This window comes from Gordonia tangerina (genome assembly GCF_021556435.1).
Taxonomy (GTDB): Bacteria; Actinomycetota; Actinomycetes; order Mycobacteriales; family Mycobacteriaceae; genus Gordonia; species Gordonia tangerina.
The window spans coordinates 57,672-115,342 of sequence record NZ_JAKGCU010000008.1 but is presented as its reverse complement, the minus strand read 5'-3'; the positions used below and the strand labels follow the sequence as shown (position 1 = coordinate 115,342).

The 57,671-nt window shown below is 66.9% G+C and carries 51 protein-coding genes and 1 pseudogene (2 of these 52 cut by a window edge); 24 read left to right on the top strand and 28 right to left on the bottom strand.

Annotated elements, in window-relative coordinates; translation table 11 throughout:
- The 8 genes from L1892_RS11340 to eccCa form a co-directional block, all read right to left on the bottom strand.
- Positions 1-574, bottom strand: partial view of a hypothetical protein gene (locus L1892_RS11340; RefSeq protein WP_235723690.1) — the 5' portion only. The gene continues 497 nt to the left of window position 1, outside the view; the window shows 574 of its 1,071 coding nt (coding positions 1-574); its start codon is at positions 572-574; its stop codon lies off the left edge, out of view.
- Positions 571-900, bottom strand: a complete 330-nt coding sequence (locus tag L1892_RS11335; RefSeq protein ID WP_235723689.1) for a hypothetical protein — start codon at positions 898-900, stop codon at positions 571-573. The genes L1892_RS11340 and L1892_RS11335 overlap by 4 nt, the downstream gene beginning before the upstream one ends.
- A 157-nt stretch (positions 901-1,057) precedes the next feature.
- Positions 1,058-1,756 (bottom strand): HAD family hydrolase, encoded by a 699-nt coding sequence (locus L1892_RS11330; RefSeq protein ID WP_235723688.1) that lies wholly within the window; start codon positions 1,754-1,756, stop codon positions 1,058-1,060.
- Positions 1,753-3,096 (bottom strand): phosphoglucosamine mutase, encoded by a 1,344-nt coding sequence (gene glmM / locus L1892_RS11325; RefSeq protein WP_235723687.1) that lies wholly within the window; start codon positions 3,094-3,096, stop codon positions 1,753-1,755. The genes L1892_RS11330 and glmM overlap by 4 nt, the downstream gene beginning before the upstream one ends.
- 2 nt (positions 3,097-3,098) lie before the next feature.
- Positions 3,099-3,647 (bottom strand): 30S ribosomal protein S9, encoded by a 549-nt coding sequence (gene rpsI / locus L1892_RS11320; protein ID WP_235723686.1) that lies wholly within the window; start codon positions 3,645-3,647, stop codon positions 3,099-3,101.
- Positions 3,644-4,087 (bottom strand): 50S ribosomal protein L13, encoded by a 444-nt coding sequence (gene rplM, locus L1892_RS11315; protein ID WP_235723685.1) that lies wholly within the window; start codon positions 4,085-4,087, stop codon positions 3,644-3,646. The genes rpsI and rplM overlap by 4 nt, the downstream gene beginning before the upstream one ends.
- Positions 4,088-4,277: 190 nt before the next feature.
- Positions 4,278-5,585: a type VII secretion-associated protein gene (locus L1892_RS11310; protein WP_308191700.1), complete on the bottom strand. Its 1,308-nt coding sequence runs from the start codon at positions 5,583-5,585 to the stop codon at positions 4,278-4,280.
- Between the two features lie 6 nt (positions 5,586-5,591).
- A complete protein-coding gene (eccCa, locus tag L1892_RS11305; RefSeq protein ID WP_235723683.1) occupies positions 5,592-9,668 on the bottom strand; it encodes a type VII secretion protein EccCa in 4,077 nt (1,358 codons plus the stop codon).
- A 115-nt stretch (positions 9,669-9,783) separates the two neighbouring features.
- Between eccCa and eccD the strand changes: the two genes are divergently transcribed.
- Together eccD and mycP are read left to right on the top strand one after the other, a co-directional pair.
- Entirely contained in the window at positions 9,784-11,322 is a 1,539-nt protein-coding gene (gene eccD / locus L1892_RS11300; RefSeq protein WP_372475001.1) for a type VII secretion integral membrane protein EccD, read from the top strand.
- A 73-nt stretch (positions 11,323-11,395) separates the two neighbouring features.
- Positions 11,396-12,760 (top strand): type VII secretion-associated serine protease mycosin, encoded by a 1,365-nt coding sequence (gene mycP / locus L1892_RS11295; RefSeq protein WP_235723754.1) that lies wholly within the window; start codon positions 11,396-11,398, stop codon positions 12,758-12,760.
- 27 nt (positions 12,761-12,787) lie between these two features.
- On the opposite strand, the gene L1892_RS11290 is transcribed toward mycP, so the two are convergent.
- Entirely contained in the window at positions 12,788-13,741 is a 954-nt protein-coding gene (locus L1892_RS11290; RefSeq protein WP_235723682.1) for a 4-hydroxy-3-methylbut-2-enyl diphosphate reductase, read from the bottom strand.
- A 98-nt stretch (positions 13,742-13,839) separates the two neighbouring features.
- Between L1892_RS11290 and L1892_RS11285 the strand changes: the two genes are divergently transcribed.
- Genes L1892_RS11285 through L1892_RS11275 form a run of 3 tightly spaced genes read left to right on the top strand, consistent with a single transcriptional unit; the run spans position 13,840 to position 16,145 of the window.
- Positions 13,840-14,619: a lipid droplet-associated protein gene (locus tag L1892_RS11285; protein WP_235723681.1), complete on the top strand. Its 780-nt coding sequence runs from the start codon at positions 13,840-13,842 to the stop codon at positions 14,617-14,619.
- Between the two features lie 13 nt (positions 14,620-14,632).
- On the top strand, positions 14,633-15,895 hold the full coding sequence (gene xseA / locus L1892_RS11280) for an exodeoxyribonuclease VII large subunit (RefSeq protein WP_235723680.1): 1,263 nt from the start codon (positions 14,633-14,635) through the stop codon (positions 15,893-15,895).
- A 7-nt stretch (positions 15,896-15,902) separates the two neighbouring features.
- Complete coding sequence (locus tag L1892_RS11275; protein WP_235723679.1) at positions 15,903-16,145, top strand: exodeoxyribonuclease VII small subunit; 243 nt, start codon at positions 15,903-15,905, stop codon at positions 16,143-16,145.
- Positions 16,146-16,154: 9 nt separating this feature from the next.
- Here L1892_RS11275 and L1892_RS11270 read toward each other — a convergent pair whose 3' ends face one another.
- On the bottom strand, positions 16,155-16,715 hold the full coding sequence (locus L1892_RS11270) for a DUF4245 domain-containing protein (RefSeq protein ID WP_235723678.1): 561 nt from the start codon (positions 16,713-16,715) through the stop codon (positions 16,155-16,157).
- A gap of 113 nt (positions 16,716-16,828) precedes the next feature.
- On the opposite strand from L1892_RS11270, the gene glpX reads away from it, so the two are divergent.
- Both glpX and L1892_RS11260 read left to right on the top strand, forming a co-directional pair.
- Positions 16,829-17,821, top strand: a complete 993-nt coding sequence (gene glpX / locus L1892_RS11265; RefSeq protein WP_235723677.1) for a class II fructose-bisphosphatase — start codon at positions 16,829-16,831, stop codon at positions 17,819-17,821.
- 126 nt (positions 17,822-17,947) lie between these two features.
- Complete coding sequence (locus L1892_RS11260; protein WP_235723676.1) at positions 17,948-19,633, top strand: fumarate hydratase; 1,686 nt, start codon at positions 17,948-17,950, stop codon at positions 19,631-19,633.
- A gap of 55 nt (positions 19,634-19,688) precedes the next feature.
- On the opposite strand, the pseudogene L1892_RS25025 reads toward L1892_RS11260, so the two are convergent.
- A pseudogene (locus L1892_RS25025) lies at positions 19,689-20,648 on the bottom strand (hypothetical protein).
- 214 nt (positions 20,649-20,862) lie between these two features.
- Between L1892_RS25025 and L1892_RS11250 the strand changes: the two are divergent.
- The gene (locus L1892_RS11250; RefSeq protein ID WP_235723675.1) at positions 20,863-22,263 is read left to right on the top strand and encodes a class II fumarate hydratase; all 1,401 of its coding nucleotides are present in this window, start codon (positions 20,863-20,865) and stop codon (positions 22,261-22,263) included.
- Entirely contained in the window at positions 22,260-22,928 is a 669-nt protein-coding gene (locus L1892_RS11245; protein WP_235723674.1) for a PIG-L deacetylase family protein, read from the top strand. Before L1892_RS11250 ends, L1892_RS11245 begins: the two co-directional genes overlap by 4 nt.
- A gap of 88 nt (positions 22,929-23,016) precedes the next feature.
- On the opposite strand, the gene L1892_RS11240 is transcribed toward L1892_RS11245, so the two are convergent.
- From L1892_RS11240 to L1892_RS11220, 5 genes are all read right to left on the bottom strand, one after another.
- Complete coding sequence (locus L1892_RS11240; RefSeq protein WP_235723673.1) at positions 23,017-24,000, bottom strand: L,D-transpeptidase family protein; 984 nt, start codon at positions 23,998-24,000, stop codon at positions 23,017-23,019.
- A 215-nt stretch (positions 24,001-24,215) separates the two neighbouring features.
- On the bottom strand, positions 24,216-25,514 hold the full coding sequence (gene phoH2, locus L1892_RS11235) for an RNA 5'-3' helicase PhoH2 (protein ID WP_235723672.1): 1,299 nt from the start codon (positions 25,512-25,514) through the stop codon (positions 24,216-24,218).
- Between the two features lie 265 nt (positions 25,515-25,779).
- Positions 25,780-26,664 (bottom strand): acyl-ACP desaturase, encoded by an 885-nt coding sequence (locus L1892_RS11230; protein WP_235723671.1) that lies wholly within the window; start codon positions 26,662-26,664, stop codon positions 25,780-25,782.
- An 87-nt stretch (positions 26,665-26,751) separates the two neighbouring features.
- The gene (gene glyA / locus L1892_RS11225; RefSeq protein WP_235723753.1) at positions 26,752-28,029 is read right to left on the bottom strand and encodes a serine hydroxymethyltransferase; all 1,278 of its coding nucleotides are present in this window, start codon (positions 28,027-28,029) and stop codon (positions 26,752-26,754) included.
- Between the two features lie 26 nt (positions 28,030-28,055).
- Positions 28,056-29,288, bottom strand: a complete 1,233-nt coding sequence (locus tag L1892_RS11220; RefSeq protein ID WP_235723670.1) for a DUF885 domain-containing protein — start codon at positions 29,286-29,288, stop codon at positions 28,056-28,058.
- A gap of 52 nt (positions 29,289-29,340) precedes the next feature.
- Here L1892_RS11220 and coaA point away from each other — a divergent pair, with 52 nt between their 5' ends.
- Entirely contained in the window at positions 29,341-30,282 is a 942-nt protein-coding gene (gene coaA / locus L1892_RS11215) for a type I pantothenate kinase (protein ID WP_235723669.1), read from the top strand.
- A 20-nt stretch (positions 30,283-30,302) separates the two neighbouring features.
- Here coaA and L1892_RS11210 read toward each other — a convergent pair whose 3' ends face one another.
- Both L1892_RS11210 and L1892_RS11205 read right to left on the bottom strand, forming a co-directional pair.
- Positions 30,303-30,788, bottom strand: coding sequence for a carboxymuconolactone decarboxylase family protein (locus tag L1892_RS11210; RefSeq protein WP_235723668.1), 486 nt, complete (start codon positions 30,786-30,788; stop codon positions 30,303-30,305).
- The gene (locus tag L1892_RS11205; protein ID WP_235723667.1) at positions 30,785-31,540 is read right to left on the bottom strand and encodes an SDR family oxidoreductase; all 756 of its coding nucleotides are present in this window, start codon (positions 31,538-31,540) and stop codon (positions 30,785-30,787) included. Before L1892_RS11205 ends, L1892_RS11210 begins: the two co-directional genes overlap by 4 nt.
- Positions 31,541-31,617: 77 nt before the next feature.
- On the opposite strand from L1892_RS11205, the gene pdxR reads away from it, so the two are divergent.
- Together pdxR and L1892_RS11195 are read left to right on the top strand one after the other, a co-directional pair.
- The gene (gene pdxR / locus L1892_RS11200; RefSeq protein ID WP_235723666.1) at positions 31,618-33,066 is read left to right on the top strand and encodes a MocR-like pyridoxine biosynthesis transcription factor PdxR; all 1,449 of its coding nucleotides are present in this window, start codon (positions 31,618-31,620) and stop codon (positions 33,064-33,066) included.
- A 592-nt stretch (positions 33,067-33,658) separates the two neighbouring features.
- Complete coding sequence (locus tag L1892_RS11195; protein ID WP_235723665.1) at positions 33,659-35,638, top strand: HNH endonuclease signature motif containing protein; 1,980 nt, start codon at positions 33,659-33,661, stop codon at positions 35,636-35,638.
- A 44-nt stretch (positions 35,639-35,682) separates the two neighbouring features.
- On the opposite strand, the gene L1892_RS11190 is transcribed toward L1892_RS11195, so the two are convergent.
- Positions 35,683-36,465 (bottom strand): isoprenyl transferase, encoded by a 783-nt coding sequence (locus tag L1892_RS11190; protein ID WP_235723664.1) that lies wholly within the window; start codon positions 36,463-36,465, stop codon positions 35,683-35,685.
- Between the two features lie 92 nt (positions 36,466-36,557).
- Between L1892_RS11190 and trhA the strand changes: the two genes are divergently transcribed.
- From trhA to L1892_RS11175, 3 genes are all read left to right on the top strand, one after another.
- A complete protein-coding gene (trhA, locus tag L1892_RS11185) occupies positions 36,558-37,184 on the top strand; it encodes a PAQR family membrane homeostasis protein TrhA (protein ID WP_235723752.1) in 627 nt (208 codons plus the stop codon).
- A gap of 103 nt (positions 37,185-37,287) precedes the next feature.
- A complete protein-coding gene (locus L1892_RS11180; protein WP_235723663.1) occupies positions 37,288-38,904 on the top strand; it encodes an alkaline phosphatase D family protein in 1,617 nt (538 codons plus the stop codon).
- A gap of 82 nt (positions 38,905-38,986) precedes the next feature.
- Positions 38,987-39,169, top strand: coding sequence for a hypothetical protein (locus L1892_RS11175; RefSeq protein WP_235723662.1), 183 nt, complete (start codon positions 38,987-38,989; stop codon positions 39,167-39,169).
- 65 nt (positions 39,170-39,234) lie between these two features.
- On the opposite strand, the gene L1892_RS11170 is transcribed toward L1892_RS11175, so the two are convergent.
- Positions 39,235-40,308, bottom strand: a complete 1,074-nt coding sequence (locus L1892_RS11170; protein WP_235723661.1) for a 3-deoxy-7-phosphoheptulonate synthase — start codon at positions 40,306-40,308, stop codon at positions 39,235-39,237.
- A 247-nt stretch (positions 40,309-40,555) separates the two neighbouring features.
- Entirely contained in the window at positions 40,556-41,002 is a 447-nt protein-coding gene (locus L1892_RS11165) for an Lrp/AsnC family transcriptional regulator (protein ID WP_235723660.1), read from the bottom strand.
- Between the two features lie 97 nt (positions 41,003-41,099).
- On the opposite strand from L1892_RS11165, the gene rocD reads away from it, so the two are divergent.
- Positions 41,100-43,148 carry an ornithine--oxo-acid transaminase gene (rocD, locus tag L1892_RS24790; RefSeq protein WP_272492742.1) on the top strand — a complete coding sequence of 683 codons (2,049 nt, stop codon included), beginning with the start codon at positions 41,100-41,102 and terminating at the stop codon, positions 43,146-43,148.
- Positions 43,145-43,786: a histidine phosphatase family protein gene (locus L1892_RS11155; protein ID WP_235723659.1), complete on the top strand. Its 642-nt coding sequence runs from the start codon at positions 43,145-43,147 to the stop codon at positions 43,784-43,786. Before rocD ends, L1892_RS11155 begins: the two co-directional genes overlap by 4 nt.
- A 51-nt stretch (positions 43,787-43,837) precedes the next feature.
- On the opposite strand, the gene L1892_RS11150 is transcribed toward L1892_RS11155, so the two are convergent.
- The 5 genes from L1892_RS11150 to mca all read right to left on the bottom strand — a co-directional run bounded on the left by L1892_RS11150 (position 43,838) and on the right by mca (position 48,618).
- Positions 43,838-44,812 (bottom strand): SGNH/GDSL hydrolase family protein, encoded by a 975-nt coding sequence (locus tag L1892_RS11150; RefSeq protein WP_235723658.1) that lies wholly within the window; start codon positions 44,810-44,812, stop codon positions 43,838-43,840.
- A 64-nt stretch (positions 44,813-44,876) separates the two neighbouring features.
- Positions 44,877-45,380, bottom strand: a complete 504-nt coding sequence (locus L1892_RS11145; protein WP_235723657.1) for a GNAT family N-acetyltransferase — start codon at positions 45,378-45,380, stop codon at positions 44,877-44,879.
- A gap of 7 nt (positions 45,381-45,387) precedes the next feature.
- On the bottom strand, positions 45,388-47,400 hold the full coding sequence (locus L1892_RS11140) for a thioredoxin domain-containing protein (RefSeq protein ID WP_235723656.1): 2,013 nt from the start codon (positions 47,398-47,400) through the stop codon (positions 45,388-45,390).
- Positions 47,375-47,701 (bottom strand): hypothetical protein, encoded by a 327-nt coding sequence (locus L1892_RS11135; protein ID WP_235723750.1) that lies wholly within the window; start codon positions 47,699-47,701, stop codon positions 47,375-47,377. Before L1892_RS11135 ends, L1892_RS11140 begins: the two co-directional genes overlap by 26 nt.
- Positions 47,702-47,715: 14 nt before the next feature.
- Complete coding sequence (gene mca, locus L1892_RS11130; protein ID WP_235723655.1) at positions 47,716-48,618, bottom strand: mycothiol conjugate amidase Mca; 903 nt, start codon at positions 48,616-48,618, stop codon at positions 47,716-47,718.
- 48 nt (positions 48,619-48,666) lie between these two features.
- Between mca and L1892_RS11125 the strand changes: the two genes are divergently transcribed.
- From L1892_RS11125 to L1892_RS11110, 4 genes are all read left to right on the top strand, one after another.
- A complete protein-coding gene (locus L1892_RS11125) occupies positions 48,667-49,137 on the top strand; it encodes a DUF4307 domain-containing protein (RefSeq protein WP_235723654.1) in 471 nt (156 codons plus the stop codon).
- Positions 49,134-49,889 carry a queuosine precursor transporter gene (locus L1892_RS11120; RefSeq protein WP_235723653.1) on the top strand — a complete coding sequence of 252 codons (756 nt, stop codon included), beginning with the start codon at positions 49,134-49,136 and terminating at the stop codon, positions 49,887-49,889. The genes L1892_RS11125 and L1892_RS11120 overlap by 4 nt, the downstream gene beginning before the upstream one ends.
- Positions 49,890-50,015: 126 nt before the next feature.
- Positions 50,016-50,510 (top strand): transcription elongation factor GreA, encoded by a 495-nt coding sequence (gene greA, locus L1892_RS11115; protein WP_160903146.1) that lies wholly within the window; start codon positions 50,016-50,018, stop codon positions 50,508-50,510.
- Between the two features lie 288 nt (positions 50,511-50,798).
- Positions 50,799-51,164, top strand: a complete 366-nt coding sequence (locus L1892_RS11110) for a hypothetical protein (protein WP_235723652.1) — start codon at positions 50,799-50,801, stop codon at positions 51,162-51,164.
- Here L1892_RS11110 and L1892_RS11105 read toward each other — a convergent pair.
- A complete protein-coding gene (locus tag L1892_RS11105) occupies positions 51,062-51,949 on the bottom strand; it encodes a phosphatase PAP2 family protein (RefSeq protein ID WP_235723651.1) in 888 nt (295 codons plus the stop codon). The genes L1892_RS11110 and L1892_RS11105 overlap by 103 nt on opposite strands.
- 88 nt (positions 51,950-52,037) lie before the next feature.
- On the opposite strand from L1892_RS11105, the gene L1892_RS11100 reads away from it, so the two are divergent.
- Genes L1892_RS11100 through L1892_RS11090 form a run of 3 tightly spaced genes read left to right on the top strand, consistent with a single transcriptional unit; the run spans position 52,038 to position 55,206 of the window.
- Complete coding sequence (locus L1892_RS11100; RefSeq protein WP_235723650.1) at positions 52,038-53,324, top strand: hypothetical protein; 1,287 nt, start codon at positions 52,038-52,040, stop codon at positions 53,322-53,324.
- A gap of 56 nt (positions 53,325-53,380) precedes the next feature.
- Positions 53,381-54,373 (top strand): efflux ABC transporter ATPase subunit, DrrA-related, encoded by a 993-nt coding sequence (locus tag L1892_RS11095; protein WP_235723649.1) that lies wholly within the window; start codon positions 53,381-53,383, stop codon positions 54,371-54,373.
- Positions 54,373-55,206, top strand: a complete 834-nt coding sequence (locus L1892_RS11090; RefSeq protein WP_235723648.1) for an ABC transporter permease — start codon at positions 54,373-54,375, stop codon at positions 55,204-55,206. The genes L1892_RS11095 and L1892_RS11090 overlap by 1 nt, the downstream gene beginning before the upstream one ends.
- Before the next feature lie 12 nt (positions 55,207-55,218).
- Here the strand turns inward: L1892_RS11090 and L1892_RS11085 are convergent, their stop codons facing one another.
- Positions 55,219-57,671, bottom strand: the 3' portion of a protein-coding gene (locus tag L1892_RS11085; RefSeq protein ID WP_235723647.1) for an AfsR/SARP family transcriptional regulator. It continues 829 nt past the right edge of the window; only the last 2,453 of its 3,282 coding nucleotides appear in the window; its start codon lies beyond the right edge, outside the window — the gene reads right to left on this strand; its stop codon occupies positions 55,219-55,221.

The window sequence follows — 57,671 nt, the reverse complement described above, 5'->3', positions numbered from 1 at the left end:
TCCCGGTGATCGTCGCCTCCGCTGTGGTGAAGTACAGGCCGACACGCGAGACGATGTCGTCGACGACCAGGCCGACGCGCAGGCGTCCGCTCGCCAGCGCCCCGGGCACCTCGCCGATCGGGACACCGGCGGCCAGCGGCACCGACAACCGCGCGACGGTGAGGTACCAGGTCCGCAACAATTGGTCGATTCCCGCCGCCGCAGCGGCAGTCGCCTCGGCCAGCGTCCGCAACACATGGAGGTCGGCCTCAGCTCGGCGTTGATGCTCGATCACCGCGATCACCGCACGCGAGCCGGTCTCGCCGGTCCACCCGCGGTCCAGGCGGACCTGCTGCTCGGGAAGTCGATGCAGCCGCTCGGCGACCGACCGATGTGCCGCCGACAGCCGCCTGCCCTCCGCCGCCATCAGGGCCGGGTCCACCCCACCGACCTGCCGGAACGGCCGCTGTATCGCCTCGGTTCCGGCCACTGCGGCACCTAGGCCGGCCGCCAACTCGAGCAGTTCACCGAGGTGCTCGAGTCCGCCGACGGCGTGGTCCCGCAGGGCGGGCAGGGAATCGGGCGATCGCGTCATCGGCGGCCTCTGCGCGCGATCGGATCGGCGATCTCGGTCGCGCCAATCTCGGTGTCGGTCGCTACCAACGCCGTCATCGCCTCGTGCAGCGCCTCGGCCAGGCGGTCGGCCGCGCGGGCCTGCGCACCGAGCCGCTCGGAGATGAGGCGACCCATCTCGCGGTAGCGCTCCCCGAGTTCGTGATACTCCTCGCCCACCGCCCAGTTGCCCAGATCATGACCGGCCAGATCTGTCGCGGCGGCATCGACCACGTCGGCCGCGGATCGATAGAACGCGATCACGCCGCTGATCTCGTCGACATCGACCGATGTCGGCACATCGACCATCCCGACCCCCTCGCCTCGTGTTCTCTCAGACCTTAGTGGCCCTGTCCGCAAATTCGTCGGGGGTCTTCGGCGTTCGATGAATACCCCGGACGAATTTACGAACAGCACCACTTAGACGCGCGACGACCCGATCAGGTTCCGTGGGGACACCGAGAAATCAGCGCGACAGGTCCACGCCGCGGGCTCGCACTGCGTCGATCAGAGCGGTCGACCGTTGCGCCGGTGGCACGTCGTGCACCAGAGCGAAGTCGCATCCGATGGCGCGTGCTCCCCCGTCGGCGTGCTCACTGTCGCCGACCATCAGTGCAGCCGCCGGCTCGATCCCCAGCGGGTCGAGCGCAGCGTGGAAGATCTCCGGGTTCGGCTTGATCGCGCCGACCTCGTATGACAGCGCATACTGCTCGACCAGGTCCTCGATGCCGTGCAGCGCGAGCACCTCACGCAGGTCGAAGGCGATGTTGCTCACCACGCCGACCCGGATGCCGGCCGCACGCACACCTTTGAGCACGGCGCAGGTGTCGTCGAAGATCCGCCACGAGTGCGGATCGAGTACTCGCGCATACAGCTGTTCAGCGTGATCGGCCACGCTGAGACCGGATGCGCGCAGCATCGACAGGTAGGCCTTGCGGTGTTGGGCCGGATCGAGATCACGCTGTTCCCAGGCGATCCGGTCCTCATCGGCCAACGCGGCGGGAATCCCCACCGGCTGCGTCATCCGGCGGATCAGTTCCGCCTGGGTGTCCAGATGCAGCGCGTTGCCGTCGGCGTCGTGCAGCTCCGCGAACCATTCGTCGCGCGCCTCGAAGCGGAAGAGCGTGCCGGAGAAGTCGAACAGCACCGCCTGTGGGCGGGTCATGTGCCCGCAGCCTCCACCACCGCGGCGATGCGCCGGGCCACGGTCTGCGCCGCGTCCGCCGTCGGTGCCTCGACCATCACCCGCACCAACTGCTCGGTGCCGGACGGGCGCAGCAGCACCCGGCCGTCCCCACCGAGCTCGGTCTCGGCGTCGACCACCGACTGTCGGACCTTCTCCGACCGTGCCACCATGTGTTTGTCGGCGACCCGTACATTGATCAGCTCTTGGGGCAGCACGGTCATGATCGCGGCGAGTTCGTCGAGGCGACGCCCCGTCGCCGCGATCTGCTCCATCAGCAGCAGGCCTGTGAGGACTCCGTCGCCGGTGGTTCCAGAAGCGGGGATGACGATGTGACCGGACTGCTCGCCGCCCAGCGAATACCCGCCGCGACGCAGCTCTTCGAGCACATACCGATCACCGACAGCGGTGGTGCGCAAGGTGATACCCGCATCGCGCATGGCGATGTGCAGACCCAGATTGCTCATCACCGTTGCGACGAGCACGTTGTCATGCAGCCGATCCCGGTCGCGCAGAGCGGTCGCAAGGACCGCCATGATCGCATCGCCGTCGACGATCTGGCCGGATGCGTCCACCGCGAGACAGCGATCGGCGTCGCCGTCGTGGGCCAAACCGAGGTCGGCGCCGTGCTCGAGAACCGCTGCCTGCAGCTTGCCCATGTGGGTGGAACCGCAGCCGTCGTTGATGTTGAGACCGTCGGGTTCGGCGTGGATCGCAATGACCCGGGCGCCGGCGGCGGCGTACGCACTCGGCGCGATATCCGAGGCCGCACCGTGCGCACAGTCGACGACCACGGTGAGGCCGTCGAGACGCTGGTCGATGGCGGCGGTCAGATGACGCAGGTACCGGTCACCGGCGTCGGCGGCGTCGATGATCCGGCCGACGGCCGCGCCGATCGGGCGGGCGAACTCGTCATCGGCCATCGCCGCCTCGATCCGGTCTTCGACCGCATCGGCGAGTTTGTGACCGCCACCCGAGAAGAATTTGATGCCGTTGTCGGGCATCGGATTGTGCGATGCGGAGATCATCACACCGAAGTCGGCGCCGTAGTCGGCGGTGAGGAACGCGACAGCCGGCGTCGGCACGACACCGACGCGGATCGCGTCCACTCCGGTGGCAGCGAGGCCCGCACAGACAGCGGCCTCCAGCATCTCACCGGATGCACGGGGATCACGACCGACGACCGCCCGCGGCCGGACGTCGGTGGTGGACTGGTGTTCGAAAACGACCGCGGCGGCCGAGGCCAGGCGCAACGCGAGCTCTGGGGTGAGCTCGTCGTTGGCCAGGCCCCGGACGCCGTCGGTACCGAAAAGGCGTGCCACTCTCAGCGCTTGGAGTACTGCGACGCCTTGCGGGCCTTCTTGAGGCCGTACTTCTTGCGCTCCACGGCGCGCGGGTCACGGGTGAGGAAGCCGGCCTTCTTCAGTGCCGGACGATCCTCGGGGGTGACCTCGATCAGCGCGCGGGCGATGCCCAGACGCAGCGCACCGGCCTGGCCCGAGGGGCCACCACCGACGAGCTTGGCGAAGATGTCGAACGACTCGGTGCGCTCGACGGTGACCAGCGGAGCCTTGATGAGCTGCTGGTGCACCTTGTTGGGGAAGTAGTTCTCGAGGGTCCGGCCGTTCAGGTTGAACTCGCCGGTGCCCGGCACGAGACGCACCCGCACCACGGCTTCCTTGCGGCGGCCGACGGTCTGGATGGGGCGATCGAGGACGACCGTCTCACGCACGTCGTCGCTCACAGCGACGGCGACATCGGTGTCGTAGTCGTCGGCGGCCTGCTCCACTGCCTCGACGCCGGTGTCGGCAGCAGCGGCCTGCACCTCGTCGTCGATCTCGACGGCCGGTTCGTTGATGTTCTCGTTGCTCACTGGGCTACCTGCTTGATCTCGAAGGACACGGGGCGCTGTGCCTCGTGGGGATGGTTCGGTCCGGCGTACACCTTCAGCTTTCCGGCCATCGCGCGACCCAGCTTGGTGGAGGGCAGCATGCCCTTGATCGCCTTCTCGACCACGCGCTCGGGGTGGGTCTCCAGGAGCTCGGCAGTCGTCTGGACCTTGAGCCCACCCGGATGCCCGGAGTGGCGGTAGTTCAGCTTGCGGTCGGCCTTGTTGCTGGTCAGCACGACCTTCTCGGCGTTGATGATGATGACGTAGTCACCACCATCGACATGGGGCGCATAGGTCGCCTTGTGCTTGCCGCGGAGCAGGTTCGCGCTCTGCACGGCGAGGCGGCCGAGCACCACGTCGGTGGCGTCGATGACATGCCACGCACGCGTGATGTCACCGGCCTTCGGGGTGTAGGTAGGCACAGTTGTCCTCAACTCTGTCGATGTGGGTGCTGGTCGGGCACGATGGCAGAGGTTGCTCCCGGCGACCAGTGGGGACCCGGGCCTCGACTATCCACATCCCTCACGGGGACCCAGATGCCATGCACCAGCGATCCAGGTTACGCGACCGCGCAGGTCAGGGTCAAAACGCTCCACCGCCCCAGGTGGTGGGCTACGTCGAGGGCTCGATTCTGATCGTCGAGACCGCCCGGGAACACTCGGCATCGACCGATTCACCGGCACTGCCGTCCTGACAGCCGACCGAGACCTGCAGACCGTCGGCGACCTGGACGTACCAGCGGATGGTGCTGCCCGACGCCGGCGTTTCCCGATAGCTGATCACATCGCGACCCATGAAACGTGTCGACGGCGAGAACTCGGTCACCACATCGTCACCGCGCTGCCGGATACGATTTCCCAGGCTGCGGGCCACCGAGTCCAGCGTCGAATCCGAGCGGACCTCGCTCTGCACCACCAGCAGGCGCCGGCCGGTGTCCGGGTCGGCGAACACCGTGCGTGTGGTCTGCACGCCGGCCTGTCCGTCGGAGGACTCCAGGTCGCTGCGCCGCCAGTCGGCCGGCACGACGATCGTGGTCCGCCCCAGGGCCACCGTGTTCTCCGCGGGATCGTCGGGGCCCACCTGCACCACCCCGACCGCGACCGCAACGATCGCGATCACCAGCGCGACGACACCCGAGGCCCACACCGCACGTCGTGAGGCTCGATCAGCGCCACCGGCGACCGGCTCCGGGGCGATCGGCCCGGCGGTGCCGTATCGACCGGTTTCGGACTGCGGACGACCGGTCCGCCACCCGTATCGGCCGATGAGGGCACGATCGACGTCGACCACGCGGCCGGCCAGGGCGTGCGTGCCGACGACCTCACGTGCGCGATCCCGCTCAGCCGGGTCGGCTCCATCGACGAAGACCGCCTCGACCGAGTCGTCGACGATCGACTCGGTCCGCTGCGCTATGTCATCGGCGTCGGGGGTGAGCACATCGGTGGCCTCGACCGACCAGCCGTTGACGGTCCGCCGCATCCGCGCGACATCCCAGTTCACGACGACCGATCGGGCGGGATCGTGCGGTGGCGCCGGCACGTGCATGGTCTCTACCACCGCGCAGCGCTGCATCGCGCCGTCGCAGTGGCTGCGGGCGATCAGGACCGCACGCGCAACAAGTTCGACGGGCGCCGGCATCGGAGGCAGCGAGCGCGCCAACGCGGCGGTCCGCAGGCTGCCCCACGTGCTCGGATGTCCGACGACCATCGGCACCGGACCGTCCGGGCCGCGATCGGGTAGCCCCAGCTGCGCCCAGACGTCCCGCCATGCCTGCTCGGCGAAGATCCGCGATCCGCCGATCACCACCGTTGCGGAGTCGACCGCCTCGAGCAGCTCACCGACGTCGGCGCGACGACCGTCGGACAGCCGGAGATCGCCGTAGGCGAGATCGACCACGGTCGGGCGCGCAGCGGCGGTCACCAACCATCACTCCTGGGGTTCGACGTAGCCGACCTGGATCATCTCCTGGGGACGCGTCCGGGAGACGAGTTCGCCGCGGCCCGGGATGAGTTGTTGCATCCGCACCCGACCGGTGATGTAGCCCTCGTCCCGGTCGCCACTCATGAGCAGCATGTCGCAAGACAGGTCCTTCAGCCGACCGATGAGCGGATCGAACATCGCCCGTCCCACTCCGCCCGAGCGACGCGCGAGGATGATGTGGAATCCGATGTCGCGCGCGTGCGCGGCGAGTTCGACGATCGGGAACAGCGGATTGCCCGACGCCGTGGCCACCATGTCGTAGTCGTCGACGACGAGGTAGACATCGGCCCCCGTGTAGTAGGAGCGGTCCCGCAACTGTTGCGGCGTCACATCCTCCGGTGGGAGCCGGGCGGTCAGTATCTCCGCCAACTGCGTCATCATCGGACCGGCCTTGTTGGCCGAGCTCGCGTAGCCACCGAGGTGGTCACTGTCGATGATGCCGAGCATGGTGCGGCGGTAGTCGACGAAGACGATCTTGACCTCGTCGGGCGTCGAGTTGCGCACCAGACCGCCGACGATGTTGCGCAACAGGGTCGTCTTGCCGTGCTCCACATCGGAGAACACCATGAAGTGCGGCTGGGTGGTGAAGTCCAGCACCACAGGCGCGAGCTCCAGTTCACCGACACCCACCGCGACCTGGTTGGCCACCAATTCGAGACCCGCGTCGGCCACGAGCGAGTCGACGTCGCGTTGGGCGATCTGCGCGCCGAGCTTGCGCACGGCCATCGCCTCCCGGCCGCGGTAGGCGGCGGCCAGCTTGTCGACCGCATCCTGCACACCCGCCGGCAGCGTCTCGGCGACGCTGACCCCGTCGAGTCGGGGCAGGGCGATCAGCATGTGCAGCTCGTCGGGGGTCAAGCCGCGGCCGGGTCGATTGTGCGGCACCAGCGCAGCCGCACGCCGACCCATCTCCGAATCCATCGCGTCGCCGAGTTTCAATTCGATCCGGCTGCCCATCAGGTCCTTGACGGCGGGGCGGACCTCGGCCCAGCGGGTCGCGGTCACGATGACGTGCACGCCGTAGGACAGCCCCTGCGACACGATCGTGGTGACCTGCTCCTCGAGGAAGTCGAGTTCGTTGCGCAGCACACCGATACCGTCGATGACCAGGAACACGTCACCGTGGCGGTCGACGGCGAGCGGATCGTCGGCGCCACGCCCGGCGAACCAGTCCGCGCGACGCGCCCGGTAGTCACGCATCGACTCGATACCCATCCGGGAGAACAGCAGCTCCCGGTTGCGGACGATCGCGGCGACCTCGGCGACCGTGCGGCGCACCGCATCCATGTCCCCCCGCGAGGCGACCGAGCCGACGTGCGGCAGCCCCGCGATCGTCGACAGGCTGCCGCCACCGAAGTCCAGGCAGTAGAACTGCACCTGTTCGGGGGTGTGGGTGGCGGCGGCGGACATGATGATCGTGCGCACCGCGGTCGACTTACCCGACTGCGGTCCACCCACGACCGCGACGTTGCCCGCGGCTCCGGTGAGATCGAGTACCTGCATGTCGCGGCGCTGATCGTACGGACGGTCGACGTGACCCACCGCGAGCCGCAGGTTGCCGGCTCCCCCGGGCGTCGACCAATCCCGACGTCCGACGAGATGATCGACCGTCGGCGATTCGTCGAGCGGCTTGAGCCAGACCTCGTGTGCCGGCGGGCCGTGTCCGGTCATCCGGGCGACCAGCGTATCGAGCAACGTGGGCACGGAGGCGGCCGCCGGATCGTCGTAGGACGGGGTGTCGGGTTCTGCCGGCGGCTCTTCGTCCAGCAGTGCCTGCGCCTGATCCAGCACCGAGGCACTGGTGGCACCGTCGTCGAGCGGCACCGGCAGCGCGGTGAAGACCTTCATGCGCCCCCGCGGGCCGTTGTACACCGGCCCGTCGTCGATGACACCGTCGGCGGCGAGCGGCGGGTGATAGGGGCCCGACACGTAAGAGGTGTTGAAACGCACCGGCTCGGCCGAATCACACTTGAGATAGCCCGATCCCGGCACACTGGGCAGGTGATACGCGTCTGGCACACCCAACACGGAGCGGGATTCGTTGGCGGAGAAGGTTTTCAGACCAATGCGGTACGAGAGGTGACTGTCCAGGCCGCGGAGCTTGCCCTCCTCGAGGCGCTGGGAGGCGAGCAGCAGATGGATGTGCAACGAACGACCCAGCCGTCCGATCGCGACGAAGAGTTCGGCGAAATCGGGCTTCTGGGCCAGTAGTTCGGAGAACTCGTCGACGACGATGAACAGGGCGGGTAACGGTTCGAGCCGAACCCCTGACGCGCGGGCCCGCTCGTACTCGCTGACGTTGGCGAAATTGCCCGCCGACCGCAGCAGTTCCTGGCGGCGGTTCATCTCACCCGACAGCGCATCCTTCATGCGGTCGACCATCGACAGTTCCTGCTCGAGGTTGGTGATGATCGCCGCGACGTGCGGCGCCGACTCGAGCCCCAGGAATGTGGCGCCGCCTTTGAAGTCGACGAGGACGAAGTTCAACTCCGACGGTGAATGCGTGGCGAGCATCGCGAGCACCAGCGTGCGCAGGAACTCGGATTTACCGGAACCGGTGGCACCGATACACAATCCGTGCGGACCCATGCCACCGTGTGCGCTCTCCTTGATGTCGAGATCGACCGGTACCCCATCGGGCGTGATCCCGATCGGCACCCGCAGACGGTCGCGGCCGGTACGACCTCGCCAGCCGACCGCCGGATCGAACCGCGTGGCGTCGTGGATGCCGAGCAGCGCGGGCAATCCGGGATCGCTGGAGGTGGCCTCGCTCTCCAGGTTGGCCAACGCCGCCGCGGTGGCCAACCGGTACCGCGCCATCCGGCGCGCCAACGTCTCCGCCTCCGGAATGCTCAGCGAGTCCATGTCGGCGATCTCCTCGACGCCGGCCGCACTGCGCGCGGACACCTTTGCGTTGCGGACCACCAGCTGCAGCCCGCGCCGGGCGGCCAGCCCGTCCGGTGGTGCGGTCAGGTCGAGGACGGTGACCCCCTCCATGCCGGCATCGTTGATCAACCGCTCATCGCCGGCGACATGACCGTCGTCGAGCACCACCACCAGGTGTGCGCGGCCGGGGGTCGGCGGGGCAGAACGGCTGAAGCGTCCTCGCTCGAGTAGATCGGTGGCCATGGAGTTCTCGAAATCCGCCAGCGTCGGATAGATCATCCGCATGGCGCCCACCCCGTCGCGCAGCGTCGGATGTCCCACGTGTGGAAGCCATTTGGCCCAGTCCCACGCCTCGCCGGCCGGATCGCCGGTGATGATCGCGACATGCAGGTGGTCAGGTCCGTGGAACGCGCACAACTCGACGATCATCGCGCGCACCAGATCTCGGGTCTCCTGCCGCGCGCCCTCGATGTTGACTGCCGGGAATCCGCGCAACGACACCGTCGTCGGCAGACGATGCACCGACGAGTACGTCCGGGAGAAGCGCCGCAGTGCCACCATCGACACCGGTTCGATGTCCTCGAGAGGGCCCGTCTCCGGCGGCATCAGCCGGGTCGCGAGTCGCTGCGTGCCCAGACCGATCCGGGCGCGGGCGAAATCGCTGTCGGTGGGGCGTCGTTCCCACATCCGCCGCGTCCCGATCACATCGAGCAACGATGTCGGGTCCGGGTGACTCCAGGTCGCCGCAGCCCGCTGGGCGGCCACCGTCTCGAGTACCTGTTGCCGGGTCTGGCCCAGATAGCGGAAGTAGTCCTTGCGCTCTTCGTTCAATTCCGCTGCACGCTTGCCGCCACCGCGCCCGCCGGCAGCGAACATGCCGAACATCGACATCAGCATCATCAGCGGAAACATCATGAACAGCGGGTTGGACAGGATGTTGCGTCCGCCGGTGACGAACATCAGCGCGATCATCCCGACGACGGCGACCACCATCACCACCGGCAGCAGTTTGAGCAGCATGTTGCCCGGCACCACCCTCGGCACATCCGGCGGCGGCTGCAGGTTGAGTTCGCCGCCCGGCATCCGTGGCGGCGTGATCCGCGGACGGCGGACGAACCCCTCCGTAGTCGTCACCACGCGATCTCCCCCCGACCCCGATCCGGCTGCCCGAGTTCGTGCACTCGGGCGCCACTGGTACACAATTGACGCGGTTCGCATGGTAATCGCGAACCGGGCGGGGAGGATCCACCAGATGTCGACTCTGGATGCGCACACGAGGATGTCGCACGCGCCGAGCTTCGGGCCGACCGGAGGCGGACGCACCGATTCAGGTATAGAACCGGAACTGGTCCGGGTGTCGATCCTGGGCGGCAATACACAGCTGGATGTGGCTTTACCTGCGGCGATGCCAATCGCGGGACTCATCCCCGACCTCATCGCACAGATAGAGTCACGCAATCCGGCACGTCGGGATCCCGACGACCCGGACGGCGGGGACGACCGCCCGCATGACCGTCAGCAGCGCTGGACGCTGGCCCTGGTCGGACAGGAACCGATCGCCCCGAACCGCTGTCTCTCAGAGTCCGGAGTGCGCGACGGTGACCTGCTGGTTCTGCGTTCAACCCGCACCGGCGAGGCGCCCGCGCTGTTCGACGACGTGGTCGACGCTGTCGCTCGTTTGAATGAATCTCGCTTCGCCAGTTGGTCGGCCACGTCCGCCCGGATCGCGGGCTACACCGTCGCCGTGCTCGCGGCGATCGCGGCGGCCGTCGCCCTCGGCGCCTACCGATCCACCAGCGGGGCGGTGTGGGTGGCCGCATTGAGCGCGCTGGCCGGCATCGGCCTGATCACCGCGGGCAGTATCGTCGCGCGCTATTACCGTGACGAACTCAGCGCCACAGTGCTTGTCGCCGCCGCAACGCCACTCGTGTTCGTCACCGGCATACTGGTGACGCCGGGCAGCTACGGCGCCGCACACCTGACCTTCGGCTGCGCGCTGACTCTGGTCGCCACCGTGATCTCGTATCGACTCACCGCAGTAGGCGCCGCTGTCCACAGCGCGGTCACCACCGCGACGTTGCTGACCGGGGCCGGCTGTACCGCCGCCCTACTCCTCGACGCCGAGATCAGCGATGTCGCTGCCGTTCTCGCCGCCGTCGGCTTGCTGCTGGTGGCGTTGGCGCCGCGGTTGACCATTGTGCTGGCCAAATTGCCATTGCCTCCGGTACCGACCGCGGGCGCGCCGATCGACGTTGAGGATGTCGAGCCGAAACCGGCGATCGAAGGTATCGGCGCGATCGGCGCGATGGCGCTGCCCAAGGCCGATGCCCTGGAGCGACGGTCGTTCGTGGCCAATGCCTACCTCACCGGGATCGTTGCCGGCACGTCGCTGGTCACGGCGGTGTCGGCCTTCCTCGCGGCCGCCCCCCTGTCCGGATTCGCGCCGAAATCGGCCGCCTACGCGGCGATCGTCGCGGTGGTCCTGTGCCTGCGGGGACGCTCACACAGCGATCTGGCGCAGGCCGCCTTTCTGATCGGCTCGGGGGCACTCGCGCTCCTCGGACTGACCACCGGTCTGGCATTCGGCGCGGGCGGCTGGCCCATCACCGCCTTCGTGGTCGCGATGGGCATCATGGTCGCGGCGCTTGTGCTCGGTGTGGTGGCACCGAATCAGGAGTTCTCACCGGTCATGCGGCGCGCCGCGGAGATCGCCGAATATCTACTGGTCGCGATCATTGTGCCGCTGCTGCTGTGGATTCTCGATCTGTACCGGATCGTCCGGGAGATCTGACGTGCGCAGCAGCGCGCATTTCAGGACCTTCGGAGGCCGGGTTCGACAGCGGCACGTGGCGGTCGCCGCAGCGATGATCTCGACCGTCGTACTCACTCTCACGCTGTCGGGTGCACCCGCTGGCGCGATCACACCACCGACGGTGAACTCCTCAGCCCTCGTGCGTTCGGCCCCGGTTGCGCCACCGGAGCCGACCGAACAGCGCACGCTGTGCGCCAAACCGTTGGTAACGGGCAGCCACGACATCTCCAAACCAACTGCGGCACAGAAGATGATGAACCTTCCCGAGGCGTGGCGCTTCAGCCGGGGCAAGGGCCAGAAGGTGGCGGTGATCGACACCGGCGTCACACCTCATCCGCGCTTGGGCCGGGTTGCCGGCGGCGGTGACTACGTGTCGTCGGGCACCGGCCTGGCCGACTGCGACGCGCACGGCACCCTCGTGGCCGGGATCATCGCCGCACGGCCGAGCAGCCGCGACGCCTTCGCGGGGGTCGCCCCCGAGTCGTCACTCATCTCGATCCGACAGTCCAGCGGTGCCTACTCGGCCAAAGACCGCCGCAGCGCCGACGACACGGACCCCACGGTCGGCTCGGGCTACGGATCGGTGCGCACCCTGGCAAACGCGGTGGTCCGCGCCGTCGACCTCGGGGCCACGGTGATCAACATCTCCGAGGTCGCATGCGCACCCGCCGGCGACCGGCTCAACGACGCATCCCTGGGCGCCGCGGTGAAATACGCCTACGACCGCGACGTGGTGGTGGTCGTGGCGGCAGGCAACCTGTCGCAGAACTCCGGCTGCCAGCAGCAGAACGCGGAACCGACACCAGGTGGCACCGGCTGGGGATCGGTGAGCACCGTCGCCAGTCCGGCCTGGTTCACCCCGTATGTGCTCGCGGTCGGATCGGTGGACGCAGGCACCGGAGCCCCCAGTGGCTTCAGCCTGCACGGACCGTGGGTGGCGGTGGCCGCACCCGGCACCGACATCGTCAGCCTCGACAGCACGCGCGGCTCCTCGAAACTGGTCGATGCACAACAGGGTCGCGACGGGCCGGTTCCCATCGGCGGAACGAGCTTCGCCACGCCCTATGTGGCCGGCACCGTGGCGTTGGTCCGCTCGCGCTATCCCGAGCTCAGCGCGAAGGAGGTCATGGCACGCATTGTGCGAACCGCTCATGGACCGGGGACCGGCCACGACACCGCGATCGGCTACGGGGTCCTCGACCCCGTAGCGGCGCTGACGAATCAGATTCCCCGCGACACGCCGGACGCGGCCCAGCCGAGGGCCATCGCCGCCCCCACACCGGAGGCACCCCCGGATCACACCGCGCGCAACGTGGCGATGATCGGAACCGGGGTGTGTGCCGCACTGATCGCCGCGGTGCTGGCGATCGCGCTACCCCATCGCCGTGTCACACGTCTCGATCCCGACGAGTTCTGACCGACACGCCGAGCGTTGCCGCGGGCCCTATCGCGCGGTGCGCGCGGGGCGCAACTCACGTGGCAGCGCAAAGGTGACCGTCTCGTTGGCGGTGGTGACCGACTCCACGGAGTCGAAACCGTGCTCGGCCAACAGGTCGATCACGCCACGCACCAGCACCTCCGGCACCGACGCGCCCGATGTAATCCCGACCGTGTCCACACCGTCGAGCCAGTCGAGGTCGATGTCGCGGGCGTAGTCGACGAGATGTGCGGCGCTCGCGCCTGCCTGCAACGCCACCTCGACCAGACGGACCGAGTTCGACGAGTTCTTCGAGCCGACGACGATCACCAGGTCGCAGCGCGGCGCCATCGCCTTGACCGCTACCTGCCGGTTCTGCGTGGCATAGCAGATGTCGTCGCTGGGCGGGTCGTTGAGCAGCGGGAACTTCTCACGCAGCCGGTTGACCGTCTCCATCGTCTCGTCGACCGACAGCGTGGTCTGCGACAGCCAAACGATCTTCGACTCGTCGCGCACCGTCACGTTGTCGACACTGTCGGGGCCGTCCACGAGCTGCACGTGTTGCGGCGCCTCTCCCGCGGTGCCCTCCACCTCTTCATGACCCTCGTGCCCGATGAGCAGTATGTCGTAATCGTCGCGGGCGAACCGCTTGGCCTCCTGGTGGACCTTGGTCACCAGCGGACAGGTGGCGTCGATCGTTTTCAGGCTGCGTTCGGCGGCGGTGCGGTGCACCTCCGGGGACACGCCGTGCGCGGAGAACACCACAAGCGCCCCTTCGGGCACCTCGTCGGTCTCGCCGACGAAGATCGCGCCGCGCTCGCTGAGGGTCTCCACCACGTGCCGGTTGTGCACGATCTCCTTGCGCACGTACACCGGCGCACCGTGCTTGTCGAGCGCTCGCTCGACGGTCTCCACGGCACGGTCCACCCCGGCGCAGTAGCCGCGCGGTTCGGCCAGCAGGACACGTTTGCGTTCAGACATGCCTCCCAGGGTACGGGGTCGGTCCGGGTCGGTTCGGTCCCCGACGCCGCCGACTGGCGCCGGTGGACCCGTACCACCGGGAATGGCAGAGTATGGGCATGGTTCGCGCACCCTATCCGGCCCGCATCGCCGCCGGACTCGTCGTCACCGCGATCGAGGAGACCCGCAAACTGCCCACACTGGTTGTCACATTGCCCATGACGGCGGTGAGCCAGACCGTGCAGGTCGGCATGCGGATGCAACAGAACATCGCCGAACTCGCGATCAAGGGCGACCTCGCCCTGGAGATGCTCTTCGACCGTCCGGTCGAGGAGCCCGAGTGGGCGCGCTTCGACGAGGACGACGACGCACAGGCGGATGCCGAGGCCGCTCGCACCCCGATCGAGAGTGCCGCCCCACCGAAGAAGAAACCGGAACCCAGGAAGGCTGCGACGAAGACGACCGCGACCAAGAAGACCGCGGCGGAGAAGACTGCGGCGAAGAAGACTGCGGCCACTAAGTCGGCACCACAGCCCGCGGAGAAGTCGGTGACCGCGGCGGCGACCGACGCCGAGCAGACCGCCGGCCCCGACGCGTCCGCCGGTCGTTTCGCGCTCTACAGTGCCCCGCCGGAAGATCTGGTCGGTCGCGACGGCGACGGGACGTCGGATGGCGCAGTCGAGATGACCGGCGCCGGCGAGGTGCCCGAGATCGTCGAGTACATCGAGTACGACAACCTCACCCTGGCACAACTGCGTGCCAAACTGCGCGGGGTCGGCGTCGACGAACTCGAGGCCCTGGTCGCCTACGAACGGGCCACCAAGTCCCGGGCGCCGTTCGTCACCATGATCGACAACCGGATCGCCGCACAGAACAGCAAGCGGCAGCCGTCGACGTGACGCCCGCCGACTTGTGACCGACGCGAATTCGGCCGAGAACCCGTGGCCGGTCCGGACCGTCAACACGAAAATCGCCGACTGGATTCACCGCCTCGGTCAGATCTGGGTCGAGGGCCAAATCACCCAGATCAACCGGCGTCCGGGCACCCGGGTCGCCTTCCTGACGCTGCGTGACCCCGCGGCAGACATCTCGATCTCGGTGACCTGCAGCCCAGACCTCTTGTACCGCACCGAAGTTCCCCTGACCGAGGGCAGTCGGGTCGTCATGCTGGGACGGCCGACATACTTCACCGGTCGCGGAACCGTCTCCCTGCGTGTCACCGACATCCGGCCAGTGGGGATCGGTGAACTCCTGCTCCGGATCGAACGTCTACGCCAGCTGCTGACCGCGGAAGGACTGTTCGATGCGCGGCTCAAGCGCCCACTGCCGTTCCTGCCGCGGTCGATCGGATTGATCAGCGGTCGGTCCAGCGCAGCGCAACGTGACGTGATGACGGTGGCCGCCGATCGGTGGGATGCTGTCCGATTCGTGGTACGCGACGCGCCGGTCCAGGGGCCGACGGCCGTTCCGCGAATACTGACACACCTCAGCGAGCTCGACGCCGAACCGGACGTGGAGGTCATCATCATCGCCCGCGGCGGCGGCAGCGTGGAGGATCTGCTGCCGTTCTCCGATGAGGCACTGTTGCGGGCGGTGGCCGCCTGCCGGACACCGGTGATCAGCGCCATCGGTCACGAACCCGACACCCCGCTGCTCGATCTGGTCGCCGACCTGCGCGCGGCGACGCCGACGGATGCGGCCAAGCGGGTGGTGCCCGATGTCGGCGCCGAACTCGAGGGCATCGACGAGCTGCGTCGGCGCAGCGCACACGCACTGCGCAACTGGGTGCGCCGCGAACAGCACGTGGTCGACGGATTGCGCGCCCGTCCGGTCCTGGCGCGGCCACTGACCATGCTCGACGCGCACGCGGAGACCATCGATCGGATGCGTCGTGACCTCCGCCGCGACATCCGCCGGCACATCGATGCCGAGGATCGCCGCCGTGATCATCTTTCCGCACGATTGGCCACCCTGGGTCCGGCACAGACGCTGGCCCGCGGGTATGCGCTGGTCCAGCGCACCGACGTCTCGCCCGCGCATGTCGTCGGGTCGGTCGCCGAGATGCCGGCCGGTGCACAACTACGCATCCGGGTCTCCGACGGGTCGGCCGCCGCGCAGGTGGCCGCCGCCCAAGCGCCACGGCAGGCGGAGTCGACGAACGCGAAGAAGGGATGACGAACACATGAGTCCGCAGAGTTCAGATACGCCCGATGACCAGACGCCGGTCTCGGAGCTGGGTTACGAGGCAGCCCGTGACGAGCTCGCCGAAGTCGTCGCGGCACTCGAACACGGCGGGCTCGACCTCGATGCGTCGTTGGCGCTCTGGGAGCGCGGGGAGGCGTTGGCGAAGCGATGTGAGGAGCATCTGGCCGGTGCTCGCGAACGGATCGAGGTCGCACTCAGCGAGGGCGAACCCGAGGACTGATCCCCTGCGTCAGCTCGTCGGCAACGGTTGCTTGGCCAGTACTTCGCGGGCGAGTTCGGACATGTCCTCGTCGGGCCCACGCGACAGCACGGCGATGCGAACGTCACCGAGGTCGGTGATCCAGAACTTCTTGTCCCCGTTGGCATAGGTCACCCACTCGCGACCGCCTTCGGTGCGGGTACCCGTACCGAGCGCCTCTCCGTCGCCGAGGAACACCACCAGATCGTCCTCGGCGGCGTTCGTCTGGCTCAGCTGCACGTAGGCACCCACATCTGAGATCCAGCCGACGTTGCTCACCGTCGTCCCGCCCACCGGAAGGGTCGAACCGGAGTTCGGCTTCCAACCGTCGGGGGTGTCGGGCAGACGGATCGGGAACGGCAGATCACGCGCGTCGGCCTGCAGTGCGTTCGACACATCGAACTCAGGTGTCTGGTCGTCGGAGGCCTGACCCGTCAACCCCACCGAGCAGTTCCCGGACGCGACCGCCACGATCGCGCAGATGATCAGCAGCGGGATCAAGGACCAGATCATGTCCTTGCTGCTGTGCAGGATACGGGGTTTGTCGGCCATGACGGCCAGTAAACCAGGCGGGGTGGCTGCTCAAACGCCGGGTGTGACATGCAAGGATGAGGACAATCGCTTTGTTGTCGAAGTGTCACCGCCGCCACGCCGAGGAGTCCGACATGTCCCCTTCCCCCCAGGCCCCCGACCGTAACCTCGCGATGGAATTGGTGCGGGTCACCGAAGCCGCCGCGCTCGCGGCCGGCCGGTGGGTGGGCCGCGGTGAGAAGAAGAAGGGCGACGGGGCGGCCGTCGACGCGATGCGCGAACTTCTCTCGACCGTTTCGATGCGCGGTGTCGTCGTGATCGGCGAGGGCGAGAAGGACGAGGCGCCGATGCTGTTCAACGGCGAGGAAGTCGGCAACGGTCAGGGCCCGGAATGCGACGTCGCGGTGGACCCGATCGATGGCACCACCCTGATGGCCGAGGGCCGACCGAACTCGATTGCCGTCATCGCGGTCAGCGAGCGCGGCACGATGTATGACCCATCTGCGGTGTTCTACATGGACAAGATCGCCGTCGGCCCGGAGGCCAAGGGCGCCATCAACATCGAAGAGTCCGTCGAGTGGAACATCAATTCGGTCGCCAAGGCCAAGGGCATCGACATCGCCGATTTGACCGTGGTGGTGCTCGACCGACCCCGCCACGCCGATCTGATCGGTGAGATCCGTCAGGCCGGCGCCAAGATCCGGCTGATCTCTGACGGCGACGTCGCCGGCGCGATCGCTGCAGCGGACAACTACAGCACCGTCGACATGCTGATGGGCGTCGGTGGCACCCCCGAGGGCATCATCACCGCCGTCGCGATGAAGTGCATGGGTGGCGAGATCCAAGGCAAGCTCTGGCCGCGTGACGACGCCGAGCGCCAGAAGGCCATCGACGCCGGCCACGATCTGGACCGCGTGCTCACCAACGACATCCTGGTCCGCGGCGAGAACTCCTTCTTCTGCGCGACCGGCGTCACCAACGGCGACATGCTGCGCGGCGTCACCTACCGCCCGAATGGTGCGACCACCCGCTCGCTGGTGATGCGCTCCAAGTCGGGCACCATTCGCCGCATCGAAGCCGTGCATCAGGTCACCAAGCTCCGCGAGTACGCGCGCCTGGACGTGTAGGTCCGGTGCAGCCGGAGCTGCACCGCGGGCCCCGTCGCCGGCCGCGGCCTCGGGCACCTGTGACTCAGAACACCGTCGACACGGCAGCCGATCACCGCCGCTGACCGGCCACGATACGATTCGCGGGTGAGTACAGCCCCCACTCCTGAGTTCCGCTACAGCGACCTGCTGCCCACGGGCGCCGACGACACGCCCTATCGATTGATCACCACCGAAGGTGTGTCGACGATCGAGGTGGACGGTCAACGCTTCCTGAAGGTGACACCCGAGACCATCACGAAGCTGACCGCCGAGGCGATGCACGACATCAGCCACTACCTGCGGCCGGCGCACCTCGCACAGCTGCGCAAGATCATCGACGACCCGGAGGCGTCGGGCAACGATCGCTTCGTCGCGCTCGACCTGCTCAAGAACGTCAACATCTCCGCCGGAGGTGTCCTACCGATGTGCCAGGACACCGGTACCGCGATCGTCATGGGCAAGAAGTCAGAGGGTGTGCTGACCGGCGCCGACGACGCCGAGGCCATCTCCCGTGGTGTCTTCGACGCCTACACGAAGCTCAACCTGCGGTACTCGCAGCTGGCGCCGCTGACGACCTACGACGAGAAGAACACCGGCACCAATCTTCCTGCGCAGGTGGAGATCTACGCCACCGAACAGGGGCCGAAGGGACCGGAGTACAAGTTCCTGTTCATGGCCAAGGGCGGCGGGTCGGCCAACAAGTCGTTCCTGTTCCAGGAGACCAAGGCCATCCTCAATCCCAAGCGAATGCTGGAGTTCCTCGACGAGAAGATCCGGTCGCTGGGCACCGCCGCCTGCCCGCCGTATCACCTGGCGGTGGTGATCGGCGGGACGTCGGCCGAATTCGCCTTGAAGACAGCGAAATACGCGTCGGCCCACTATCTCGATGCGTTGCCGACGGAAGGCTCTATGTCGGCGCACGGGTTCCGTGACACCGAGTTGGAAGACGAGGTCTTCAAGCTCACCCAGTCCTTCGGGATCGGCGCCCAATTCGGCGGCAAGTACTTCTGCCACGACGTCCGGGTGGTCCGCCTGCCGCGCCACGGCGCTTCCTGTCCGGTGGCCATCGCGGTCTCGTGTTCGGCCGACCGGCAGGCGCTCGGCAAGATCACCGCCGACGGTGTGTTCCTCGAGCAACTCGAGACCGACCCCGCCAAGTACATGCCCGCCGTCGGCGTCACCGAGGACATCGAGGGCGGCGAGGCGGTCGAGATCGATCTCAACCGCCCGATGCCCGAGATCCTGGCCGAACTGTCCAAGCACCCGGTCAAGACCCGGCTGTCGCTGACGGGCCCGCTCGTGGTCGCCCGCGACATCGCGCACGCCAAGATCAAAGAACGCCTCGACGCCGGCGAACCGATGCCCGACTACCTGCGCGATCATCCCGTCTACTACGCCGGCCCCGCGAAGACCCCGGAGGGGATGGCGTCGGGTTCGTTCGGTCCTACCACTGCCGGCCGCATGGACTCCTACGTGGAGCAGTTCCAGGCCGCCGGCGGCTCGATGGTGATGCTTGCCAAGGGGAATCGGTCCAAGCAGGTCACCCAGGCCTGCGGTTCGCACGGCGGGTTCTACCTGGGCTCGATCGGCGGCCCGGCCGCCCGCCTGGCACTCGACTGCATCAAGAGCCAGGAGGTCATCGAGTACCCCGAGCTCGGTATGGAAGCCGTGTGGAAGATCGAGGTGGAGAACTTCCCCGCGTTCATCGTCGTCGACGACAAGGGCAACGACTTCTTCACCGATCCGGGTGGCGCGGTCACCGTGCCGCTGGGGGTTCGCGTCCGGTCGTGAGGACAGTGCCGTAGATCGGTGTCGACATGTGGCCTCAAAGTACGGCGATATCGATCTACGACGCAGTCGGGCACGACGTACATGGAGTCACCGCGCCATCCCACCCACGGGCACGCAATACCTGTCCGATCTGGCGAGCCGTCTGACAAGGGCGGTCGAACACCTGCCCCCAACCGACGCGAAGCGTCTGGCGTTGAGCATCGACGGCGGCATCAAGGTCCCGCTGCAGGTCGAGATCTCGGTTTGCGTGAGTCGTCATGGGCCGCACGACCATCGAGTTCGATCACCAACCCCCACTCCACATAGTCGACATCGCGGAACCCACGGCGACCGACTGTGGTCGCAGCCTGTCGCGCCGGCTCGGGCAGTCCATGCCTGCGTTCGACAGCCACCAGATATCCATGCTCGAGGACCGAGCACGTCCCGTTGGCCACATCGTCGAGAACGCCCGCCACAAACTCTCGACGGCGCATCCGTGGCCGACCCCAATCGCGCCTATCAGACGGTCCGCAGTCGTCTTCCGGGAGTTGACGGCGTCCGCCAGACATGCGATGACGTCAGTCTCCGACCGCGCTTCAGCGGCGACGTCGAGGACCGCCTGCTCCACTCGCATGCGCGGAGGATGCGTTTCCCACATCACCTTTGCTTCGAGTTGAGTCCCGTAGTGGACGACGACGCCGGGACGCCGTGTCACCCGACGTGAGCGATCCACGACGATGTGGATAGGACCGGAGTCGGGTGTGCCGTCGGAATTCAGTGCCGAGCGGTGGCTCAGCGCAGCAGGGTGAGCGTCGAGGACTGCACACCAGGCTCGCTGGCGCCACGTCAGCGGCCCGGTGTGGTTGACGTAGACGCCCGGATACACCCGAGCCCATTCCCGACAACGCACTTTGCGACGGATGAACGCTCCGGTGTACCCGCGCGCCGTCACCTGGTGCCGCGCGACAACGCCGTCTTGCTCGACAAGCAAGTCGTCGAGTTGCGACAGGGCGGGAGCGCAGGTCGGATCAATCACCCCCGAAGTCTGAGCGACTCACCCGCCGATATCCCCGTCCGCAGCGCCGCTGTGCATAACGTCCGTCGGCATCCCCAATCCGCCGACTGTTGCGCCGTACTTTTGTGTCAACTGACGACCCGAAAGTACGGCAGATCTCACAACACCATCCATGGCCCGGACGTATGGGGTGAGTACCGTGGTTATCACCGCCGATGAAGCTGGAGGAACACGAATGACCGAACAGCAGTACCGCATCGAGCACGACACGATGGGCGAGGTCAAGGTCCCGATCGATGCGCTCTGGCGCGCACAGACCCAGCGGGCAGTGGAGAACTTCCCGATCAGCCATCGACCGTTGGAGCGCACCCAGATTCGCGCGATGGGCTTGCTCAAGGCGGCGTGCGCCCAGGTGAACAAGGATCTCGGACTGCTGGACGCGGCACAGGCCGACGCGATCATCGCGGCTGCCAAGGAGATCGCCGACGGAGCGCACGACGACCAGTTCCCCATCGACGTGTTCCAGACCGGATCGGGCACCAGCTCCAACATGAACTCCAACGAGGTCATCGCCTCGATCGCCAAGGCCAACGGTGTCGAGGTGCATCCGAATGACCACGTGAACATGTCGCAGTCGTCGAACGACACCTTCCCCACGGCAACCCACGTCGCGGCAACCGAAGCCGTTGTCACCGACCTCGTCCCGGCACTCGATCATCTTCGCCTGGCCCTGCTCGACAAGTCCACACAGTGGCGCGAGGTGGTCAAGAGCGGCCGGACGCACCTGATGGATGCGGTACCAGTGACCCTCGGCCAGGAGTTCGGCGGTTACGCGCGCCAGGTGGAGGCCGGCATCGAGCGGGTCACCGCGACCCTGCCACGTGTCGGTGAACTGCCCATCGGCGGCACCGCCGTCGGCACCGGGCTCAACGCCCCGGAGGCCTTCGGCACCAAGGTCGTCACCGAACTGCGCCGGCTGACCGACGTCGACGCCCTCTCGCTGGCCACCGACAACTTCGAGGCGCAGGCAGCGCGCGACGGCCTCGTCGAACTGTCCGGAGCGCTGAAGACCGTCGCCGTCTCCCTCACCAAGATCGCCAACGACGTCCGCTGGATGGGATCGGGCCCGCTCACCGGACTCGGTGAGATCCTGCTCCCCGACCTGCAGCCCGGAAGCTCCATCATGCCCGGCAAGGTCAATCCTGTTCTCCCCGAGGCGGTCACCCAGGTGGCCGCACAGGTGATCGGCAACGATGCCGCGGTGACCTGGGGTGGCGGCAACGGCGCCTTCGAGTTGAACGTCTACATCCCGATGATGGCCCGCAACGTACTCGAGTCGCTGAAGTTGCTGGCCAACGTGTCTCGCCTGTTCGCCGACCGCTGCATCAGCGGACTGGTGGCCAACGAGGAGCGGTTGCGCACCCTCGCGGAGAGTTCGCCGTCCATCGTGACCCCGCTCAACAGTGCGATCGGGTACGAGGAGGCGGCCGCAGTTGCCAAACAGGCACTCAAGGAGGGCAAGACGATTCGCCAGACCGTGGTCGACCGCGGCCTGATCGGCGACAAGCTGTCGGAAGCAGAACTCGACGCACGCCTCGACGTGCTGAAGATGGCCAACCTCGATCGCGAACGGTGAGCACTGTCGTGGAGCAATTCCCCGAGAACTGGCAGACCGCACTCGTGCTGGTCGCCCATCCCGATGACCCCGAGTATGGGATGGCCGCGGCCGTCGCACGATGGACCGCGTCAGGCAAACGCGTCATCTACGCACTGGCGTCGAGCGGCGAGGCAGGCATCGAGGGCATGGACCCGGCCACGGCCGGGCCCGTCCGGGAAAACGAGCAGCGCACTTCCGCCGCCATCGTCGGGGTCGACGAGGTGGAGTTTTGGGGCTTCCCCGACAGCGAGATCCGCAATACCGCCGAACTCCGCGACCGTGTGCGCGACACCATCTGTCGCGTGCATCCCGACGTGGTCCTGTCGCTCTACGGCGGACCCGAGTGGGCTCCGGGGATGCCCAATCAGCGCGATCACATGGAGTTTTCCGCCGCCGTGCTCGATGCCTACGACAGCCTCGACGTCGAGCGGCCGCGGTGGCTCTTCGAAAACGGCCCCGCCGCCACGCACAGGGTCGACGTGGCCGATCAGATCGATCTCGCGGTGCGGTCACTGGCCGCACACGAGCAGTACCTCTCGGTGCTCGACCCCGACACCCCGGTGATCGAGCAGGCCCGCCGGCAGATCGACATGGTCACCGGTGGTGAATTCTGCGGCTTCGAACTCAAGCGTTCGCGACCCTGACCGAACCGGGACGTTGGTGGCGCTCTGAGTGCGCCCAGCGAAACGGGGACCGGCCGATCGCCGATCCCCGCCTCTGGTGTGCGGAGGCTCAGCCGCCCGCGGTGGTCTGCGACAGCGACGGCAGCAAGCTGACGAGCTGATTGAGCAATTGGGTCAGGGAATCCGCGCCGGACATCGCCGACGTGCTCGGCGACGACGACTCCGGCACCGCCGACTGGGGTGTCGACGATTCGGGAGCCGACGATTCGGGCGTCTGAGGGTCGGATGCCCCCGATCCCGACGACGCAGATCCCGACGGTCCGGCCTGATTCACCCCGATCGCGATCTTCGGATGCTTGGCCGGATCGAGCCAGGTCAACACCTTGCGCATCAGATCCTTGTCGATGGCGATGCACCCCATGGTCGGCTGGTTGTTGGTCACGTGCAGGAACATCGCCGACGCCTTACCCGGAATCCGCTGCGGGTTGTGCGCGATGTTGACCGCATAGTCGTACACCGGCCCGGAGTCGTAGAGGTTCTCACTGTCGCCGCCGGGACTCTGCACCTGTCGCACCATCGTGTTGTAGGTGGGCGACTTCATGTTCGAGTCCCACCAGTCCTGCCGATCGACCTGCTTGTAGGGCATCTTCGTGCCCGGGTTCGGCAGTCGACCGAAGGCCTGGTCCAGGTCGAAGGTGCCCTCTGGTGTGCGATAGACGTTGTCCTCGGGTTCACCTATCCCGAGCGATCCGAGGAAGGCCTTCGTGGGGCCGATGACCGGTTTCCACGCGTCGTCGGTGCCACGTTCGAAGGCGGTCAGGGTCGCCGTGGTGTCACTGGCCTCCGGCGCGGTGACGACGATCATCTGACTGCTGTCGACCTCGGAACTCCCGGTGCCCCCGAGCCCGAGGTTGCCGGCGAGGGTGTTCAATACCTCGTCGAGCATCGGGATACCGGTCTCGGGAATCGGCGATCCCGACGGCGCGGCCGGCGTCGTCGACGGTGTCGTTGTTGCGGGTGCGGCGAGTGCGCTACCGGCACCTCCGGCAACGGCGGCGACGACCGCGATCACCAGAAGTCCCAGAAACCTCATTCGTCTCATCAGTAACTTCAGCACCACACCAGTGTGCCAGCGAGTGCGAGCTTGTGAGTCTCGTGCCGGTCACGGTGCGATTGTGATCGGATCACTGCTGAACCCGATCGTTCGTGGACGCGGTATAGACGCCAACCGCGCACCCACCACGTTCACGCGCATGTCGGAGCATGCGCGTGAACGCGACGAGTGCGCGGTTGGCGAAAGGGGCCCGGCTATGCGCCGGGGGCGAACTCCTCGAGCATGTCGGTCACCAAGGCCGCGATCGGCGAGCGCTCACTGCGAGTCAGTGTGACGTGCGCGAACAGCGGGTGGCCCTTCAGTTTCTCGATGACCGCCGCGACGCCGTCGTGGCGGCCGACCCGAAGGTTGTCGCGTTGGGCGACATCGTGCGTGAGCACCACGCGCGAGCCGGCTCCGAGCCGTGAGAGCACAGTCAGCAGCACGTTGCGTTCCAGCGATTGCGCCTCGTCGACGATCACGAAGGAGTCGTGCAACGAACGGCCGCGGATGTGGGTGAGCGGAAGCACCTCGAGCATGCCGCGGCTCAACACCTCCTCGATCACCTCGGGCGATGCGAGACCTTCGAGGGTGTCGAAGACAGCCTGCGCCCAGGGCCCCATCTTCTCCGCCTCACCGCCGGGCAGGTATCCCAACTGTTGGCCGCCGACCGCGTACAAGGGCCGGAAGACGACCACCTTTCGCTGGGTACGGCGTTCCAGAACTGCCTCGAGTCCAGCGCACAGCGCCAGCGCCGATTTGCCGGTGCCCGCCTTGCCGCCGAGCGACACGATCCCGACGCTGTCGTCGAGCAGGAGGTCGAGGGCCACACGCTGTTCTGCCGACCGGCCATGTAGACCAAAGGCCTCACGGTCGCCGCGGACAAGCTGCACCCGCTTGTCCGCATTGACCCGACCGAGCGCGCTGGACGAATGGCCGAGCAGCCGAATACCGGTGTGGCATGGCAACTCTCGCGCTTCGTCGATGTCCACGACGCCCTCGGCGAACAGGGTGTCGATACTCGTGCTCTCGACGTCCAACTCGGTCATCCCGGACCATCCGGACACCACCACGTCCTGTGCGTGGTACTCGTCGGCGGCAAGACCGACGGCGCCGGCCTTGACGCGCAGCGGGGTGTCCTTGGAAACCAGCGTGACGTCACTGCCTTCGGCGCGAAGATTCAACGCGCAGGCGAGGATTCGGGAGTCGTTGGTCTCGGTTCGGAAACCTGCCGGGAGCACCGCCGGATCGGTGTGGTTGAGCTCCACCTGCAGCGTGCCGCCCTCGTCACCGATCGGGAGCGGAATGTCGAGGCGGCCGTGCTCGAGTCGGAGGTCGTCGAGCAACCGGAGTGCCTCGCGAGCGAACCAGCCGAGTTCATGGTGGTGACGTTTGCCCTCGAGTTCGCCGATGACGACCAGCGGCAAGACCACATGGTGTTCGGCGAAACGCGTGACCGCCCAGGGATCGGAGAGCAGGACGGAGGTGTCGAGGACGTAGGTGCGTGTGGTCACGTAGGGCTCCTACGTTTGTGCGGGCCCCGCACAAACCAGTTGCGACGACCGGCGGGTTCTTGCCCGCCTTGGCTGGTCAGCCAAGGTGGACGAGGACCGGGGCCGGCCCTCTCGCGTTGCTGGTGCAAACCACGAATCGAACCTCCCGGACGAACCGCTTCCCCGCGGTCCGTCACTGGCCAACGTACGCCGAAACACCCCTGCCCGGCGCGGCGGACAGGGGTGTGTCGGCGTGAATTATGCGTTAACGCACGTTGCCTGGCGGCTACGTCGCGCTGGTTACACCGGCGCGATCCAGAACGCGACGTCGAGCCTCTTCTGCCTCGCCGTCGAGGCCTGCGACCGACGCGAGCTTGCATGCGTCGACGATGGCGGCTGCGACGCGAGTGCGGCTCTCGGCATCCTCGTAACCGGCGATGAGTGCGCGCTCGGCGTCGAAGTCGGCGATGTCGGAGCCGATGGGCTCGGTCTCCAACCGGGCCAGCGCCTGGTCGACGGCGACCACCGTGGCGGCCGGATCGGCGACGAGTCCGGCGTTGAGGAAGGCGCCGAACGTGGCGGCCTGCACGGCGTCGTCGGCAGCGATCTTGTCGAGAATCTGTCCGAACACGTCGTCGGTGACCGCAGCACGGAGCTTCTCGATGTAGCCCACGCATTGGTTCTCATGCACCGCCATCAGCGCGAGCACGTCGAGCGGTCCCAGATTCTCGATCGATTCGGGACGCTGACGGTAGCCGGCGGTCACGTGTATGCGGCGTCGCTCCTCGGCATCGACCGGGTCGATGGCGCGGGTAACGACAAGGAAGTCGCGCAGCACGATGGCGTGCCGGTTGTCCTCGGCGGTCCACACGCCCACCAACTGACGCCAGTCGGAGAACGCCGGGAAGTGCATGGCCAGCACCCGGTGGTAGGACGGCAGGTTGTCCTTGGTCAGCAGCAGTGCCAGGACACCCGCGCGGGCCTCGTCGGAGATCGTCGACTGCGTCGAATCCCAGTCCTCACCACCGAGGAAGGCGAAGTTGCGGCCCTGGTCCCACGGCACCCAGTCGTGCGGTTTCCAGGGACTGGCAGCCGCCTGATGGTCCTCGGCGATCTCCGGCAGCGCCTTGGAGAGCGCGATGATCAGCTCATCGGTGGTCAATGCATTCACCGGAGCAACAATAGAGAACCGCCCCGCAGTCTGGCCACCCTGGGTCCGGGGGCGCAGCGCCGTCGGCGCTGCGACGTCAGGTGGGATTCACCCGCGGCTCATCAGCCCCCAGTCCTCGAGTCCGTCGTAGAGCGGGAAGTCCAGCGCCAAGCGCGACACACGCCCACGCAGGGCGGAGACGTCGGCATCGGTACCGGCCGCCAGTGCGGTCGCGATGATGTCGGCGACCTCGGTGAACTCCGTGTCCCCGAAACCGCGGGTGGCCAGCGCCGGTGTCCCGATCCGCAGACCCGAAGTCACCATCGGCGGCCGCGGATCGAAGGGCACCGCGTTCCGGTTGACCGTGATGCCGACCTGGTGCAGCAGGTCTTCGGCCTGCTGACCGTCGAGCCGGCTGTTACGCAGATCCACCAGCACGAGGTGGACGTCGGTGCCCCCGGTGAGCACCGAGATGCCCGCGTCGGCAACGTCGGAGCCGGTGAGCCGGTCGGCCAGGATCTTCGCCCCCGAGAGCGTGCGCTGCTGCCGCTCGACGAATTCGTCGGTTCCGGCGATCTTGAGCGCGACGGCCTTGCCCGCGATGGCGTGCATCAGCGGCCCGCCCTGCTGCCCGGGGAACACCGCCGAGTTGAGCTTCTTGGCCCACTCCTGCTTGGCCAGGATGATGCCCGAGCGCGGCCCGCCGAGCGTCTTGTGCACGGTGGACGAGACGACGTCCGAGTACGGCACCGGCGACGGGTGCAGCCCGGCGGCGACGAGGCCGGCGAAGTGCGCCATGTCGGTCCACAGGTAGGCGCCGACCTCGTCGGCGATGGACCGGAACGCCTCGAAGTCCAGCGTGCGCGGATATGCCGACCAGCCGGCGCAGATCACTTTCGGCTTGCCCGCGAGCGCGATCTTGCGGACCTCATCCATGTCGATGCGGAAGTCCTCTTTGCTGACGCCATAGGACTCGATCTCGTAGAGCTTGCCCGAGAAGTTCAGCCGCATGCCGTGGGTGAGATGCCCGCCGTGTGCCAGGTCGAGACCGAGCATCTTCTCGCCCGGGGTCATCAGCGCCATCAGTACGGCGGCGTTGGCCTGTGCACCCGAGTGTGGCTGGACGTTGGCGAAGTCGGCGCCGAACAGCTCTTTGGCCCGGTCGCGAGCGATGTCCTCGACGACGTCGACGTACTCGCAGCCACCGTAGTAACGACGCCCCGGGTACCCCTCGGCGTACTTGTTGGTGAGCACGCTGCCCTGGGCCTGGAGCACCGCGCGCGGCACGAAATTCTCGGACGCGATCATCTCGAGGGTGTCCCGCTGCCGGCTCAACTCGCCGTTCATCGCCGCAGCCACATCCGGGTCGAGTTCGGCCAGGGACATCGAATTCAGGCTCATGGCAGACAAGTCTATTGTCCCGGCCTCGGGTCCTGGAGTTCGGCTCTCAGCAATGCCGGGGTGAGCGGTTCGTCGAGCAGGCGACCGAAGCGTTCCAACCGCTGCGTTTCGGGTGCGGCATCGAGCCACTCACCCAGCAGGCGGTACCCCTCGACATAGGTAGAGATGTAGGCGCGCCACAGCGGGGAGGTCAGGAATCTCAGCATCTGACGCGCTCGCTCGGGCGGCGCGAGCAGCCATTGCTGCAGGAACTCGGCGACAGTGTCCTGATCTGCCCGACGGTCGTGCAGCAACAGCGCAGCGTCCTGACGGACCCCCAGCAAGCCCGCCGACGCGCGCGCCATCCGCACAGCACGGGCACCGTCGAACCGCAGTCCGAGATCGGCGTAGATCTCCTGCGCCCACTGACCCCAGTCCGGGCCGATCGCCGCGTGCAGGGCGTGGTCGGCGAGGCCCTCGGCCATCAGGCACTGCGGGGTGTTGACCACGAACAGGGTCTGCTCCTGCTGCCCACCGCCCACCAGGATCTCCTCTTTGCGGCAGTGCTCGGTGTGATGTCCGGGGTACGCCTCATGCGCGATGAGGTGCGGCAACGTCGACATGTACTGCGTGAGGTCGACGTTGATGGCGACCCGCGACCGGTAATCGCCGAGATAGTAATTGAACCCCGACCACGGCTTGTCGGTGACGACCTCGAACTCGACGATCTCGCTATCCGGTAAGGGATGAGTGGACCGCACCCGTTCGCGCAGCGCACCGGCAAAGGCGCGCACGCACTCGTCGACACGGTCCGGCGGGATCTCGTCGGATCGCTTGTAGGCCGCATAGGCCTCAGCCAGCGCTACCCCCGACGCACCCGGAACACCGAGTTCGGCGGCCATCGCCGCGTGGGCATCTCGGTATGCCTGCTGATCGCCGAGGTCGATGTCCACGTCGAAGTAGGCACGCACCTCGTCGACGAAGGCGATCTCCTCACCTGCGAACTTGCGCGCCGAGCATTCCAGCGCCGCGAGGTGCGCACGCAGGAATTCCACTCGCGCGGGGCCAAGCTCGGCGGGCAGCTCTGACGAAAGTCCGCGCGCCCGATCGGCTAGTACGGCCGGGTCGGGCGCGGCACCGGCGGCCACCTCGGCCCGCAGCACCGGGTCGCCGGTGTAGGCGTCCACAAAACCCTCTTCCAGCCTGTCGAAGGCCAGCCCCAAGCGCAGGTAGTCCGTGATCGGTGCGGACGCGGCAGTTGTCATGACCGGAGGCTACCGGTGGTGCGCGATTCCGTCCGCCCTAAGCTGTAGGACCATGGCACGCGACACGACCGGGCGCGATCCCAGTCTGTATCTGGAGCTCGACCGTCGGCAGTGGCGTGAACTCCGCGAATCCATGCCCATGGTGTTGACCAACGCCGAGCTGCAACAGCTGGTGGGCCTCGGCGAACAGGTCGACCTCGACGAGGTCGCCGATGTGTATCTCCCGCTGTCACGTCTGATCCACCTACAGATCGCGGCACGCCAACGACTGTTCGCGGCCACGTCCACCTTTCTCGGCGAACGCCAGACCAACCGGCAGGTGCCATTCGTGATCGGCATCGCCGGCAGCGTCGCGGTGGGTAAGTCCACCACCGCCCGCGTGCTGGCCGCCCTGCTCGCGCGGTGGGAGTCGCACCCGAAGGTCGACCTGGTCACCACGGATGGATTCCTTCTGCCGACCGCCGAGTTGGAACGTCGGGGAATCATGCACCGCAAAGGTTTTCCCGAGTCCTATGACCGACGCGCGTTGCTACGTTTCGTCACCGAGGTCAAGTCCGGCGCACGCGAGGTGACCGCCCCGGTCTACTCACACATCGCCTACGACATCGTCCCGGACGTGAGGCATTATGTGCGGCAACCGGACATCCTGATCCTGGAGGGGCTCAACGTCTTGCAGACCGGACCCACCCTGATGGTGTCCGACCTGTTCGACTTCTCGATCTACGTCGATGCCAAGACATCCGACATCGAGCAGTGGTATATCTCACGCTTCCTGCAGATGCGCACCACCGCATTCGCAGACCCACAGTCGCACTTTCACTATTACTCGTCCCTGACCGACGATCAGGCGACCATCGCGGCGCGCGACCTGTGGACCTCGATCAACCAACCCAACCTGATCGAGAACATCCTGCCCACCCGACCGCGCGCCACACTGGTGCTACGCAAGGACGCCGACCACTCGATCAACCGGGTCCGCCTGCGAAAGCTGTGATTTGTCAGATACCGTTGAGCTCAAGGCATTCTGCGTTCATCCAGTCCCGCGGGGTAACGTCCGGCGACAGCGATCCGGTTCCACGCGTTGATCATGACGATGGCGGCGATCACCTGCCCGAGTTCGACCTCATCGAAAAGTGCTGCGGCACGCTCGAACACATCATCCGGAACGCCATCGTCGCCCACCTGAGTCACGTGCTCGGCCAGATCGAGCGCGGCCCGCTCCCGATCGGTAAAGAGGTGCGGCGCGTCGGCCCACAGGGCCACCATCCCCACCGCCTCCGGCTCCACCTCGGCCGACCGGGCATCCGACAGGTGCATGTGCAGGCAGTAGGCGCAGCCATTGATCTGCGACACCCGAATCCTGATCAGTTCGGCCAGGCGCGGCGCCAGCCCCTCGGCCGAGGCACGCTGCAACGCCACCAGAGCCTTGTACACCGTGGGGTTTGTCCGCGGAATCCACATCCGCCGAGTGTCATGCGGCGCAGCGGTCGGCGCGCTCATGCCGCGTACTCCGCATCCAACCACTGGTCCAGCGTTGTGGTGGTGACCACGTCGGGACGCTCGGGGACGAGACCACCGTTCCGAATCGCAGTGCCGCCGAAGCGGATGCCCACCACCCAGCGTGGCGACCCCGATCGGCGAGCGATGGCCTTGCCGATGTCAGCGAGGTCGAGCACGTGTGGGCCGGCCACCTCGACGTCACCTTCCGGCGCGGTGGTCACCGCACCGACCAGCGCCGCGGCGGCGTCGGCCGCCGACAGTGGCCGGCAGCGCATATGGGGCACGGCGGCAACCGGACCCAACCGCAGAGTGCTCATCATCTGCCGCGCCAACTCGTACCATTGAGCCGAGCGCACGATCGTCAGAACATCGGCGGGCAGCGACTCGCGGTAGACCTTCTCCTGCGCAGCCTTGCCCTGGTAATAGCCGAACTTGGCGTTGACCGCCGGGTCAGCGGCATTGATGATCGACAAGCACACGACCCGCCCCACGCCGGCGGACAGCGCAGCGGTCGAGACGTTGCGAGCAACCGTGCCGAAGAAGTCGATCGCGGTGTCCGCGCTGGTCGTCGTCACGTTCACGCAGTCGACAACCACGTCGGCGCCACTGAACGCTTCACTGAGTCCAGTGCCCTCGTAGGCATCGACACCTGTCGACCGATGCGCCGCGGTCACCTCAATCCCCTGCGCACGCAGGCGATTGACCACCTCACTGCCGATCTCACCGCTCGCACCCAACACGATCACCTTCATGACCGCCCCTTTCCTCGATGTGGTATCGACTTCCACAGTAGGAGTGGATTGCACCAGAAGACTGGTTCAATTCAAGGGTGGACAAGAGTGTCAATCCAGATCCGTGGGAGCGGATCGCGCAACATCTGGGCGTCGATCTCTACCTGGATCTGCAGCCCGACCCGGCGGGCAGCACCCGCGGACGAGGCGCACGCCGTCGCCACTCGCTGGCCTCCGCGCTTCGTGAAGCGATCAGCGACGGCCGATTGGGACCAGGAACCCTGCTGCCTCCGTATCGGTCGCTGGCCGCCGACGTCGGGCTCGCGCGCGGGACGGTGGCCGCCGTCTATCAGGAACTGATCGCCGAGGGGTGGCTGGTGGCCCGCCAGGGGTCGGGCACCCGAGTCGCCGACACCCCACGCCCCGGTGTCTCGGCACCCACGCGCAGTGTGCGTCAGACACCCACCACCGACCACGATTTCGGACTCGGCCAACCCAATCCGTCGCTGTTCCCGCGTGCGGACTGGATCGCCGCGACGCGTCGTGCGTTGACCGACGCCCCGGACCGGACATTCGGACCCGGCGATCCACAGGGCAGCGAACGGCTTCGCAACTCCTTGGCCGGATACCTGGCGCGCGCCCGCGGGGTGCGGACCGACCCCGCCCACATCGTGTTGACGACATCGGTTCTGCGCGCGCTGGAGTTGCTGTCGCGCAACGTATTCGGTGACGTCCTCGCGGTGGAGAGCCATGGGTTGCGGTTTCACCGCGCGGCCGTCGAACGTGGCGGAACGGCGACCATGCCAGTTCCGGTCGACGGCGACGGCGCCGCGGTCGACCGACTATCCGACGAGGCGTCGGCGGTGCTGCTGACCCCGAGCCATCAGTACCCGACCGGTGTGCCCCTGTCCCCGTCGCGCCGTGCCCGAGTCATCGAGTGGGCGGGCGATCATGACGCGCTGGTCGTCGAGGACGACTACGACGGCGAACTCCGCTACGACCGAGAGCCGGTGGGCGCCCTGCAGGCCCTCAACCCCGACGTGGTGATCTACACCGGGTCGGTCAGCAAGAGCATCTCACCGGCGGTGCGCATCGCCTGGCTGGTCCTCCCGCCTCGCCTGGTCGAGGTGGTACGCGCGACGAAAGGCCTTCGGGAACCCGACGCCAGCATCATCGATCAACTCGTCTTGGCCGAGCTCATCGATTCCGGCGCCTACGATCGGCACATCCGCCGCAGCCGCCAGTACTACCGGCGTCGGCGAGATGTCCTCACCGATGCATTCGCCCATGCGGGCGTGACGATCCCGGGGATCGCCGCCGGGCTCCACGCAGTGATCCCACTCCCTTCCCACGACGAGGACACGGTATTCGATGCGGCACTGCGCCGACGGTTCGCTCTGGCGAAGATGTCGCAGTTTCGCCATCCGGACACAAGCATCGACGACAGCTCGCCATCGGGCCTGGTGGTCGGCTTCGGCACTCCCCCTGCTTCGTCGTATCAGGCCGACGTCCGGGCGCTGGTGTCATTGGTCACCGAGCGTGTCTGAACCCGATGATTCCCCCGACCCCTACGAACGACCGAGCCTGCGAGGCCGCGCCCCCTTATCCCTGAGAAGCGACCGACCCTGCGAGGCCGCGTCACGAAGGGTCCACCCACGCAACCACACTCACCCACGAAAAGCTGTCACACCCCGCCGCTATCCTGAACCCAACACCTCACCGAACAAGTCCATCCACACCCCACTTGCAGCGCCGCAAAGTTGTCAGACCCACCCGATAGTCTGTTAGCAGTTCGATTCCCCACCAGCGCTTCCCGAACACTAGAGAATCGGAGAGGACGCCCTAGCCATGAATCACGAAGAGTGCAGCGACGAACAAGCGATGCCCCCTGATCCCTGAGGAGCGTCCGAGCCTGCGAGGCCGCGTCACGAAGGGTCCACCCACGCAACCACACTCATCCACGAAAAGCTGTCACACCCCGCCGCTATCCTGAACCCAACACGTCGCCGAACAAGTCCATCCACAGCCCACTTGCAGCGCACCAAAGTTGTCAGACCCGCCCGATAGTCTGATAGCAGTTCGATCCCCCGCCAACCCATCCCGACCTCAGAGGCCGTTTTCGCTGGAAAGGAGTGTTTCGTGTTCACCTTCACCGACCGTGCTGCCGACGACGCTCTGCTGGCCTCCAGCAGTCTCGACGAATTGGCGCAGCATGGTCGCGACCTGTTGCGGTTGAGTAATCAAGCCCAGGCCATCGCGATGCAGATCGCCCGTCAGATCGGGCAATCCACCTACAACGAGCGTCTCGCCGGGTACAACGATTTCGTTCCGAACCGAGTCCGCAACGCCGCCGACAAAGCCGCGAAAGGCGAAATCTCGCTGCAGTTGGGTATTTCTCGACGTCAAGCCGGTGAATGGGTCGGTCTCGATGAACTGCTCGACGAGCACCCCAAGATCCGTGATGCCTTCCGCGCCGGCGACCTGAGGCCCCACCGGCTGGGTGTGGCCATCCGCGGCGCCGCCACCGGCCCCACCGGCGACCTGCGGGAGCGACTGGCAGACCTCGCCGACAACGCCCACACCGACGAACCCGACAGCAAGGATGTCGAGGAGGAACTCACCCTCGACCTCGACGACCCCGAAGCCGACCTCGACCCCGGCACCGATGGTGAGCGCACCGACGGCGACGGCTCCGACGGCGACGGCACTGATGATGGCGGCTCCGATGATGCTGCGTCCGAGACCGACCCCGCCGCCACCGACGATCCCGCCGGTGACGATGCCGACGAGGATGAGCCGTGGGATTTCGATGATGTGGTGCTCGATCTGGCCAGCCGACCCACCACCGACACCGCACTGCGCGATGATCTCGACGCGATCATCATCAGTCTTGATCCTGATCGGGCGGCCCAGACCCGGGAGGACATCACCGATCTGTTCGGGGATGTGACGATCGGTAACGAAGCGTTCGGGCACATGACCGTCGATGCCTGCATCCCCGCCGAACACGGCGTACACCTGCGTGACCGCATCAGCGCCTTGATCAGCCGACGGGTGTGCCGCCGTGATGGGCGCAGCATCAAAGCCCAACGCGTGGCCGCGTTCGCCGAAATCATCAAAGCCCCCGGCGCCAAGCTGCGTTGCCATTGCGGCGACGACACCTGCCCCGCCCGCCAGACTCGTACCAGCAGCCGGGGGCAGACCACGGATGCCACCCCGAGTTTGGTCACCGACGGTGAGCGCGACTCGTCGGTCGACACCAGCACGGCTGACGAGGCCAGCGCATCGGGCCAGACCGCCGACGAACCCGAGACGGGTGGGCCTGACGCGGCAGAAGAACAGCCGATCACCCTCGCCGACCTCGACGACGACACTGCCGTCGACAGCGACAGCGACTCGAACATCGACAACAACGGCGAGAGTAGCCAATCCGGCACCGGAACCCATGCCGATGACACCACTCAGGATGTCGCGCCCTCCCCGAAACCCCGACGAGACTTCATCACCGCACCACCCGCCGAACACGACACCGACGTCGCCGACGCGGAACCAGCCGACGACACCGACTCCGACTCCGACCTCATCGTCCCCGGCCTGACCCTGCTGCGCGACCCGACCGGTCTCGACCCGACCCGCCTGATGGGCTACGGCGCCATCGATCCCGCCCACGCCGCACGAATCGCACCACACGCCACCACCATCACCGCCCGACCGAGTGAAACCCGCACCGCCAGCGGACTGATCATCTTCGGCAACCGCACACCGGCCCCACCGATCGACCTGACCGGGCACGGTGGGTTCGCCGCCCCACCACCGGGGGCACTGACCTACAGGCCGTCAGCCGCGTTGCGGGCGGAGATCATCCAACTCGACCGACGCTGCCGCTACCCGTACTGCGGCAGACCGTCCGAGGAATGCGAACTCGACCACCTGCTCAAGTTCTGCCATGCTGACCCGGTGGCCGGTGGCTGGACCGTGGCCTTCAACCTCGCACCCCTGTGCCGCCCCGACCACGACCGCAAACATGACGGGCCGTGGATACCGACCATGCACACCGACCGCACCATCACCTGGCGCAACGCGCGCACCGGACAGATCATCGTCACCTACCCGCGCTGACGCCTCGGCCGAATCGCGGTCACCTATCGGACCGAATCCGCGGGTCACTTGCCGAAACGACGACTCCGTGCCGCATAGTCACGCAGTGCCCGAAGAAAGTCGACCCGACGGAACTCGGGCCAGTACGCGTCGGTGAACCAGATCTCCGAATAGGCGCTCTGCCACAGCAGGAATCCGGATAGTCGCTGTTCACCCGAAGTGCGAATCACCAGGTCGGGATCCGGTTGCCCCTTGGTGTAGAGGTGCTCGTCGATCGCATCGACCGTCACCGCATCGATCATCTGTTCCCCGGTCGCGCCCGCAGCGAGACGGTCGGCCAGCAACGACTGCACGGCGTCGACGATCTCCTGGCGGCCGCCATAGCCGACTGCGACGTTGACGTTCATACCAACTCGATCGACAGTGCGCTCCGACGCCCGACGCAGCCGCTCGGCGACCGGCTCGGGCAGCCCCGCCAGATTGCCGACGATCCGCACACACCAGTTGCCGTCCGGTCCGGAAATCTCGTCGACGATGTCGGGCACGATTTCCATCAACGCGTCGAGTTCGTCCGACGTCCGCTGCAGATTCTCTGTGGACAACAGGTAGATGGTGACCGTGGAGATGTCGAGCCCAGCACACCAGGACAGCATTTCGGCGATGCGCTGCGCACCGACCCGGTGACCGTGGCTGACGTCCTCGAATCCGGCCTCGCGCGCCCACCGCCGATTTCCGTCGCAGATGATCGCGACATGACGGGGCAACCGGGAGGTGTCCATCAGCTGGATGAGCCGACGCTCGTACACGCTGAGCATGGGACGTCGGAGCCGATCGGGAAGAAGTTTCATCGCTGCCTGATCTTATCCGCTCCAAAAGTTACGGTACCGTAGGTTCCGTGACCTTCCTGGCGCATGAGACCTCGGCACCCGTCCCGCCGCGGATGCGGGGCGTGATCCATCAGTACGCGGCTATGGCCGCCATCTGCGCCGGGTTCGCCGTGGTCGTCGGCGCCGTGATCATGCGCGGCCCCTTCGCCGCCATGACATGTGCGATTTACGCGCTCACCACCTTCGGTGTGTTCGCGGTCAGCGCGAGCTATCACCGCATCCCCTGGCGCACGCCACGGGCGAGGGTCCGAATGAAACGCGCCGACCACTCGATGATCTTCCTGTTCATCGCCGGCACCTACACGCCGTTCTGCGCGATGGCACTGCCCGCAGATGTGCGCTGGTGGGTCCTGGGCATTGTGTGGCTGGGCGCAGTTGCCGGCGTCGCGCTCAAACTCGCGTGGCCGGCAGCCCCCCGATGGCTCGGCGTGTCGCTGTATGTCCTGCTCGGCTGGGTGATCGTGGTGGTCGCACCCGCCCTGGTCACCGAGGCCGGTTGGGCGGTGATCATCCTGCTCGCCGCCGGTGGCGTGTTCTACACCGTCGGCGGCATCCTCTACGCGGCCCGCTGGCCCAACCCGTGGCCATCCACATTCGGCCATCACGAGGTGTTCCACGCCTGCACCGCCGTCGCCGCGGCACTCCACTACATCGCCGTCTGGCTGGTGCTGGCCGCCTGAGCCTCGGGCCGCCGACCCTTCCCCAACTCGTCTTCACCGATCCATCACCCGCCGGCCAGGTGTCCGTCGCACCCCGTCCAGCCGCGCCTGATCGGGTGGCGCCATGCCCAGCGGCGTGCCGGACATCGAACTCTGCGGAGACCGCACTCTCCGAATCGGCATGACCCGCCGTCGATTCCTGAGCTGGAGCGGGGCCGTCGCCGCTCTCGCATTCACGCCCGGCATCCTCGGTGACACCGCCTCGTCGACTGGTGCGTCGGCACCAGACAGCCCCCTGTTCGCCCTCGGGGTGGCGTCTGGCGATCCGCTGCCCGATGGCGTCGTGCTGTGGACACGCCTCGCCCCGCGACCACTGGCCCGCGGCGGCGGGATGGGCGCCCGTCCGATCGAGGTGGCCTGGGAAGTGGCCGCCGACGAGGCGATGACGCGACCGGTGCGCCACGGACACGCTCCGGCCACCGCGGAGAACGGCCACGCCGTGCACGTCGACGTCCGGGGGCTGGAGCCGGGTCGGGAGTACTTCTATCGATTCGCCGCTCTCGGCGAGCGATCTGCGGTCGGTCGAACCGTCACCGCACACGCCGCCGGTACGGACGCACCGATGACCTTCGCGCTCGCCTCCTGCCAGTCGTGGGCCGACGGCTACTACGTCGCCTACGCCGACATGGCCACACACGCCCCCGACGTGGTGTTCCACCTCGGCGACTACATCTACGAGAAACCCATTAATCGCGGCGGCGGTCGTCGTCACACCACGGCCATGCCCGAATCCGCGGCACGTGAATGTCTCGATCTCGACGACTACCGCGATCGATACGCCCTCTACAAACTCGACCCGCACCTCCAGCAGATCCATCGGACCAGCCCATTCGTCACCACTTTCGACGACCACGAGGTCGACAACAACTGGGCGGCGGACATACCCGAAGACGGCATGACTGTCCCCGACTTCCTCGTCCGCCGCGCCCACGGCCTGCGAGCATGGTGGGAACACACACCGGTCCGCCTGGCCCACCGTCCGTACGGCGCCGACATCCGCGCCCACCGTCGCCTGCGCTTCGGAACCCTCGCCGAGTTCAGTGTGCTCGACACCCGCAGCCACCGCAGTGACCAGGTCAACGGCGACGTCGACGCCCCGCAGGACGCCGCCACTGCCGACCCGCGTCGTTCCATCCTGGGTCCCATCCAGGAACGCTGGCTGCTCGACGGATTCGCGCGCAGCGAGGCCCGTTGGAACGTGCTTGCCCATCAGACACCGATCGCCGACCTCGCCCGCACCCTCGACGGTCGGCGCGCGGTCAGCATGGACGGTTGGAGCGGATATGAGGCATGCCGGGCCCGTATACTCGACGGTGCAAGAGAGCGCGGCGTGACCGATCTGGTGTCCGTCGTCGGCGACATCCACCGCAACGTGGTGACCGACCTCCGCACCAGCTATCGCGACGAATCCCCCACCATCGGTGTCGAGTTGGCCGGCACATCGATCGCATCGGGGGCCGATGGCCGCGATAGCGACGATTCCGACCGCGCCTTGAAGGCCGCATCACCCCACGTGCGCTTCGGCAACGCCCAGCGTGGCTATGTCCTCAACCGGCTGCAGCGTGACCGTTGGGACGCCGAATTCCGGGTGGCCGACTCGATCGGCAGCCCGGCCGAGCGTCTGCACACCCGGGCAGTGGTCACCATCGAGACGGGACGCCCCGAGGTCGACATCGTCTGACGGCCCGGCGTCCTGCCTGCCGACACCCGCGGGCTGGCGCTCTGGATCGCCCGCTATCGCAAGGGCCGCCGCCGATCAGGCGGTGCAGCTCGACCGCATGCTGACCGTGGCGCGAGACGCCGGCGTCACCAACAAGGTCGAGATCACCGCGCCGGCCGATGTGCAGACCGCCTACCAGGTGACCGAGACCCGCGAGGTGTGGCAACTCGGGTCTGCTGTTCGGGCTGCTCAGCCAACTCGCGCCGACAGGACGCGGGCGAGCTGACGGCTGCGATCACCCTGTGACTCCCCCGACCACCATGAGTCGGGGCACTCACCTGCCGAGGTCGCTCAGCTACGGGCCAGCGTCGCCAGCACGGCGGCGCTGGCCTCCCAGCCCATGCACTTGTCGGTCACCGACTGCCCATAGGTCAACTGGTCGTCGTCCGGGGATTGCGCGCCAGGCTCGAGGAAGCTCTCCAACATCACACCGCTGATCGTCACCGGTGCGCCCGACGTCCGGGTCGCACGGATGGCGGTGGCGATCTCCTCGGCGACCTCGGCCTGGCGGATGTGGTCCTTGCCCGAGTTCGCATGCGAGCAGTCGATCATGATCCGTTCGGGCAGACCGGCCTTCGCCAGCGCGGCGACCGCAGACGCGACCGACTCGGGATCGTGATTGGGTCCGGTCGTGCCACCACGCAAGATCACATGGCACTCGTCGTTGCCCGCCGTCTCGACGACCGCACCGTGTCCGAAGTCGTCGACACCGAAGAAGACGTGCTGGGCGGCTGCCGCCTTGACACCGTCGATGGCCACCTGCACGTTGCCGTCGGTGCCGTTCTTGAAGCCGATCGGCATCGACAGGCCCGAGGCCAGCTGCCGGTGCACTTGTGACTCGGTTGTGCGGGCGCCGATCGCACCCCAGGCCACCGCGTCGGCGATGTACTGCGGGCTGGTCGGCTCGAGGAACTCACACCCGACGGGCAGACCGAGGTCGATGATGTCGAGCAGCAGCGAGCGCGCGGTGCGCAGGCCACGCTCGACGTCGAACGAACCGTCCATCCCGGGATCGTTGATGAGGCCCTTCCAGCCGACGGTGGTGCGCGGCTTCTCGAAGTAGACCCGCATGACGATCTTCAGTCGGTCCGCGTGGTCGGCGGCCAACGGCGCCAGTCGCCGTGCGTAGTCGATGGCCGCGATCGGGTCGTGTACGGAGCAGGGACCAACCACCACCAGCAGGCGGTCGTCGCGGCCGGCGAGGATGTCGGCGACCTCCTCGCGGTCACGCTGCACGGTCAGCGCACGACGCGACGTCAGCGGCAACTCGGTGCGGATGGCGTCCGGAGACGGGATGGAGCGGAACGACTTGATCCGGCGGTCCGAGGTGGATTCGGCGGCGGTCAAGTCCGAGATGGTGGTCACGTCATGCCTTTCGGGGTCAGGCCCGGTCGTATCGGGTGGCCCCTGGTTGTTCGTGCGTCACCGGAGGCCTGGAAATGACAAAAGCAGCAACCTGACGGTCGCTGCTCGGGGCTCCGGGTGTTACGCGCGCGGCGATTCAGCGCTTCATCGCGGCCCCACCCGGAGCCTCGATAAAGCGCCAATAGACGCGTGCGGTGTTCATCACGGCGACCAGGCTAGCACGACGCCAGATGACGACCAATCGCAGTCACGGATGACCTCGGTCGATCAGCTGACTCAGCACGATGATCGACTCGGAATGATCCACGGGACCGGCACTACGGATCCGCTCGAGCGCCTGCTCGAGATGACGGACGTCTCGGGCGCGCACCCGCAGGATCGCGTCTGCCTGACCGGTGATGGTGGCGGCGCTGACCACCTCGGGAATCGGCTCCCACGCATCCTTGAGCGCCTGCGGCGAGATGTTGCCGCGACACGAGACCTGCACATACGCCTCGGTGGTCCACTGCATCGCATATGGATCGATCACTGCGGTGAATCCCTTGACCACCCCATCCTCGACGAGACGATCCACCCGTCGCTTCACCGCCGGCGCCGACAGTCCCACCACGTCACCGATCTGGGCGTAGGTGGCCCGGGCGTCGCGGGTCAGGCAGGCGAGCACCTTCTCATCCAACTCATCCAGTTCACGCAACACATCTCCGTTTCACGACAGATGATGCACACTCTATTGCATAAAGCAGCAAGTTTCGACGATTGTTTGCATCATCTACCCAGGCTAGCGTCGATTCATGACGATCACGAGCCCTGCCGCCGTGTCCGCGCCCACCCGGTTTCCCCGGGTGCGCACCTATGCGATGACCCCGCCGATCCATTTCACCGTCGACTACGCGATCAACCCCTGGATGGACCCCACGGTGCCGGTGGACACCGACCGCGCAATCTCGCAGTGGCGCCACCTTCGCGAGGTCTACGAGTCACTCGGGCACACCGTGCTCGGGGTCGATCCCCAACCAGGCCTGCCCGACATGGTCTACGCGGCCAACGGCGGTCTCAGCGTCGCGGGTGCGACGATCGCCGCGCGCTTCGCGTTCGACGAGCGGGCGGCAGAAGGTGATTACTATGCCGACTGGTTCGCCGCCAACGACCTCGGACCCGTACACCGCACCACCGGCGTCCAGGAAGGCGAGGGCGACTTCCTTGTGGTCGGCGACCGCATCCTTGCGGGCACCGGATTCCGCACCGACCCCGCCACCCACGCCGAGGTGGCCACGCTGACCGGGATACCGGTCATCACACTCGAACTCGTCGACCCACGCTTCTATCACCTCGACACCGCACTCGGTGTGCTCGATGACGATCTGATCGCCTATTACCCGCCCGCCTTCTCGCCTACCTCGCAAGCGGTGCTCGCCGCACTGTTCCCCACCGCGATCATCGCCGCCGACGCCGACGCGTTCGCACTGGGTCTGAACTTCGTCTCCGATGGTCGCCGAGTCGTGATGACCGATGCGGCACCGGCACTCGCACACGCACTGCGAACGACCGGTTTCGAACCGGTGCTCGTCGACATGTCCGAACTGCTCAAAGGTGGCGGCGGAGTCAAGTGCTGCACCCTAGAATTGAGGGGCTCCGACAGGGAGGTGAACGTGGCATCCGCGAGTGAACCACATGTGGCGCACAACTATTCGCCATTGCCGGTGACCGCCGCATCCGCCGAGGGCGCCTGGATCACCGACGTCGACGGACGCCGCTACCTCGATTGTCTCGGCGCCTACTCTGCGGTGAACTTCGGGCATCGCCATCCGCGGATCGTCGCGGCCGCTCTCGATCAGATCGGGCGGGTCACCCTCACCAGCCGCGCTTTCCGCTCTGCGGGACTCGAGCCGTTCTGCGCGGCGCTGGCGACCCTGTGCGGCAAGGACATGGTGTTGCCGATGAACACCGGCGCCGAGGCCGTGGAGTCCGCGATCAAGGTCGCCAGAAAGTGGGGATACGACGTCAAGGGCGTCGCCGACGGTGCCGCCACGGTCATCGTTGCCGGCGGCAACTTCCACGGCCGAACCATCAGCATCGTCAGCTTCAGCGACGATCCCGAGGCACGCACCGGATTCGGTCCCTTCACACCAGGTTTCGTACAGGTCCCCTACGGTGACGCGGACGCGGTCGCGGCCGCCATCGATCAGAACACGGTGGCGGTGCTCCTCGAACCGATCCAAGGCGAGGCCGGCATCATCGTGCCGCCAGAGGATTATCTACCGCGTGTGCGAGACCTGTGCACCAGTCAGAATGTGCTGATGATCGCCGACGAGATCCAGTCCGGACTCGGCCGCACCGGCACCACCTTCGCCTGCGCGCACTGGAATGTCGAACCCGACGTCTACACCCTGGGCAAGGCGCTCGGCGGCGGCATCCTGCCGGTGTCGGCGGTCATCGCCGACGCCGGCGTCCTGGGTGTGCTGCACCCTGGCGAGCACGGATCGACCTTTGGCGGTAACCCGCTGGCGGCAGCGGTGGGCCATACCGTGGTCGACATGCTCGCCGACGGGACCTGGCAACACCGGGCGGCCGAACTGGGCGCACACCTGCACGCCCGACTGGGCGAACTCGTCGGCAGCGGTGTGGTCGCGGTGCGCGGACTGGGGTTGTGGGCCGGCATCGATGTCGAGCCCTCCCTCGGCAGCGGGAAGGACGTCTGTCTGCGACTGGCCGAGCGTGGCGTGCTGGCCAAGGACACCCACGGGTCGACGCTACGACTCGCTCCGCCGCTGGTGATCACCCGCGAGGAAATCGATTGGGCGGTGGATCAGTTGGCGGAGGCCGTACGCTCGTCCTCGTGACCGACCACAGCACCAGCGCATCGTCGCAGATCAACCGCCGCGTCCTGCTCATCCGGCACGGACAGACCGAATGGTCGCTGACCGACCGCCATACCGGTCGCACCGACATCGACCTGACCGCGCGTGGCGAACAAGACGCCCGCGCGCTGGCCGGGATCACCGACCGGCTCGGGTTGACCGACCCTTACGTGTTCGCCTCCCCGCGCACCCGGGCACGGCGGACCGCCGAACTGGCCGGTCTCACCGTCGACGAGGTCGACGACCGGTTCGCCGAGTGGGACTACGGCGACTACGAAGGACTGACTCGCGCGCAGATCCACGCCGACGGCGATCCGGAGTGGACGATCTGGACCGCCGGTGGGCCGCGCGGTGAATCGGTGCAGGACATGACCCGCCGGGTCGACGGGGCCGTGGACCTCGTCGAGCAGCGTCTCACCGACGGCGACGTTGTCGTCGTCTCCCACGGCCATTTCTCCCGATCCTTCGTCTGTCGCTTCCTGGGCTGGCCGATCGGGCAGGGCTCGGCCATTGATCTACGGCCGGCCGGCGCGGCGATGTTGATGCAACTCGGCAGCGATCGCCGGCTGTGCACGCTGGTGGGCCCCGAAGGTGCGGCCGCCACCCACGCCGCGTTGTGACCACTGAGTCGCACGTGGGGCCCAACCATCAGCTCGACGCGGACCATCAGCTCACGAGCCGGTGGGCTCTCGTAAACCGATGGCATCGAACAGGACTGTGGCGGTGGCCGACTGTCCCGCCCTTGTCGGGTGATAGCTGCCCAACGACCAATTGCGCAACGACAGACTGTCCGGCTCGTACTGGGGCGCATGCAGTCGCGGCCCCCACACCCATGGTTGGGCGCTGCACAGATCGTGCCGCTGCGCGCGCCACGGCGAGTCGGCGCCGTCGAGGTCGACGAACGTCGCGCCGAACAGTTGCGCATTGGTGCGTGAGATCTCGTCGATCTTGTCGATGAATGCGTTCAACAGCACCACTTCCCGATCCGACATGAACCAACCGCACCGAGCGCGATACTCCTGTCCCGGCCGCGGCACCACCTGCGGGGCGCCGAGAATATAGATCCGCGCCTGCGGTGCCCGTGCCCTCACCTCGCGATGGATTCGTTGCTCGTGCCGCCGTTGTTCGCCATCGAGGACGGCCATCGACCGCTCGACTGTCCGCGCATCACATTCGCCGAGCTGTACGCACGCAACCACATTCAGAAACTCCGGATTGCCGATGACCTGCATCACGACGATGTCGGCGGCCCGCTCCAGATGGTCGATCTGACGTCCCTCGTCGAACTGCGCGATCTGATCGACGTGTCGCGGCTCGGCGGCCGCGCATGTCGCATTGGTCAGCTGCCCTCCCAGCCGATCCGCGACGATCTCGACGGCCGCGTGGCGGCTCCGGAAACAGTAGTTGTTCGGACCGGTGGTACCCGATCGGTACGACGACGTGTCGGCCGGCACCGATCGGTAGTCATCCGCACCCTGGCCGGAGATGTACGAATTACCCAGGGCCACCATCCGAATCGGTGGCGCCGCATTCCCGGTGACAGGTTGCGCGCCCATCGAACCCGCGCAGACGAGCACGACCAGCACCCAGATCACCGAAGATGTCGCCCTGATGGGACCCCGATGGCGCCGCGCGGCCCGGGACATCCTGCCACGATACTGTGCGCTCCCGGGGCCGGACAATGGTCCGCTCGGACGACACCGCACAGCACTACACCAGATGTAAACCCATCTCGAGCGCATCCCAGAGCTCACCGTTGCGACGACGGTACTGCGCGGGACGCAGACCTTCCCGGACGAATCCGTGTCGTTCGTACAGCGCGATCGCCGCATGGTTGTGCGGCCACACCTCCAGCACCACCTTGTGCGATCCACGTTCGCCTGCCCAGGCCAGCACTGACTGCAACAGCGCGGTCCCCACTCCGTGCCGACGCTGATCGATCGCCACATGCATTCCGAATGTGATCGGTGCGGGATGCTGATCGAAGCCGATGGCACTACCGATGATTCGGCCGGTCGAGGTCACCGCCACCACCGGATGTGCACTTTCCGAGGCGAGCGCATGCCGGAACTCGCCCATCGTCGCGTCGATGTCGAGCGGAGCTTCGCGCAGAATCCAGCGACCTTCGGCTGCGACGCCGCCCCACAACTCGACGACGGCCCGGGCATCATCGGCTTCGGCGGTTCGTACCCGGAATACCCTTGCCTCATCCATGACGCGGTCAGAGCTTGGCGGCCAGGGCATCTCGGTCGGTGACCGGGAGGTCACACACCGTTCCGCGGCAGACATATGCGGCGTCAGCACCATTGACCGGACCACGGCCATCCAGCAGCGGTATCGAATCCCGTTTTCCCGCTACCACGATGGCCCCACCCGGCGCGGCGATGCGTGCGGCCGCGGCGAGATCGCCGGAACTGTCGTCGGACTGGGCCACCGCGATCTGCAGCGGACCATGCAGCCGGGCGACCGCGGTGGCCAGCCAATGCCCTGCCGATCGGGGCACCTTCGCCAACAGCACGGTCGAGCGCGCGAGTGTCTGATCGAGCAGTTCGGCATAGCGACTGGCCGGACCGAACTTCGCGAGCGCAGAAGCAGCCAGCAACGCCTCGGCGATGAGGGAGGCGCCTGCCGGAGTCGCACCATCGACGGGATCGCGCGGACGGGCGACCAGGTCATGGCCTGCCGCGTCGTACCAGGCACCCGGTTCGGCAACGTCGGCGAACAGTTCGATCGCCGCATCGAGAACCGCCAAACCCTCGTCACGCCAGGTTGTCTGACCGGTGACCTGATGCAAGGTCAGCAGAGCGGTGACGAGCGCCGCGTGATCGTCGAGAGCCGCCACCGGTGCGCCGACATGCCCGTCGAGAGAGGAGCGCCGCAGGGTGCCGTCGACGAGGTGGGTGTCGAGCAGCGCCCGCGCACACCAGGCGCCGAGGTCGATCCAGTCCGCGCGGCCGAACGTGGCCCCCGCCTCGGCGAGCGCCGTGACGGCCATCGCATTCCATGCGGTGACGACCTTGTCGTCGCGGGCCGGTTGCGGCCGCTGCGCACGCGCGGCCAACAGCCGGGCCCGCACCGACGCGAGCCGGTCGAGATCGTCGACGTCATCGGGCAACCGCAGCGTCGACGTCCCGTGTTCGAACGTTCCCGTCTCGGTGACGCCGAAAACCTCTGCCGCCCAGAGTCCGTCGTCGGCGCCGAGCACGTCGGCGAGCTGCTGCGGGGACCACACGTAGGTGGAGCCCTCCACCCCGTCGGCATCGGCGTCCAGCGAAGAGGCGAAGCCACCGCCCACCGCGAGATCGCGACGGAGGAACTCGATGGTCTCTTCGGTGACCCGCCGCGCGAGTACGTCGCCGGTCCGACGCGCGAGGTGGGCGTAGACCCGGATGAGTTGCGCGTTGTCGTACAGCATCTTCTCGAAATGCGGCACCACCCAGTCATTGTCGACCGAATAGCGAGCAAATCCGCCGGCGAGTTGATCGTAGATACCGCCGCGCGCCATCGCCGCACACGTCCGGCCGACCGCATCCACAGCGGCGCGATCGCCGTCACGTTCCGAAGCGCGCAGCAGTCCCTCGAGCAACGCCGACGGGGGGAACTTCGGGGCGCCACCGAATCCACCGGCCGCGCGATCCTCGTCGTCGAGCGTGGTCGCGACGACATGGTCGACCAGGCGATCGTCGACATCCAGATCGGCGACGGGTAAGGCGGCACTGTTGGCGTGCAGATGATCGCGAACCTTGCGTCCCATCTCGGCGATCTCGTCGCGACGCTGGACCCAGGCCTCGCTGACCGCACTCATTATCTGCGGGAAGGACGGCATGCCGCCGCGCGCGGTCGACGGGAAGTAGGTGCCGCAATAGAACGGCTCACCGCTCGGCGTGAGGAAGCACGTCATCGGCCAGCCGCCTTGGCCGGTCATCGCCACCGTCGCGTTCATGTAGATCGCGTCGATGTCGGGCCGTTCCTCCCGGTCGACCTTGATACAGACGAAATCGGAGTTCATCTGCGCGGCGATGACGTCGTCCTCGAACGACTCATGCGCCATCACGTGACACCAATGGCACGCGGCGTAGCCGACCGACAGCAGGATCGGCACATCGCGTCGTGCCGCCTCCGCCAGCGCATCGTCGCCCCACTCCTGCCAGGCGACCGGGTTGTCGGCGTGCTGGCGCAGGTACGGACTGGTCGAACTGCCGAGCAGGTTAGGTGTCGGCTTTCCTTCGCTCATCGGCCTGCACCCCATCTGTTGTGTCCGGCCGACGCCCGGTTCTGCCGGCGCCCTCGCTCCCGGCGCCCTCGTCCGGATCCACGGAGTCAGTGCCGTCGTCGAACGCCTGATCCGGTTCCGGGTGGTCGGCATCGAACTTCTTGGGCAATTTCTTGAGCTGCGTGTTCATCGACCGGATCAGGAAGGCCGTGGCCACCAGCAGGACGATGATGACCAACAATCCGAGCGGCGAGGCCTTGCCGAATTCGGGTCCCTCGGGTTCCTGGGCCGCCAGCAACTGGACACCGGCGGACAACGTCATCGGGTCCAGGACGCTCACGGCTCCTCGATTCCGGCGAACAGGTCGGTCTCCGGGATCGACGTCTTCACCCGCGTCCGCGCCAGCTCGAACTCCTCGGTGGGCCACAGCCGCTGCTGCCATTCCAGCGGAACGGCGAAGAACACCCCGTTCGGATCGATCTGGGTCGCGTGGGCACGTAGGGCATCGTCACGCTGCGGGAAGTACTTGGCGCACTCCACCTGCGTGGTCACCCGACCCATCAGGTCGCCGCGACTCGGGTCGCGCTCCCACCGCTCGAGCCATTCTTTGAACGGGCTCTCTTGGCCGTGGCGTTCGAACTCGTCGGAGAACAAGACCATGCGGTCTTTGATGAAACCGTGCGTGTAGTAGAGCTTCGAGACGGTCCACGGTTCTCCGGCATCCGGGTAGGCGTCGGGATCGCCGGCGCGCTCGTAGGCCGCGACCGAGACCTCATGATCGCGGATGTGATCGGGATGCGGATAGCCGCCGTGCTCGTCATAGGTGATCATTACGTGCGGCCGGAACTCTCGCACCGCGCGGACGAGCGCCTCGATCGGCTCCTCGATGTCGATGTCGGCGAATGAACCCGCCGGCACCGGCGGCAGTGGGTCACCCTCGGGCAGGCCGGAATCGACAAAGCCCAGCCAGGTCTGTGCCACGCCGAGCGCGGCTGCCGCGTTCGCCATCTCCTCCTGGCGGACCTCGCTCATCCGTTCCTTGACGCCCGGGCGATCCATCGCCGGGTTCAAGATGTCGCCGCGCTCACCGCCGGTGAGGGTGACGACGAGCACCTCATGTCCCTCCGCCGCGTACTTGGCGGACGTGGCGGCACCCTTGCTCGATTCGTCGTCCGGGTGCGCATGCACCGCCATCAGACGCAGACCGGCGTGGGGTCCACCTGTGTGAGATTCGGTCACGCTTCCTCACCTTCGGATCGTTACTCCTCCCATGGTAGGTATTGACGCGTGAACAGTTCAGACGGGGGCACCGGCACAGGTGACGCCGAGCCCCCTCGTAGTGGGCCGCGCGCCACCTATCCGGCAGCGCAGTCGGCACGGAGTCGGCGGAACTGGTTCATCGCACTCTCGGTGCTGGTGGTGGCCGCCGGCGTCGGCCTCGCGATCCTCGGCTACTCGCGGTTCGCCACGCCCGACGTGTCCGGTGAGGCCACCGGCTACGACCTCATCGACGAGTCCACGGTCGCGGTCCAGTTCACGGTGACCCGCGCCGATCCGGGAAGTCCCGTGGCGTGCGTGGTGCGTGGTCGCTCGATCGATGGTGACGAGACCGGTCGCCGCGAGATCCTGATCCCGGGTGGGACGCAGACTCAGGTCGGGATGCGAACCGAGGTCACCACCTCCAAACCACCGGTCATCGGCGAGGTATTCGGTTGCACCGCGGATGTACCCGCCTACCTCACGGATTCGACACCGTGACGCAGAAGCTCCGCGACCGGGCGGTGTTCGCCACCCTGTCGAGCCCGTACTACGCCTACCTGCTGGCGATGTTCGTCGGCGTGATGCTGATCAGCAACATCACCGGCACCAAGGGCGTCATTCTCTTCGACGACTGGCTGCATGTCTCGCTCGGCCCCATCCAGATGGACGGTCTGGTCACCGACGGCGCGTTCTATCTGTTCCCACTGGCGTATGTGCTCGGCGACGTCATCAGCGAGGTCTACGGTTTCCGCGCGATGCGCCGGGCCATCCTGGCCGGCTTCGTGGTGCTGGCCATCGCCTCACTCTGCTTCTGGCTGACCATCGAACTGCCCGCCGCCGAGTTCTACGAGGGGCAGGAAGCGTTCCGGACGGTGGCCGGAGTGGTACCCCAGTTCCTGCTCGCCGGCCTCGCCGGCTATCTCGCCGGGGAATTCCTCAATTCGTTCGTGCTGGTCAAGATGAAGGAACGGGCAGGTGAACGCCATCTGTGGGCACGTCTGCTCGGTTCCACGGTGGTCGGTGAGTTCGCCGACACGCTGGTGTTCTGTTCGATCGCGGCCACCGCGCTGGGCATCTCCACCTGGGGCGATTTCATCAACTACACCATCGTCGGATTCGTCTGGAAGACGTTGGTGGAGATCATCATCATGCCGCTGACCTATCTCGTCGTGGGGTGGTTGAAGAAGCGCGAACCGAGCTATCAGCAAGCGCTGAACGAGGCACGTTCGCAAACTTCGGATGTGCTTTAGCTCTCAACGACTGGTATCCTCGGTAAATACACGGCTCCGCGAGGGGTCGTGTTGCTGCATTTAGAGCAGTCCATATGCCCAGGTCAAAAATGTGCTGAGGGCGCGGACAACACAAAGGAGTAACCGATGACCGACACACAGGTGACGTGGCTGACCCAGGAGTCGCATGACCGCCTCAAGGGCGAGCTGGATTCCTTGATCGCCAACCGACCGGTCATTGCTGCCGAGATCAACGAGCGTCGCGAAGAAGGCGACCTCAAGGAGAACGGTGGATACCACGCGGCCCGTGAAGAGCAGGGCCAGCAGGAAGCACGTATCCGCCAGCTCCAGGAACTGCTGAACAACGCCAAGGTCGGCGAGGCACCGACCCAGTCGGGCGTCGCGCTGCCGGGTTCGGTGGTCAAGGTCTACTACGACGGTGACGAGAGCGACACCGAGACCTTCCTGATCGCCACCCGCGAGGAGAGCGCCAAGGACGGCTCCATCGAGACCTACTCGCCGAGCTCCCCGCTGGGCGCTGCACTGATCGACGCCAAGGTCGGCGAGACACGCGAGTACACCGTGCCCAGCGGCGCCGTCGTCAAGGTGACGCTACTCAGCGCCGAGCCATACCACAGCTGACCGGGCGCAGTACCGGTCCATACCACGGCGGCCGGTGTCGAGACGATGTCTCGGCACCGGCCGCTGTGGTGTGTGTCCGGCGGGAGCTGCGCCCTCCCCGATGCGCCGCCAGTTATAGACCAGAATTCGAACCATGCGGTGTTGATTTCCGGTTGCGTCCCATGGACCGGAAACCTAGCCCCATCCACCGGCGTCGCCGCGACGTCATCCACAGGCCACCGAGGCATCCACAGCCACCTCACAGCAACGGCAGAGTTGGTCTCCAACCTGCGGCATCATCCTTGGACCATGAGAAAGAACACACGCAGTCCCGATGTAGCACTGGTGGTCGTCGACGACGATCCGGCCGTCCTCGACCACGCTCGAGCCCTCTTCGCCCACGACATCCCCTTCGGCGTGGTCGGCAGTCAGTACTCTGCCGTCGTCCCGTTCATGCTCGGCAACAACGGACATACGGTGGCCCTCGTCGCCGACGTCGATGACCCCGACCAACTCGCCGGGGCGATCATGACCACCGAACGCCGACTCGGGCCGGTGCGCGCGGTGATCCGCTACGCCTCTGACCTGCCGGCCGGGATGGATGGGGCCGACGGGGCGTTCGGGGCCGGCGCGTCCGACGACGCCGGCCTGCGCAGTACGGCGCCCGCCGCCTGACGCCAGGGCGCGTAGACGATCACCATCGCCACCGCGATCACCGCCGCCACCGCGACGATGTCGAGGATGTAGTGGTTCGCGGTTCCCACCACGACGAAGAAAGTGGTGAACGGATACACGGCGCCGAGCACCCGCACCCAGGGCCGTCGTGCATAGAGCACGATCATCAGACCCGCCCAGATGGCCCACCCGCAATGCAGTGACGGCATGGCCGCGAATTGATTGGTCATCGACTCGGGCCCCGGCGAACCCGATGTCTCCCACCAGCCCCAGGTCGCCGTCTGCGCCATCACATCGTGGTACCCGTCGTACATGCGCGGCGGCGCGGTCGGGATGAGATAGAACCCGGCCAACGCGATCAGGGTGGTCAACGCGAGCACAAGCGACGCCCGCCGATAGCCCGGCCGGTTGGTCCAATAGAGCCACACCGCCACGCCGATGGTCACCCACCAATGCAGCGTGTGATAGTGCAGCGCACTGAGATCGGCGATCCAGCGATTCGCGTTGACCCAGTGGTTCACCGGCTGCTCGATACCGATGAACAGGCGCTTCTCGAGGTCCTCGATGGCCGTTCCGTTGGCGAAGGCAGGCGCGGAATCCTTGCCGCCGAGGTTCCGCACGAACGAGTACGTCTGATAGATCACCCAGATGAGGGCGATCTCGAGCCACCAGCGAGGCTGCGACAGGTATCCCCGAACCCTGGTCAGCGTCGGATTCAGGCGAAACCACAGGCCGGCCGGTGCCGACCGCTCAGTGGTGACGTCCTCCTGCGCCGTTGCGGTCATGGCCTCCCCATCGGTGAACGTTCGACCAACAGCGGTTGTTGCTAGGTACAACTAAGTGGTACCCCAGAGTAAACCCTGGGGGATTCACGTGGCGGACGACATCCGGCCGGACCGGGCCGAAACAATCGAATCGGTGGCCGACGGACGTCACCGGCCCCGATGCGGCGAGTTCCTGCGACGAACCGCCCGACACCGCCCCGAAGCACTGGCCTATCTCGCCTTCGGGGTGACCGCCTACATACTGTTCCGGGTCTCCGGGCTGGACAGCCACATCACCTGGGCGCATTCGGCCGCGATCGGCTACGGCACCGCTGCGGGACTCTCGATGATGCCCGCCTCGATGCGGGTACCCCGGGTACGACTGGCGCGTGTTGCCGCGGTCACCGGAGCCGTCCTGGTGCCCTTCGTCACACTGTTGACCGGTCATCATCAGATGCAGGACGAGATCGCCGTGGTCTCCCGCTCGGGAAACCTGCTTCTCACCCACGGCATCCCGTACGTCCACGACGCGACCTCGGTGACCGACGTCAACCCCTACCTGCCGGTGATGGCCGTGTTCGGCCTGCCCGCAGCAGTGTTGACCCGGAGCGGGCTGGATCCACAGAGCGCATGGCAGATCGTCGGCGACCCGAGGATCTGGTGTGCCGCCATCGCCATCGCGGGCATCTGGGGATCGATCCGCCTTCTCCGGGTCGACTCGCGAAGCGCGAGCCACGTCGCCGTGCTGCTGATCGCGTCGCCCACCATCGCACTGGAGATGTGTGCGAGCGGCGTGGATCTGCCGCTGGCAGGCCTGCTGCTGTTCGGGCTGGCTGCGGTGGCCACCCGACGCCCACGCATGGGCGCCATCGCCATCGCAGCCGCCGTCGCCATCAAATGGGTGGCGCTGCTGAGCGTGCCGATCGTCATCGCCCTGCTGGTGACTCGCTTTCCGCGCGCGGTGACCCTCAGATTCGCCGGATGGTTCGCGACGGCGACCGCGGTGTTCGGACTGCCGGCCTTCCTGTCGGTGTCCGACACGATCGCCCAGGTCCTCGAATTCCCGACCGGTCGCGGCCCCATCCCGACACCGGCACACAGCCCCATGCCCGGGGTCCTGTTGGCCTCCTTCGGCTCCGCCGGACGCAACGCCGACATGATCCTGCTCGTGGCCTGCGCGATCATCTTGGCGGTCTGTGTGCTGAGGCGTCCGCCGCGCTCGTTCTCCTCGGCTGCCACCTTCACCGCAGCCGGGTTCACCTGCTTCTTCCTCCTCGCACCGGTGGGTCGGTTCGGCTACCTGTTGGTCCCGATGATGTTGTTCGGCGTGGCCTTCATCGCCCAGCGCAGCGCGGCTTCCCGACAGCTCACGACAGCAGGCGTCACCATGCCGTGACCGGCGTGCAAGCCGACGCAAGTCGCACGACAGAGCCGGCGGGCACTCTCGTCGGCATGACAACCTCGACCTCGACCGGCCTGGCGATCGACGCCCGCGGACTGGTCAAACATTTCGGAGCAACCCGCGCCGTCAACGGAGTGGATCTGGCGGTACCCACCGGCTCGGTGTACGGCGTGCTCGGGCCCAACGGGGCCGGCAAGACGACCACGGTCAGCATGCTCGCCACCTTGCTGCGCCCCGACGCCGGCTCGGCGAAGGTCTTCGGCTACGACGTCGTCGACGACGCCGTCGCCGTCCGTTCCCTGGTCGGTGTCACCGGCCAGTACGCGTCGGTCGACGAAGATCTCACCGCCGCGCAGAATCTCGTCCTCTTCGCCCGCCTGCTGGGCTTCGCACGCCCCGCCGCGCGCGCTCGCGCCGACGAGCTGCTCGAAGAGTTCTCCCTGACCGAAGCCGCGAATCGGCCACTGAAGAACTTCTCCGGAGGCATGCGCCGCCGACTCGATCTCGCGGCGAGTCTGATCGACACTCCCCCACTGCTGTTCCTCGACGAGCCGACCACCGGACTAGATCCGCGCACCCGCGCCCAGATGTGGTCCACCATCCGCAACCTGGTCAGCCAGGGGTCGACCGTGCTGCTGACCACCCAGTACCTCGACGAAGCCGACCAGCTCGCAGACCGCATCGCAGTGATCGACCATGGAGTGGTGATCGCCGACGGCACCGCCGACGAACTCAAGCGATCAGTGGGCGCCAACACTCTGCAACTCGTTCCGAGTGACCGCGCAGACGCGGCTTCCGCCTGCGAGATCGTGGCATCGGTGCTCGGCGAGACGCCCATCCTCAGCCCCGAGGCCGCGCGCATATCGGCGGGCCTGACCCGATCCGACCTCGTCCCCGATGTGCTGATCGCGCTGCGCGAGCGCGGCATCGACATCGACGAGATCACCGTGCAGAAGCCCAGTCTCGACGAGGTCTTTCTCACCATCACCGGCAAACCCGCCGATGACGCGGAGTCCGCCGCAAAACGCAAGGAGGTCGCCTGATGACCACCACCATCGAATCCGGGACGTCCCCGGCGATCACCACCACATCCGCTCGGCCGCAGGCGAAGACATCGGTGTCACTGGCCGAGACGATCCGCCAGTCGTTGTCCATGGCCTACCGCGGGGTGCTCAAGATCCGGCACAACCCGGAGCAACTCTTCGACGTCACCATCCAGCCCATCATCTTCACGCTGATGTTCACCTACATCTTCGGCGGGGCCATCAGCGGTGACGTGGCCTCCTACCTGCCGGTCATCATCCCGGGCATCATGGTGCAGACGGTGGTGATGACCTCGATCGTGACCGGAACCCAGCTTCGCGAAGACATGGACAAGGGCGTCTTCGACCGCTTCCGCTCGTTGCCGATCGCGCGTATCAGTCCGCTCGCGGGCGCGCTGGGTGCCGACGTGATCCGCTACCTGATCGCCAGTGTGCTCACCATCATCATGGGCGTCATCATGGGCTGGCGCCCCGACTTCTGGGGTGTGGTGGCCTCCGCGGTTCTGGTGATGATCTGCAGCTTCGCCGTCTCGTGGATCTTCGCCCTGATGGGCTGCCTGATGAGCAAGGCGTCTGCGGTGCAGGGCATCTCGATGCTTATCATGTTTCCGTTGACGTTCATGTCGAATGCCTTCGTGCCGGTGGACACCATGCCCGGCTGGCTGCAGGGCTTCGTGAAGGTGAATCCGGTCAGCCACCTGGTCACCGCGGTCCGGGAACTGACCGCGGACGGCCACGTGGGCATCCATGTGGTGTGGGCGCTGCTCGGTGCGGCGGTGATCACCCTGGTGTTCGCCCCGCTCGCGGTCCGCGCCTACATGCGCAACACCTGACCGAACCCCCGATCACCGACGTTGCGGCGCCAGGATGGAACGGACCTCGTCCACCGCCTGGCGCCGCGATAGTGTCCGACCCCGGGCCACGAGCGCCTGCCACTCCCCGGAGGTCCGGCCCGAGATCACATCCATCGTCGAGTACACCTGGTAAAGAGACGGATAGTCTTGGCGCGCACCGAGTCTCATCGCCAATGCGAGTAGCCATGCCCCGTGCGGGACCGCGCGACCGGTCGCACACAGCAGATACCCGGCAGCCATCGCGGTCACGCCGGCCTGTGGTTGATCCTGCCATCCCGCAGCGCCGAACATCTGGTTGATGCCGTCGCCGAGGAGTTCCACGAACTCCTCGGCGGCTGCGGCATCTCCGGCCCGGACCATACCGACCACCGCGGTGCCCAACAGCAGCACCATCCCCGGATCCTGCGCACCCAGCGGATGATTGTTTCTGATGAGAAATGCTGCTCTGCAATAGATTTCACCGGCAACCTGGTGGTCGCCACGGGCAAAGGCGAGTTCCGCGTAGCCGAGCATCATCGCCCCGATCACCTCGGGATTGCCCTGCGGGTCCGGGTGCTCGGGCCGCCATCCGTCACCTGCGATCTCGAGCTCGCGCTCGGCCTCGTCCATGCGCCCGAGCGCGACGAGGGTGGCCACGAGGTAGCACCGGATCTGCATCTCCTCGTCGCGGGCGCCGAGGCGCGCGAGATCGGCGATCCCGTCCCGGTAGTAGCCGATGGCCCGGTCCCAGCCGCCGCGTTGTCCGTAGAGACTGGCGATGGTCACCTGCGTCATCCCCGACATCCACGAGTTGTGATGTTCACGACCGATGACGAGCAGCGAGAGTCCGTCAGACAGCGCCTGATCGAGGTTGCCGAAGTTCTCCCGGACATTCATCCGGATCGACAGCGCCGCGGTACGCACCTGATCATTGCTCGCCCGCGCGGCACGGGAGACGAACCGCATGGCTGCGAGCGGGTGACGCGCCAATGCGCACGCCGAGAGCAGTTCGGTCGGCTCGTCATGGATCCGGTCGGGCCGGTGCAGGCGACGAATGTAGTAGCGGCCGGTGGCCACCGAGCGATACTCGCGCCGCAGCAGCAGGTGAGCCATCGACGCGAGCACCGTGAACTGCCAACGTCGCCGCATCGAGTCACTCAGGTCGACCGACGGTGTCGGTAGTACCGCGAGGATGCGCGGACCCCACGACATGACCTCACCGTGCAGTCCGCGGACCATCCAGAATCCGCTGAGAACCGGGAAGACCGACACAACGGTGTCGATCGCCTCCCGATCTCGCGTCGCCGACGCCGCGGTGGCAGACCGGCGCAACACCCATACGAGGTTCTCGACATCGGGTGCGACCCAACGCAACAGCCGGTCGTCGACCGCGTCCCGTGTCCGCGCTTCGGCCGCGTCGGCGAACTGGCGCGCCCACCGCGCCATCGCCCTGTCGACGACCTCGGATTCGTCGGTATCCGCGCACCTGCCGAGTTGTTCCTCGCCGAATTCCCGCACCATCTCCAGCATTCGGTAGCGAATCTGCCCATCGGACTCGGTCACGTTCAGCAAGGACTGATTGACCAGGGCCTCCAGCGTGTCGTCGAGCGCGACTCCCGATCGTCCGACGACGACCCCGGCGGCCTCAGCGGTGAAACCGGCCGGAAATCGGCAGAGTCGGCGCATTGCCGTCTGCGCGTCGGGATCAAGTAGTTCCCAACTCCATTCGATGACGGCGTAGAGGGTGCGGTGGCGATCGGGGGCGGTGCGGTCGGTGCCGCGCAGCAGCGCGAATCGTTCGCCGAGCCGGCGCGATATCTCGGCGACCGTCATCGTCCGGATCCGCGCGGCTGCGAGCTCGATCGCCAGCGGCAGTCCGTCGAGATGCCGGCACAGATGCGCGATCTCGTCGGCAGGGAGCTGTGCATCGGGTCGGATGGCGCGCGCACGCCGCCGGAACAACTCGACCGCCGAACCGCTGATCCCGACATCGAGGACCGGCAGCTGATAGATCTGTTCGGCCGCCAGCAACAACGGCGACCGACTCGTCGTCAGGATCGACAGCTGCGGTTCGGCGGCCAGCAGGTCGGCGACGACGCGCGCACACTTTCCCACGACCTGTTCGCAGTTGTCCAGGATGATGACCGCACGCTGACTGCGCACCGCGTCGACGAGCCGATCGGCGAGGTCGCCCACCGTCACCCGCGGTCGAGCACCACTGCCGATCTCGGTCTCGCCGACGCCCAACGATGCAGCAATGGCGGCCACCACGTCGTCGTCGTTGCGGACCGGGGCCAGCGGAACGTAGAAGACCGGCCGCCCGGTGTCGGCGAGGTCGGCGCCGACCCGGTGGGCGACCCTGGTCTTACCGACACCTCCCGGCCCCTGCACGGTCACGAGCCGGTGCTGACCTAACAAATCGACGATCTCGCGGATGTCGCCGTCCCGGCCGATGAGGTCGGATG

Coding starts and splice junctions, on each gene's coding strand:
- L1892_RS11250 (WP_235723675.1), top strand. CDS start 20,863: ATGACCGAACAGCAGTACCGCATCGAGCACGACACGATGGGCGAGGTC.
- rocD (WP_272492742.1), top strand. CDS start 41,100: ATGACGATCACGAGCCCTGCCGCCGTGTCCGCGCCCACCCGGTTTCCC.
- glpX (WP_235723677.1), top strand. CDS start 16,829: ATGTCCCCTTCCCCCCAGGCCCCCGACCGTAACCTCGCGATGGAATTG.
- L1892_RS11180 (WP_235723663.1), top strand. CDS start 37,288: ATGCCCAGCGGCGTGCCGGACATCGAACTCTGCGGAGACCGCACTCTC.
- L1892_RS11335 (WP_235723689.1), bottom strand. CDS start 900: ATGGTCGATGTGCCGACATCGGTCGATGTCGACGAGATCAGCGGCGTG.
- L1892_RS11140 (WP_235723656.1), bottom strand. CDS start 47,400: ATGAGCGAAGGAAAGCCGACACCTAACCTGCTCGGCAGTTCGACCAGT.
- L1892_RS11285 (WP_235723681.1), top strand. CDS start 13,840: ATGGTTCGCGCACCCTATCCGGCCCGCATCGCCGCCGGACTCGTCGTC.
- L1892_RS11135 (WP_235723750.1), bottom strand. CDS start 47,701: ATGACGTTGTCCGCCGGTGTCCAGTTGCTGGCGGCCCAGGAACCCGAG.
- L1892_RS11090 (WP_235723648.1), top strand. CDS start 54,373: ATGACCACCACCATCGAATCCGGGACGTCCCCGGCGATCACCACCACA.
- L1892_RS11240 (WP_235723673.1), bottom strand. CDS start 24,000: ATGAGGTTTCTGGGACTTCTGGTGATCGCGGTCGTCGCCGCCGTTGCC.
- L1892_RS11330 (WP_235723688.1), bottom strand. CDS start 1,756: ATGACCCGCCCACAGGCGGTGCTGTTCGACTTCTCCGGCACGCTCTTC.
- L1892_RS11190 (WP_235723664.1), bottom strand. CDS start 36,465: ATGAAACTTCTTCCCGATCGGCTCCGACGTCCCATGCTCAGCGTGTAC.
- L1892_RS11290 (WP_235723682.1), bottom strand. CDS start 13,741: ATGTCTGAACGCAAACGTGTCCTGCTGGCCGAACCGCGCGGCTACTGC.
- L1892_RS11205 (WP_235723667.1), bottom strand. CDS start 31,540: ATGAAGGTGATCGTGTTGGGTGCGAGCGGTGAGATCGGCAGTGAGGTG.
- L1892_RS11220 (WP_235723670.1), bottom strand. CDS start 29,288: ATGACAACTGCCGCGTCCGCACCGATCACGGACTACCTGCGCTTGGGG.
- L1892_RS11275 (WP_235723679.1), top strand. CDS start 15,903: ATGAGTCCGCAGAGTTCAGATACGCCCGATGACCAGACGCCGGTCTCG.
- mycP (WP_235723754.1), top strand. CDS start 11,396: ATGATCTCGACCGTCGTACTCACTCTCACGCTGTCGGGTGCACCCGCT.
- L1892_RS11270 (WP_235723678.1), bottom strand. CDS start 16,715: ATGGCCGACAAACCCCGTATCCTGCACAGCAGCAAGGACATGATCTGG.
- eccD (WP_372475001.1), top strand. CDS start 9,784: ATGTCGACTCTGGATGCGCACACGAGGATGTCGCACGCGCCGAGCTTC.
- glyA (WP_235723753.1), bottom strand. CDS start 28,029: ATGTCCCTGGCCGAACTCGACCCGGATGTGGCTGCGGCGATGAACGGC.
- L1892_RS11145 (WP_235723657.1), bottom strand. CDS start 45,380: ATGGATGAGGCAAGGGTATTCCGGGTACGAACCGCCGAAGCCGATGAT.
- L1892_RS11110 (WP_235723652.1), top strand. CDS start 50,799: ATGAGAAAGAACACACGCAGTCCCGATGTAGCACTGGTGGTCGTCGAC.
- greA (WP_160903146.1), top strand. CDS start 50,016: ATGACCGACACACAGGTGACGTGGCTGACCCAGGAGTCGCATGACCGC.
- L1892_RS11210 (WP_235723668.1), bottom strand. CDS start 30,788: ATGAGCGCGCCGACCGCTGCGCCGCATGACACTCGGCGGATGTGGATT.
- trhA (WP_235723752.1), top strand. CDS start 36,558: ATGCGGGGCGTGATCCATCAGTACGCGGCTATGGCCGCCATCTGCGCC.
- coaA (WP_235723669.1), top strand. CDS start 29,341: ATGGCACGCGACACGACCGGGCGCGATCCCAGTCTGTATCTGGAGCTC.
- L1892_RS11095 (WP_235723649.1), top strand. CDS start 53,381: ATGACAACCTCGACCTCGACCGGCCTGGCGATCGACGCCCGCGGACTG.
- L1892_RS11105 (WP_235723651.1), bottom strand. CDS start 51,949: ATGACCGCAACGGCGCAGGAGGACGTCACCACTGAGCGGTCGGCACCG.
- L1892_RS11150 (WP_235723658.1), bottom strand. CDS start 44,812: ATGTCCCGGGCCGCGCGGCGCCATCGGGGTCCCATCAGGGCGACATCT.